Origin of the sequence: Solimonas sp. SE-A11, from assembly GCF_030345715.1 — a bacterium.
Classification (GTDB): domain Bacteria; phylum Pseudomonadota; class Gammaproteobacteria; order Nevskiales; family Nevskiaceae; genus Solimonas_A.
In genome coordinates this window covers 1-55,896 of the sequence record NZ_JAUASX010000025.1, presented here as the reverse complement: position 1 = coordinate 55,896, position 55,896 = coordinate 1, and the positions used below count along the sequence as shown (strand labels likewise).

Sequence of the window (55,896 nt, the reverse complement as noted above, 5' to 3'; positions counted from 1 at the left end):
CCGGCCGATGCCCGCTTCGAGGCCGGTGGCCTGCTGCTGAGCGGCGCGCAGCTGCATCACTACCTCCTGCTGCCGCTCGGCGGCGCCCTGCTGGTCACACTGGCGCTGGTCTACCTGCACCTGGTGCGCATCCTGATTGTACCGGCCGACATCATGCAGATGCGCATCAAGCAGATGCGTTCTCCGCAGGGTTCGCAGCAGCGCGACGCGGAGCCACAGCAGGAATACTCCCGCGAAGAGATCGACCTGCTGGTGATGATGGCGCGCAACTACCAGGACCAGCTGGCCGAGGCCCGCGAACGCCTGCAGGCGCAGCAGGACCAGGGCCAGGAGCTGTCGCAGTCACTGCAATTGCAGGCCGACAAGGCCCAGGCCCTGTGGGACGCCTCGTCCGAGCGCATCCTGGAGGTGAATGGCGAGGGTGTGATCATCTCCGCCACCGCCGCCGCCGCCGACCTGCTGGCGATGCCGCGGGCGGACCTGGTGGGCATTCCCTTCGAAAACTCCATGCAGCTGCTGGATCGCAACGACAAGGAGGGTGGCGAAGAGCGCTCGCCGATGCCGGGGCTGGTCAATGCCCTGCGCTCCGAGTCCGGCCTGCCGCGCGTCGAGCAGGCCCTGCTGGTGGCGCGCAACCAGGCCCGCAGCGAGGTGTCGATCACGGTGCTGCCGCGCAATTACGCCGACGGCACGCTCAGCAGCATCGTCCGGCTGGACGCGCAGCAGGCCACGGCTGGAGCCGTAGCACCAGTGTCGGCGCTGCTGGACCTGTCTTCCGGCCTGCCGAATACCCAGGCCTTTCGCCAGCGGCTGCTGGAGCTGATCAAGTCTGCCCAGCAGTTCGAGTTGCGCCACTACTGCGCGCTGATCGTCATCACCGGCATCCGCGACGAGGACGATCCCTCCGAGTACGTGCGCAACAACCTCGCTTCTGCCGTGGGCCGCACGCTGCGCCGCAGCCTTGACGGCGTGGGCGATGTCTATCGCATCGGCGCCGGCAGCTTCGCGATGCTGTCGGCCCGCGCCGGCATCAAGCAGCTGGAGGCCGCGATGGAAACCGCCCGCGCCCTGTCGCAGCTGGAAGTGGCCCGCATCACCAGCGACGCCGGCCGCGCCATGGTGCGCTATGCCGCGGTCGAGGTGGACGGCAACGCGCCGAGCCTGGATTCCGTGGTCAATGCCGTTACCGCCCGCCTCAGCACCCAGGCCATGATCGTCGGCGATGCCGCGGCAGGCGAGGTCAAGGGCGACGACGAGGCGCAGCGTGCGCAATGGGTGGCCGAGCAGTTGGGCTCGGAGCGCCTGCGCCTGATCTCGCAGTCGGTACTGCCGACCGATCCCGACTCCGGCCTGCAGCCCTGGCTGGATGCCTTCGTGCGCATCGAGGACAGCGATGGCCACTGGATCGAGCCGCAGCACTTCCTCAAGGCCGTGGAGCGCGCCGGCGAGATCGACCGGCTGGACATCGAGGTGCTGCGCCGGCTGCTGCGGGGCTACCAGGAGCATCCGGAGCTCTGGGAGCGCTACGCCGGCATCAGCGTCAACGTCAGCGCCATCAGTCTGGCCAGCGACCGCTACCTGCGCAGCTTCTCCGGCCTGCTGCAGGAATACGGCGTGCCCGCGGAGCGCATCGCCGTGGAGATCAGCTCCAACGAGGATCCGCAGCGCCTGTCGCAGGCCATCACCGGTCTCGAGGCACTGGGCGGCATCGGCGTGAAGCTGGTGATCGACGGCTGCACCGACACGCGCCTGCTGCGCATGGCGCGACAGCTGCGCCCCTACATGGTCAAGCTCTCGCCCGAGCTGCTGGCCGCCGCGCAGCTGGACCCGCTGGCGGATGCGGAACTGCAGGCGCTACTGACCTCGGCCAAGACGCTGGGCGCGGCGATCGGCGCCAAGAATGTGGATCGCAAGGGCGATGCGCAGCGCTTCAGCGCGATGGGCATCCGCTACTTCCAGGGCCGTGGCGTGGAGGCGATGGGGCCTCTGATGACTTGAACCACCGCCCTCTCCCCGCAAGCGGGGAGAGGGTTGGGCGATGGCATGGATGCCCGAGAGAGGGCAATGCAGGAGCAGTTGCCGAGAGGGAACCTGCCAGAAGCGGCCGAACCGTTTGCCCTGAGCTTGTCGAAGGGTGAACGCTTCGGGCAAACACGCTCACCTCAGTTGCCCAGCGCCTCCACCAGCAACATCCTCACCACCTTGTCCTGCAAGGTCTTGGGCTGCTCCAGCTTCAACCGAGCCAGGTAAGGCTGCATCGCCGCCGGCGGCTCGCCCGCGCGCAGCAGGCCCAGCAGCAGCTTCCACTTCGGTGTCGCACCGGCCTTCGTCTTCACCTGCTTCAGCGCCGCCGCCAGCTTCAATTCCTCCGGCGTGAAGTCGCTGCCCAGTGGAAATGCATCGAAAAGCCCCTGCGCACGCTGCGGCTTGAAGCGCCGTTCCAGCGATGCCGGAGTGTTGTCGCGATACTCGGTGGGAATCTGCCAGCCGGCCTCGACCTTGCCGGCTTTCACGGCCTGTTCCAGCAAGCCGGCCTGGAAGCGCGAGTCGGCGATGCAGATCAGGCGCTTGGCCACCTCGGCATCGCTCTGCGAGCGCAGGTCGGCCACGCCGTACTCGGTCACCACGATGTCGCGCAGGTGGCGCGGGATGGTGCAGTGGCCGTAGTTGAACACCACGTTGGAGCTGGCGCCGCCCTCGGCCTCGCGCACGGCACGGATCATGATGATGCTGCGGCCATCGGGCAGCTGGTGCGCCATCGCCACGAAGTTGTACTGCCCGCCGACGCCGGAGATGACCTTGCCGTTGTCCAGGCCGTCCGATACCACGGCGCCGGACAGCGTTGCCATGATGCCCGTGTTGATGAAGCGGGCATGCACGCGCTGGGCCTTGTACAGGCGCGGGTTGTGGTCGAGCTGGTTGACCTTGTAGACGCCGGTCATGCAGTAGCGGCCGCGCTCCTCCGCGGTCATGTCGCGCAGCCAGTCGTAGAAGCGCCGCTGACCCAGGAAGAAGCCGCCATGCACCACGATGCCGTTGCGCAGCGACGTGCCCAGGCATTTCTGCGCCATCACGCGCCGCGCCTCCGGGTCCGCCACATTGGCAAGCACGCGCTCGCCGTCGGGGGCCACCAGGTGGCCCTGGTCGTAGCGCGTGGCGTCGCTGAAGAAGCCGTGGTGCTGCAGCACCTCGAAGTCCGCGGTGCGGATCACGCGCAGGCCCAGGCTCTCCATGTGCTCCAGCACCACCGGCTCCAGCCGGCGCGGATCGCAGCGGCCCTCGTTGACCAGTTGCTGCAACGCCCAGAAGTCGTAGACCTCGCGCTTGAGCACACCGGCCTGCACCAGGTCCATGAAGCCGTCCACGAACATCTCGGTGGCGCCGTACAGGCCGGTGGCGAAAGGCGAATCGCCGCCGTAACTCGCCAGCAGTTCGCCGTAGCGCTGCGGCATGTCCAGCGCCGCCAGCGCGGCGCGGTAGGCCTCGTTCTTCTGCTGGCGCAGTCGCGCGGCATAGACCAGGGCGTCGCCCAGGGCGCCGATGCCGACTTGCAGCGTGCCGCCATCGCGGATCAGGGCCGAGGCCTGCAGGCCGATGGCGTAGTCCGCGGTGGCCACCGGCTGCTTGGGCGTGGAGAACAGTGCGCTGGAGTAGCGCGGGTGATCCACCACCAGGTCGAAGGTCGCAGGCTCCACCTCGGCGTCGCGCACCATGTAGGGCAGTTGCTGGTTCACCACGCCGACCACGGCCACGCGGCGGCGGCCGGCGGCTTCGGCGGCGCGCAGCATTGTCACCAGCTCGGGGCCGGTGTCCGGGTTGCAGGACAGGCTGTAGCGCAGGCCCGCGGCATCCTCGCGCTTGCAGATCATCTGCGCCGCCACGTTGCAGCCCTGATTGAAGACGTCGCGCGCGGCGAAGGTGTAGTTGGTGCTGATGTAATGCTGCTGGGCATGGGCGTTGCCCATCTGGCTGCCGGGGCGGAAGAAGAATTCCTTCACCTGCACGTTGGGCGGCAGGGCCTTGCGGCGCAGGTCGGCGGCATAGTCCAGCCTGGGCACGCCGGCGAAGACGCGCTCCAGGAAGGGGCCCAGGAAGGCGCCCTCGACGCCGGCCGGGACTTCGGGTTGTTCCAGCGACAGCGCGGTGAGGATGGTCAGCTTCAGCGCCGGATCGGCCTTTGCTCGCGCATACAGCGCGTTGACCAGCTCCACCGGCTTGCCCAGGCCCAGCGGCAAGCCGATGCGCACATCGTTGCCGACGCGGGCGATGATGGCGTCGACGCAGGGCTCGACGTCGTCGAGCATCATGGGGTTGGCAGCGGTCATGCGGGCTTCCGTTTCTCGGGAACCCGCAGGCTAGCTCACTGCGCGGCGGCTTGCTCGGGCAGGTCTTCGAACAGGCCCAGCTGCGGCGAGAACAGGTAGGCCTTGTAGCTGTCCACCAGGCCCTTGTCGGGGCAGTCCCCGAGCCGGCCGTTGCAGAGCCGGCGCATGGCCGATTGCGCGCGGAAGAACTCGTCCGGCTCCAGGCCGGCACTGTCGGCGATCAAGGAGGGCAGCAGGGCGATGTCCAGCAGCGGCGGCGACTCCTGCAGCGTTGGTGCCATGGTGCTGCGCAGGCGGTACTGCGTGAGCAGTTCCGGCGAGGGCAGATTAGCGCGCAGCGGCGGGGAGTCTTCCTCGAAGTAGGCCTGGTGATCGCCGAAGTAGGCCCAGAGGGCCGGGCGCGGTCCCGCCGTCAGCTCGCGCTCCAGCGTGTGCAGCCCGCCATCCAGCACCTTGAGCTTGCCGACGTAGTCGGTGAGCTTGGCCGCCAGGCTCTTCTTGATGCCGCTGCGCTCCAGCCGGTACAGCGGCTTGGTGCGTCCCGAGTAGGGGGCATGCTCCTTGATCGACAGCAGGTACAGGAACAGCGGCCGGTCGGGATGCTCGCGCCGGTGCTCGCGCAGCAGCTTGGCCGCCGCCTCGCCCAGGCGGTCGCTGTCGGCAATGTCCCACTCGTCGCCCTTCACGTGGTCGTACTCGGGGAAGTCGCGCAGCGTCAGCACGCGGTTGAAGCCCAGGCCCTCGTAGGTCCGGGCTGCGCCGTAGAAGCTCTTCATGGTCGGCATGAGTACCAGGCTGTCGTAGCCGTTGGCCTCGAAGCGCTCCACCAGGTTGCGCTGCATCTGCGGCGCCACGCTGTTGAACACCGTGGTACGGCGTCCACCGAAATCCGCCGGCACCAGCGCGGTCAGCAGCGAGAACTCCGACAGCCAGGTCTTGCCGCCGAAGGTGTGCACGCGCAGCAGGCCTGCGGCGCGGTCGTGCGGGTTGTGCCGGAACATGCCCAGAGGCGGCAGGCGCGCGCCGTCGAGGCGGTAAAGCGCCGGGTCCAGCGTCGACTCGTGTAGCCAGACCACCACGTCCGGGCGCACGTCGCTGGGCGGCGGCAGGGGTGTCACCCCGGCGGCGGCGGCCTCGAAGGGCGTGGGATCGCCGGAGGGCAGGGGCTCGGCGAACTCGAAGACGCTGTAGGAGTACACCAGGCGCGACATGACGCCGCAGGTCTTGGTCAGGCCGCAGTCGGCATCGTCACGGAACACCTCCCAGAGGTGGTGGTGGCGGCTGCCCCAGGCCATGGCGCACCAGCCCGCCAACACCATCGCCGCGGCCAGCCGGGCCTTGCGACTCCAGCGCTGGTCGCGGCGCTGCCAGGCATACAGCGCCAGCACAGCCACCAGGGCGACGTAGCCCGCCAGCATCCACTGCAAGCGCGGGTAGCGCTGCACGATGCTCCAGTTGGCGCCCTCGGACAGGAAATAGAAGTCGATCAGCGCCAGGCGGTTGCCGAAGTAGCGCAGCTTCATCTCGCCCACGGCCCACAGCAGCAGCGCCAGGGCCGTGGCGGTCGCCAAGGCCACGGCCGGGCGCCCGGTCAGGGCCGCCAGCAGCAGGAAGGGCAGCAGGAACAGGCCGGCGTTGACCAGCGCACACAGCGGGTCATCGCTGAACTGCAGCGAAACCCACACCGCGTAGACGGCGGCAACAGCCTGCACAGCGGCGGGAGCCAGCGCGCCGAGGCGAGAAAGTACGGGGGACATCCGCCCATTTTAACCGGGCGACGAACCGACGGCTTTGTGGCATTGTCGGAACACGGAGACACCACGGCTTCAAGGCGCTACCAGGAGAGGGGAAACGCATGAAAGTAGGATTCATCGGTCTCGGTGCAATGGGCTGGCACATGGCGGCCAACCTGGCCGGCAAGGGCTTCCTCCAGGCGGTCTACACCCGCCAGCGGCAACAGGCCGAGGACTTCGCCGCGCAGTACCGCGTGCGCGCCGCCACCGCCGCGGTGCAGCTCTGGGACGACTGCGACGTGGTGGTCCTGTGCATCCCCGCCGACCGTGACGTCATGGAAACCGCCGAGGCCCTGGCGGTGCCGGCGGCCAAGGGCCGGCTGGTGATCGACTCTTCCACCGTGGCCCGCGAGACCGCGATCGACGCCGCCGAGCTCCTGGCCAAGGTCGGCGCCCGCTTCCTGGACGCGCCGATCACCGGTGGCACCGAGGGCGCGCGCCAGGCGAGGCTGACCTTCATGGTCGGCGGCCAGCCGGAAGACTACGTCGCAGCGCTGCCCCTGTTCGAGGCCATGGGCCAGCGGCACATCCATATTGGCCCGCATGGCAGTGGCCAGGCCACCAAGGCGGTTAACCAGGTGATGGCCGCGGGCGTCGCCCAGGCCGTGACCGAGGGCCTGGCCTTCGCCGCCGCGCTGCAGTTGCCGCTGCACCTGGTGGTGGACGCGGTGGGCAGCGGCGCGGCTGGCTCCTGGTTCGTGCAGAACCGCAGCCGCGGCATGATCGACGGCGAGTACCCGCCGGGCTTCAAGGTGGCGCTGCACCACAAGGACCTGATGATCTGCCAGCAGATGGCGGCTCAGCTGGGCGGTGACCTGCCCTGCGTCGACACCACGCTGGCGCAGTACCAGACGCTGATGGCGGAGGGTCATGGCGACGAGGACATCTCCTCGCTCTACCGCCTCAACAAGCGGCTGTTCCCGCAGCATTGAGGCGCGGGTCCGCACCGCCTTGCGGCGGTGCGGACCTACTGCAGCCGCTGGCGTCCTTCCATCGCGTCCAGCGCCTGATCCAGCGCGCTGCGCCCGATCTCCACGTGCAGCCGGCCGTGGCGCCACGCCGCGTCCGCGTCGCCGCGACGCACCGCCGCAGCAATCGCGCCAAGGTTGTCCAAGTCGCGGAACTCGGCCTGCAGCACCGGCGTCAGCGCGTCCCAGACCTGCGTATAGGTGCGGGTCATGGAATTGAAAGCCAGCCGGAAGGCGATGTTGCCGCCGTGCTCTACCAGCCTCTGCCAGAACGCCAAGGCATGGTCCTGCAGGGCCTTGAGGTTGCCGGCATCGCCGCGCATCCGCGCCAGCAGGGCGTCCAGCTCGTCGGCCAGCGCCGCGCCGCCCTTCACCGCGGTCGCCGCGATATCCGGCGCCAGCGCCGAGCGCATTGCCATGATCGAGCGCACCACCGCGGTGTCGAGCTGGCCCTGTCGGTTCACCAGAAGGCTGGGCAGCAGCTCCAGCCCGCCCTCGGCGCGGTAGTCCAGCACCACGCTGTTGCCGCCCTGGCGCACCGCCACCAGCCGCGCCTGCTGCAGGCGCTTGATCGCCTCACGCACGGCGCCGCGGTTCACGCCCAGGGCTTCGGAGAGCTCGCGCTCGGCCGGCAGGGGCTCGCCCGCCGGCAGTTCGCCGCGCAGGATCTTGTCGGCCAGCTGGCGGTAGACCGATTCCGACAGCGATTCCTTGCTGACCGCCGAGAACGCAGGCTTGCCCATGGGCTCAGGCCGCCTGCTGCAGCGTGCGCGGCGCGGGCGCCGGATGCTCGATGCCCAACGCCTCCGGCCGCGGCAGCCGCCGCGACAGCCAGCCCGGCAGGCGCGGTAGGCCCAGCACGTTGTTCTCGCGCGGGCCGCCCGCGGTGAACTCGCGCGTGCCCATCACGTAGTCGAACCAGGGGCGGGTCACGCACCAGTTGGCGCTGGGGTTGCGGCCCATGTGGTGATCGTAGTGCCAGGGGATGCGCTGCTGGCCCCAGGCCGGGTCGAGATGGGAGCGCTTGTGCACGCGGTAGTAGTTGGCCGCCGAGTACCACAGCGTGCCGACGAAGAACGGTGCCACCGGGAACAGCGGCGCCACCGCCACGCCGGCCCCGATCAGGGCCCAGGCTTCCTTGCCCTGGGCATGCGCGCCGAGGGCAAAGCGGTGGTAGTTGGGATCGTGGTAGCCGTTCTGGCGCACCAAGCGATGGTGCTCATGGAAATGGAAGGACCAGAAGGTGCCGCGCGTGCGGCCCCAGCCGTGCAGCACGTGCTTGTGCATGACCCACTCGACGGCGTTGGCCGTCACCAGTCCCAGGGGGATGCCGATCATCTCCAGGTCTCCTCTCATGCCTTAGTGGTCAACTTATCATACCAGTTGGGGAGGCAATCGAGAATTCCGATCAAGACATTGATATTGAAAAGATAATGGGTCTTGAGAGGGGGAATCAGGCCGCGACGGTGAAGCCGAAACGGTTCACGCCGCGCTCGCTGGTCGCCACCACCTGGCCGCCATGCATGGTCGCGATGGCGCGCACGATGGCCAGCCCCAGGCCGTGGTTGCTGCTGCTGCCGCTTCGGGCGCTGTCGAGGCGGTAGAAGCGGTCGAACAGCCGCGGCAGCTGCTCGTCCGGGATCGGTGTGCCGTGGTTGTGTACGGCAACCAGGATGCCGTCCCCCCGCGGGGCGATCTCGGCGACAATCTCGGCGCCGCGTTCGGAGTGTTGCACCGCATTGATCAGCAGGTTGGTCACGGCGCGTCCGAACAGGGACTTCTCCACCAGAGCCCGGGCATCGCCCTCCACGCGCACCTGCACGCCGGCGTCCTCCAGCAGCACCTCGAGATAGTCGACGGTGCGCCCGATCTCCTGCGCCAGCGAGACCTCGACGCGGTTGCTGGCACGCAGGCCCTGGTCGGCCCGCGCCAGGAACAGCATGTCATTGATGATGGCGCGCAGCCGCTCCAGCTCCTCGAGGTTAGACTGCAGCACTTCCTCCAGGTCTCCGGCACCGCGCTCCCGCGACAGCGCCACCTGGGTCTGGCCGATCAGGTTGGTCAGCGGCGTACGCAGCTCGTGCGCCACGTCGGCGTTGAAGCCTTCGAGCTGCTGGTAGGCCGACTCCAGGCGGTCCAGCGCGCCGTTGAAGGCGGTGGCCAGTTCCGACAATTCCGGCGGCAGCGTCGACTGGTGCAGGCGCTGCGCCAGCTTGCTGGGGCTCAGCGCGCGGGCCTCATCGGACAGCCGCTCCAGCGGGCGCAGGCCGAAGCGGGCGATCCAGTGCCCCAGCAGGGCCACCAGCAGCATTGCCGCCAGCGACACGCCGGCCAGCGCGATGGTGAACACGCGCAGCGTCTCGCGGTACGGTGTCTGGTCCAGTGCGGCGACCAGCCGCACGGCCGGTCGCTCGCCGGTGGCGCCGATGCTGCGGCTCAAGGTGCGGAAGGGCTTGCCGCTGCCATTCAGTTCCAGCTCGCCGTAGCCGTCGCCCTGGGCTGCGCCGAAGCCCTGCGTGGTTTCGCCGTAGCGGAAGCGCGGATCGTCGCCGACGATCCAGTAGCGCGCGCGGCCGTCGCCGGGGATCGCGGCGTCGAGCTTGGACTGCACCAGGTGCCAACGCGCCGGGTCGCCATTCTTCTGGATCAGCGGGGTGTACAGGTCCACGCGCGCCTTCAGCTCGGCACGCTGGCTGCGCAGCAGCTCGCGATCCAGGATGCCGTGCAGCACCACGCCCAGCAGCGTGAACACCAAAAAGCCGGTGGCGGCGAACATCAGGGCGAGGCGCCGCGAGATCGAGAGTTTCATCGCGCTTCCAGCACGTAGCCCATGCCGCGGATGGTATGCAGCAGCTTCTGCGGGAAGGGATCGTCCAGCTTGGCGCGCAGCCGCTTCACCGCGGCCTCTACCACGTTGGCATCGCTGTCGAAGTTCACGTCCCACACCAGCTCGGCGATCACCGTCTTGGACAGGATCTCGCCCTGGCGCCGCGCCAGCGCCGCCAGCAGGGCGAATTCCTTGGCGGTCAGCTCCAGTCGCTGGCCGTCGCGCCAGGCCTTGCGCGCGAACAGGTCGATCTCCAGGTCGCCGACGCGCAGCTGCGCCACGGGCGTGTTGCGCCCACGCCGCGTCAGGGCCTGCAGCCGCGCGACCAGCTCCAGGAAGGAGAAGGGCTTGACCAGGTAGTCGTCGGCGCCGGCCTGCAGGCCCAGCACGCGGTCGTCGATACGGTCGCGCGCGGTCAGCATGATCACCGGCGTCTGCTTGCGCTGCCGCAGCTCGCGCAGCACCGCCAGGCCGTCGAGGCCGGGCAGCATCACGTCGAGCACGATCACGTCGTAGTCGAACTCCAGCGCCAGGTGGCGGCCGTCGATCCCGTTCTGGGCGACGTCCACCGCATAGCCCTGCTCCACCAGCCCGCGATGCAGGTAGGCGGAGGTCTTCGGCTCGTCCTCGACGATCAGGAGCTTCATGGCGTCAGCTTAGCCGTTCCGATTCGGACCCGGCGCGTGGTGGTACTACGCCCATGGTGCGGTAGAGGTCCACCAAGCGCAGAGCCACCTCGGCCCGCGCGCCGGACCAGTCGCGCTCGGCCTCGTAGAGGCTGCGCTCGGCATCCAGCACCTCGAACAGCGACAGCGCGCCCTGCTGGTACTGGCGCCGCGCCAGGTCCGCGGCGCGGCGCGAGGCGCCGGCGGCATCGGCCAGGGCCTGCTCGCGCAACTGCCCCTGGGTATAGCGCACCAGCGCGGTCTGCGCCTCCTGTAGCGCGGTGCGCACGGCCAACTCGTAGCCGAGGTAGGCCTGCTCCTCGCGCGCATCCGCCGCGTCGATGGCGGCACGGATGCGGCCGAAGTCGAACAGCGGCGCCAGCAGGCCAGCGCTGACCGACCAGGTGCGCGAACCGTCCAGCACCTCGCTGACATCGGCGCTCTCCAGGCCCAGCAGCGCCACCAGATCCAGCTGCGGATAGCGCAGGGCCTGCGTCGCGGCGCGCGTGGCGCCGGCCGCGGCGAGGCGGCGCTCGGCGGCACGCACGTCGGGGCGCTGGGCCAGCACCTGCGTCGGCGTGCCGAACACGGTCTGCGCATCCGCCGTGGGCAGCGCGGCCGCGTCGGCCGGCTGCTCCAGCAGCGGCGCCAGCGTCTCCGGCGTTTCCGCGGTGAGCAGCGCCAGGCGGTGGAAGGCGGCGGCGGCCAGTTCCTCGGCCTGGGGCAGGGCGGCGCGGACATTGGCCAACTGGACCTGCGCGCGCTCCACATCCAGGCGGCTGCCCATGCCCAGGCGGAAGCGCGCCTCGGTGATGCGCAGCGTGCGCGCTTGCGCTTCCTCGGTCTTCAGTGCCAGCGATTGCTGCACGCGGTAGAGCCGGTATTCCAGGTAGCTGCCCGCGACCTCGGCCAGCAGGGTCAGGCGCACCGCGTCGCGGTCCGCCTCGCTGGCTTCCAGCTCGGCGATGCGGGCGCGGCGCTCGCTCTGCAGGCGGCCGAAGAGATCGGCCTCCCAGCTGGCGGACGCAGCGATGCGGCCGGACTCACGAACGCCGGCGCCCTGCAGCGAGCGGCCGCGCGAGACATCGGCGCTGGCGTCAATCTGCGGCAGCAACTCGGCTCCGGCGGCGGCGCGCAGGGCGCGCGCCTCACGCACGCCGGCCTCGGCCGCACGCAGGTCGAGGTTGCGTGCCTCGGCGCGTGCGATCAGTCCGTCCAATGCCGGATCGCGGAACAGTGTCCACCAGGCGATGGCCGGATCGGCGCTGCCGGCGCCGGGCTCCACATCCATCCAGTGGGTCTGCAACTCGTTGGCCGGCAACTCGCGCGAAGGCGTGGCCGCGCAGGCGCTGAGCAGCAAGCCGGCCAGCAAGGGGATCGCACGTTTCATCGGGCGGCCTCCGCGGCATCCAGTGCCCGCTGTTCATGTGCCTTGCGGTGGAACAGGCGGTCCAGCGTCAGGTAGATCACCGGCGTGGAGAACAGCGTCAGCGCCTGGCTCAGCAGCAGGCCGCCTACCACCGCGAAGCCCAGCGGCTGCCGCAGCTCGGAGCCGGTGCCGAAGCCCAGGGTCAGCGGGATGGCGCCGAGCAGCGCGGCCAGGGTGGTCATCATGATCGGGCGGAATCGCACCAGGCAGGCCTGGCGGATCGCCTCCGCCGGCGGCAGGCCCTGCGTGCGCTGCACTTCCAGCGCAAAGTCCACCATCAGGATGCCGTTCTTCTTGACGATGCCGATCAGCAGCACGATGCCGATCATCGCCATAATCGAGAAATCGAAGCCGAAGCCCCAGAGCATCAGGATCGCGCCGATGCCGGCCGAGGGTAGCGTCGACAGGATCGTCAGCGGATGCACGAAGCTCTCGTACAGCACGCCGAGGATGATGTAGACCGCCAGCAGCGCCGTCAGGATCAGGATCGGCTGCGAGGCCAGCGATTCCTGGAAGGCCTGCGCATTGCCGCGGAAGGAGCCGCTGATCTCCGCCGGCATGCCGATCTGCCGCTGGATGCCCTCGACCTCGCGCACCACATCACCCAGCGCATGGCCCTTGGTGATGTTGAAGGACAGGCTCACCGACGGGAACATGCCGTCATGCGTGATCGTCAGCGGGCCCGCCGCCAGCGGCTCGGGCCTGGCCAGCGCGCTCAGCGGCACCATCTCGCCGGTCAGCGGCGAGCGCAGGCGGAAGTAGTCCAGGCTGTCGGCGCGGCCGCGCTGCGCCGGGTCGATCTCCAGGATCACCTTGTACTGGTTGGTCTCGGTCTGGTACTCGCTGATCTGTCGCTGGCCGAAGGCATCGTACAGCGCCTGGTCGATGTCCTCGGTGGAGATGCCGAAGCGCGCCGCCGCGGTGCGGTCGATGTTCAGCTTCAGCACCGAGGCGCCAAGCTGCTGGTCGTTGGAGACGTCCTTCAGCATCGGCAGCGCGCGCAACTCGTCGGTCAGCCGCGCCGCCCACTCGGCCAGTTCACCGCTGTTGGGCCCCTTGAGCACGTAGAGGTACTGCGCGCGGCCGCCGCCTGCGCCCAGGTTGATGTCCTGCGCGGTGCGCAGGAACAGCTGGATGCCGGTGATCTGCGCCACCTGCGGTCGCATGCGGTCGATGAACTCCTCGGCCGAGACGTCGCGGTCCGCGCGGTCCTTCAGAACGATGAAGAAGCGGCCCGCCGACAGCGACTGGCTGCCGAGGCTGGCGCCGACGGTCTGCGCCATGCCCATGACCGCCGGATCGGCGCGCACGATCGCTTCGACCTGGCGATGCTTCTCCATCATCTCGGCATAGGAGATGTCTTCGGCCGCCTGGGTGGTGCCGAACACGAAGGCCGTATCCTGCAGCGGGAAGAAACCCTTGGGGATGGAGATATAGGCCAGCACCGCCGCGCTGAGGGTCAGCGCGAACAGCGCCAGCATGGTCTTGGTGTGCCCCAGTGCCCAGACCAGGCCGCGGTCGTAGGCGGCGACGAAGCGCTTGGAGAAGCTGCTCTCCGTGGCGTGGTGCTTCATCGGTCGCATGAAGCGCGAGGCCATCATCGGCGCCAGCGTCAGCGAGGCCACCACCGAGATCAGGATCGCCGCGGTCATGGTCAGGGAGAATTCCCGGAACAGGCGGCCCACCACGCCGCCCATGAACAGCAGCGGGATGAAGGCCGCGATCAGCGAGAAGCTGATCGACACCACGGTGAAGCCGATCTCGGCCGCGCCTCGTCGCGCGGCCTCGAGCATCGACTCGCCGTTCTCCAGGTGCCGGTGGATGTTCTCGATGACGACGATGGCATCGTCCACGATGAACCCCACCGCCACGATCAGGGCGACCAGTGTCAGATTGTTCAACGAGAAGCCCAGTGCATACATCGCCGCCGCGGTGGCGATCAGCGAAACGCTCAGCACCGCCGCCACGATGGCGGTGGCCGAGAGCTGCCGCAGGAACAGGCCCATCACCAGCACCACCAGGGCAATGGTGACGGCCAGCGTGATCTCCACCTCGTGCAGCGAGGAGCGGATCACGCGAGTGCGGTCGTTGAGGATCTCCAGCTCCGCGCCCTCGGGCAGCAGGCCGCGCAGGCGCGGCAGCTCCTCGATGATGCGGTCGGCGGTGGCGATCAGGTTGGCGCCGGGCTGGCGTCGGATGATCAGCGCGATGCCGGGCTCGCCGTTGAGCCAGGCCTGCACGTATTCGTTCTCCGCGCCGAAGCTGACCTTGGCCACATCACGCAGGAACACCGGCGTGCCGTTGCGGTAGGTCAGCACCAGGTTGTCGTATTCGCGTGGCTCGAAGATCTGGTCGTTGGTGGCCAGCGTGGATACGCGCCGGTCGCCGTAGACCGCGCCCTTGGCCTGGTTGACGCTGGCGGACTGCACCACGGTGCGCACGTCGGCCAGGGTCAGGCCGAAGGCCGCCAGCCGTTCTGGCGAGGCCTGCACGCGCAGGGCCGGCTTGCGCTGGCCGTTGATGTCCACCTCCGCCACGCCCTCGATCTGCGTGATCTGCCGAGCGACCAGCGTCTCGCCGATGTCGGACAGTTCGGTCAGCGTCATCTGCGGCGACTGCAGCCGCAGTACGTGGATCGGCGTGTCGTTGGGGTTGACCTTGCGCCAGGTCGGCAGGTTGGGCAGCTCCGACGGCAGGCGGCCCGCCGCGGCGTTGATCGCGGCCTGCACCTCCTGCGCGGCAGTGTCGATGTCCTTGGACAGCACGAACTGCAGCGTGATGCTGGTGCTGCCGAGCGCGCTGCTGGAGGTCATCTCGGTGATGCCCGGCACGGCGCTGAGTTCGACCTCCAGCGGCGTGGCCACGGCCGAGGCCATGGTCTCCGGGCTGGCGCCCGGCAGGCGCGCGCTGACGCGGATCGTCGGCAGGTCGGTTTCCGGCAGCGAGGCTACCGGCAGCTGCGGAAAGGCGATGATGCCCAGCAGCAGCACGCCGAGCGTGATCAGCGTGGTGGCCACCGGGTGGTCGATGAACCAGCCGGACAGTCCGCTGCGCGCCAGCGTGGCCTGCGCGCGGCTCGGGGTGTCCGGCGTGTTCATGCGCCGCCTCCGGTCTTGGCGGCGGCGTCGCGCACGGCGGTGCCGGGCTTCAGGCGCGAGTGCCCGTCGACCACGATACGGTCGCCGGCGCCGAGGCCCTTGGTGATGATGGCGATCTCGTCATCCTGGTAGCCCACCTCCAGCGGCACCAGTTCAGCCTTGTCGTCGCGCACGCGGAAGGCGAACGGCCCCTTTAGCCCCTGCCGCACCGCCTGGGTCGGCACCACCAGTGCCGCCGGCTGGGCGCCGATGCGCAGGCGCATGGCGACGAACTGGCCCGGCCACAGCTTGCCGTCCTGGTTGGCGAACTCCGCGCGCAGCCGCACCATGCCGCTGGCTGGGTCCACCTGGTTGTCCACCGTGGCCAGCCGGCCCTGCGCCAGCGCGGTGCCGTTGTCGCGGTCGTAGGCGGTGACTTCCGCCGCTTCGCCCTTCAGCAGCGGATGCAGCCGCGAGAGCTGCTCCTGCGGCAGGCTGAAGATCACCGAGATCGGGTCGAGCTGCGTCACCGTCACCAAGCCCTCGGTATCGCCGGTGCGCACCAGGTTGCCCGGATCGACCCGGCGCAGGCCCACGCGGCCGCCGACCGGCGCGGTGATGCGCGTATAGGAGAGCTGCACCTGCGCGGTGGCCACCGCCGCCTCGCTGGCCTTCACCGCGGCACGCAGCCGTTCGGTGGTGGCGGTCTGCTGCTCCACTGTCTGCTGCGATACCGCTTCTTCTTCCAGCAGCGCCCGGTAGCGCGCCAGGTCCTGCTCCCCGGCCACCAGCTGTGCGCGGTTGCTGGCCAGGTCGGCTTCCGCCCGCAGCAGGGCCGCGGCGTATTCGCGGTCGTCGATGCGCGCCAGCAGTTCGCCGCGACGCACGTCCTGTCCTTCGCGGAAGCGCACCTCGGCCAGCACGCCTTCCACCTGCGGCCGCAGCGTCACCGCGTGCAGCGACTCGACGCTGCCGATGCCCCGCACCCACTGCGGCACGTCGCGCTGCTCCACCGTGGCCAGCCCCACCGGCACCGGCGGCGGCGCCGAGGGTGCGGCGGGGGGCTTCGGCCATAGCCACCAGGCCAGCAGGGCGAGCAGCGCCAGCGCGGCGACGAGGATCGGGAGACGGGAGCGTAGGGCACCGGGCATGGGGAGTTCCGTGGAAGGCGCTTCGGGTAGTTGCGGGCACCTTAGGGGTGCAGCCGGGACCGCCGGATGACTCCTGGCTGACAGCCCTGTCAGGAAGCACGCCCTCACGGCAGGGCGGGGCGGCCAAGCAATTGATTTTGCAGGTGTAGGAAAACTCCGCTTTCGGGCCGTCTCCCACGATCCGAGTAGGTCGGCGCAAAAGCCGGGCTGCTAGGATCGCCGCCAATCCGACTCCTCAACCGGCGTTCAAGCCTATGAAGCGTTCCCTCGTCGTGGTCCTGGTGCTGGCCCTGCTGCTGGTGGGCCTGCCCGCCGCCTATGTCGCCGCCAACTGGGCGCCGGACCGGCCAGTGGCCGAACTGCGTGCCCGCTGGGCCAAGCCGCCCTCGTCCTTCATCCAGATCGGCGGTATGGACGTGCATGTGCGCGACGAGGGCCCGATCAACGACCGCGTGCCGGTGATCCTGCTGCATGGCACCTCCGCCTCGCTGCACACCTGGGACGGCTGGGCCGAGGTTCTCAAGAACCAGCGCCGCGTGATCCGCGTGGACCTGCCGGGCTTCGGCCTGACCGGCCCGGCACCGGACGGCGACTACAGCATCGCCGCCTACATGCGCTTCATGGAGAAGCTGTTCGAGCACTACGGCGCGGAGGGCTACATCGTCGCCGGCAACTCCTTCGGCGGTCGCCTGGCCTGGGAATCGGCGCTGGCACTGCCGTCCTACGTGCAGAAGATCGTGCTGGTGGACGCCTCCGGCTATCCGCTGCCGGCGGACTCGGTGCCGCTGGGCTTCCGCATCGCCCAGACGCCCTGGCTGGCACCGCTGATGGACCGCACCCTGCCGCGCAGCGTGATCGCCTCCAGCGTCCGCAACGTCTACGGCGACCCGTCCAAGGTCACCGACGAGCTGGTCGACCGCTATTACGAGTTGGCGCTGCGCGAGGGCAACCGCAAGGCGCTGCGCGAGCGCTTCGCGCAGAACGGCGGCGACACCTCCAGCCGCATCCGCGTGCTGCGACTGCCCACGCTGATCCTCTGGGGCGGCCAGGACCGCCTGATCCCGCCGGCCAGCGCCACGCGCTTCCATCGCGAGATCGCCGGCAGCCAGTTGGTGATGTTCGACGACCTGGGCCACGTGCCGCAGGAAGAAGACCCTAAGCGCACGGTGGAGCCGGTGCTGGGTTTCCTCGGCCCGGCGCTGCCGGCCGTGACGCCGACGATCCGCGAGGCCTCGCTAGATCAGGATGGCGAAGCCGCGCCGGCGGAAGGCGCCGCGGCCGAAACGGCGCCCGCGGAGGCCCCTGTCGCCGAGGCAGCCCCGGCGCCCTGAATCTCGCCGCTGCCGCAAACGAAAAGAGCCCGCGATGCGGGCTCTATTTCGTTGCAGGCCAGGGTTACTAGCGCGCCGCCCGGGCCCTGGCGATCGCCGCGCGCACCTGCGCCGGTGCCGTGGCGCCGTAGTGGTTGCGGGCGTTGAGCGAGCCCTCCAGCGTGATGCGCTCGTAGACGTCGTTCTCCACCAGCGGCGAAAACTGGCGCAGTTCCTCCAGCGACAGGTCCGACAGGTCGCAGCCCTTCTGCGCGGCGTGGCCCACGGCGCTGCCCACGGCGTGGTGCGCGTCGCGGAACGGCAGGCCCTTCTTCACCAGGTAGTCGGCCAGGTCCGTGGCGGTGGAGAAGCCCTTGGCGGCGGCGGCGCGGCAGTTGTCGCGCTTCACCGCGATGTGCGGCACCATCTCGGCGTAGACCTGCAGGCAGATCGAGACCGTATCCACGGTATCGAACAGCGGCGGCTTGTCTTCCTGGTTGTCGCGGTTGTAGGCCAGCGGCTGCCCCTTCATCAGCACCAGCAGCGCCTGCAGGTTGCCGATCACGCGGCCGGTCTTGCCGCGCACCAACTCCGGCACGTCCGGGTTCTTCTTCTGCGGCATGATGCTGCTGCCGGTGCAGAAGCGGTCGGGCAGGTCCACGAAGCCGAACATCGGCGTGGACCACAGGATCAGCTCCTCGCTCCAGCGCGACAGGTGCACCAGGATCAGGCTGGCGGCGGCGCAGAATTCAATGGCGAAGTCGCGGTCGCTGACCGTGTCCAGCGAGTTCTCGGTGACGCCGTCGAAGCCCAGCAGCTCCGCCGTGTAGTGGCGGTCGATCGGGTAGACCGTGCCGGCCAGCGCCGCCGAGCCCAGCGGCAGCAGGTTCATGCGCTTGCGGCAGTCCAGCAGGCGCGTCCGGTCGCGCAGGATCTGCTCGCGCCAGGCCAGCATGTGGTGCCCGAAGGTCACCGGCTGGGCGATCTGCAGGTGGGTGAAGCCCGGCATCACCGTGTCGGCCTCGCGCTCGGCCAGGTCCAGCAGGGCGCCTTCCAGGCGGCCGATCAGCTCCACCAGGTCGTCGATCACGTCGCGCACGTACAGGCGCAGGTCGGTGGCGACCTGGTCGTTGCGCGAGCGGCCGGTGTGCAGGCGCTTGCCGGCGTCGCCGATATCCTCGGTCAGTCGTGCCTCGATGTTCATGTGCACGTCTTCGAGCTTTTCGCTCCACTCGAAGTGGCCGGACTCGATCCGCTCAAGGATCGTGTCCAGGCCGGCGACGATGCGCTGGGCGTCCTCGGCGCTGAGCACGCCGACCTTGGCCAGCATGCGGGCATGGGCCTGGGAGCCGCGGATATCCTGGCGGTACAGGCGCGAATCGAAGCTGACCGACTCGGAGAATTTCTCGACCAGTGCGGAGGTGGACTCGGCGAAACGTCCGCCCCAGAGTTTTGCGTTGCCGGAGGACATGCTGTGGCTCGGTAAAAAGTGCGCGATTATAGGCGCGTGGCCGTTGCCCGTCCTGACGGGATTGTTACTAATAAATAACAGAAGACAATAAAGTCATATAGAAAATCACGTGGAACGCATCACGCCCCAGCAATCCATGCAGCTCACCAGCATGATCCCCAACTTCTGCCAGGGATCATCGGTGCTGGCGTTGGCGTTCACCATGGAGCTGGTGGCCATCGTGCTGACCCTGGGCCGCGGCAACGGCGGGGAGGAGGCGCTGGAAACCTTCACCATGCTGTCCCTGTACCTGCAGTGGATCGCCCTGTGCTCGGCGGCCGTGCTGTGCTGGTCGCGGCGCTGGTTCCCGATGGCACGCCCGGGCGTGGTGTTTTTCTACTGCTGGGGCCTGCTGGTGGTGGTGGTCATGGCGGTGTCGGCCATCGCGCACCAGATCTTCACCGAGGTGCTGCGCTGGGACGGCCTGATGGCCCATGAGCCCCGGGTCTATTTCGTGTTGCGCCACGTCGCCATCGCCGCCATCGTGGCCATGCTGCTGCTGCGCTACTTCTGGGTGCGCCACCAGTGGCGCCTGCAGGTCAAGGCCGAGGGCGAATCGCGCTACCAGGCGCTGAATGCGCGCATCCGCCCGCATTTCCTGTTCAACAGCCTCAACAGCCTCGCGGCGCTGATCCACGTGCAGCCCGACGACGCCGAGTCCATGGTGGTGGACCTGTCGGACCTGTTCCGTGCCAGCCTGGAGAAGCGCGGCCAGATGGGCCCGCTGGCCGACGAGATCGGCCTGTGCCACGCCTACCTGCGCATCGAGAAGCTGCGTCTGGGCGAGAAGCTGGAGATCGACTGGGACATCCCCGACCGCCTGCTGGAGTGGCCGGTGCCGATGCTGGTGGTGCAGCCCCTGGTGGAGAATGCCGTGCATCACGGCATCTCCCGGATGGCCGGGCGCGGCGAGGTGCGCATCGCCGGCCGCGAGATCTTCGGGCGGCTCGTGATCGAGGTCACCAATCCCATCCCGCAGGGCGAGTCGCTGACCTCGCAAGGCAACCGCATTGCGGTGGACAATATTGCCCAGCGCCTCAACCTGATTTACGGTGACAGCGCGCGGCTGGAACTGGGCCGCGATCTGCGGCTGGAGGGCGGCGTGTTCAGGGCCCGCCTGGTATTGCCGCGAGAACCGAAGAAAGAGCCGGAAGGAGACTGAAGCATGCGCGTCGTGATCGTCGATGATGAGCCGCTGGCCCGAGAGCGCCTGAAGCGACTGTTGTCGGAATTCCCCGGCTATGAAGTGGTGGGCGAGGCCGGCGACGGCGAAAGTGCGCTCGACGTGATCGACGACGAGGAGCCGGACCTGGTCCTGCTCGATATCCGCATGGGTGGCATGGACGGCATCCAGGTGGCGCGCCAGCTCGCCGAGCTGGAGGTACCGCCGGCGGTGATCTTTACCACCGCCTACTCGGAGCACGCGCTGTCGGCCTTCGACGCCGCCGCCCAGGCCTACCTGCTCAAGCCGATCCGGGTCGACAAGCTCAAGGAAGCGCTGATGCGCGTGCGCAAGCCCACCCGCGCCCACAAGCCGGCGCCGGTCGCCGCGCCGGTGCCGGGCGGCAAGCCCAAGCGCGAGTTCGTGCTGGCCACCAACCGCGACGGCCTGGTGCGCGTGCCGGCTGAGGACATCATCTATTTCCTGGCGGACCAGAAGTACACCACGGTCAAGCACCTGCACGGCGAGGTCCTGATCGAGGAATCGCTCAAGACCCTGGAGCAGGATTTCGCCCCCTGGTTCATCCGCATCCACCGCAAGGCCCTGGTGGCCACACGTTTCATCGCGGGGCTGGAGCGTGATCGCCACGGCGACCAGCACCACTGGTTGCGCATGAAGCACGCCAGCGACCCGCTGCCGGTGTCGCGTCGCCGGCTGGCGGAAGTGCGCAGGTTCCTGACGGAAGCCTGAGTGCTTTGGAGATGGATTCGAACGAAAAGGCCGGAGCGATCCGGCCTTTTCTCGTTGTGTTTGCTGAACCGTTCAGCCCGAGTGCCGCGTAGCGGTGTATCGAGGGACGCCCCACTCTTACTCCCTCTCCCGGCAAGCGGGGAGAGGGTTGGCGAGGGCATGGATGCCCGAGGTAGGGCAACGCAGGAGCGGTTGCCGAGACGGGGAGCGCCCAAGGAACGGCCCCTGTCGGGAGAGAAAAGCGGATAATCCCCTCCAACTCCCCCAGAATTCCGTCCCGTCATGCTGCTCCGCATCGCCACCCGCGAATCCCCGCTCGCCCTCTGGCAGGCCGAGCACGTCAAGGCAAGGCTCGAGGAGGTCCATGCGGGCCTCGCGGTCGAGCTCGTCCCCATGACCACGGCCGGCGACCAGATGCTGTCCAGTCCGCTGGCCAACATCGGCGGCAAGGGCCTGTTCGTGAAGGAGCTGGAGCAGGCCATGCTGGAGGGGCGAGCGGACATCGCGGTGCACTCCATGAAGGACGTGCCGGTGAAGCAGCCGGAAGGCCTCTGCCTCAGCGCCTTCCTGGCTGGCGAAGACCCCTCGGACGCCTTCGTCTCCAACACCCATGCTTCGCTCGACGCGCTGCCGCAGGGCGCGGTGGTGGGCACCTCCAGCCTGCGTCGGCAGGCGCAGCTGCGCTCGCTGCGGCCGGACCTGGTGATCCGGGACCTGCGCGGCAACGTCGGCACGCGTCTGCGCAAGCTGGACGAAGGACAGTTCGAGGCGATCATGCTGGCCAGCGCGGGCCTGATCCGCCTGGGGCTGGCGGAGCGCATCCGCGAGCGCATGTCGGCGGACCGCTTCCTGCCGGCCATCGGCCAGGGCATCGTCGGCATCGAGTGCCGCGAGCACGACGAGCGCACGCGGCGGCTGCTGATGCCGCTGCACGATGCGCGCAGCTATACGCGCTTGATGGCAGAGCGCGCGATGAACGCCAGGCTTGGCGGCGCCTGCCAGGTGCCGGTGGCAGGACATGCCGAGGTGCTGGGCTCGGAGGTCCGCCTGCGCGGGCTGGTCGGCGCCCCCGACGGCAGCCGCGTGATCCGCGACGAGCTGCGCGGCACCCAGGCGCGCGCCGAGGCACTGGGCGAGGAGCTGGCCCAGCGCCTGCTCGACCAGGGCGCCGGCGACATCCTGCGGCAACTGGGAATCCCGGTGTGACCCTGGCGCCGCTGGCGGGGCTGGGCGTGATGGTGACGCGCCCCGCGGAGCAGGCCGAGCCGCTGTGCCGCCTGCTGCAGGCGCAGGGGGCCGAGGTGCGGCGCCTGCCGCTGCTGGCGATCGAGCCGGCGCGCGCGGCCCCGGCGCTGCTCCAGCTTTTCAATGAAGCACGCGACGCGCAGGCCTGGATCTTCACCAGCCGCAACGCCGTGCGCTGCGCGCGGCGCCTGGACGCCGGGCGTTGGCCGACGCGTCTCTACGCGGTGGGCGCCGCCACCGCCGCGGCCCTGGAGGAACTGGGCCTGACGGCGACGATTCCGGCGGGCCTGTACTCCGGCGAGAGCCTGCTAAGCCATCCGTCCCTGCTGCAGCCCACGGGCCAGCGCTTCCTGCTGGTGACCGGGGCCGAGGGTCTGGGTACCATCGCGGCGGGCCTGCGCGAGCGCGGAGCGACGGTGGGGGTGGCCGAGGTCTACCGGCGCCAGTCGGTGGCCCATGCGCCGGCACAGGTGGTTGAGGCCCTGCGTGCATCGGCCGCGATCCTGCTCACTAGCGGCGAGGCGCTGCGCCAGTTGCTGGCGCTGACGCCGGAGCCCGCGATGGAGCTGTTGCTGCGGCGCAAGCTGGTCCTGCCGTCGGCGCGTGTGGTAGAACAGGCCCTCGAGTCCGGGTTCGAGTCGCCGCTTGTCCCCGAACAGGTTTCCGATGCTGCCTACCTGCGCTGTCTGGAGCGCTGGTGGGCCGATCAACGACCATGACGACCACACCGACGCCGACCGACCCCGCGGAACCGACGCCCACGCCGTCCGCCCCTCCTGTCCCCGCCGCTCCGCGCCGCCGTCGCGGCCTGGCCCTGCTGTTGCTGCTGATCGTGGTGTCTGCGGTGGCCGCCGCCGCCTTCTGGGTCTGGCAACAGCAGCAGAGCCTGGTGAAGGACAACTCGCGGCACGAGGAACTGATCGGGCGCCTGTCGCGCAACCTGGCCCTGCTGGAGACGCAGGCCAAGGCCATGGACACGCGCCAGGCCGACCTGGCGGCGGTCCTGCAGCGCAACAGCGCCGAGATCGCCGATTTCAGCCGCCGCATCGACGAGCACGATCAGGTCGTCGGCAACCTCAACGAGCAAGTCGCGGGCGGGCGCAACCGCTTCGTGATGGCCTCCATCGAGAACCTGCTGCTGCTGGCCAACGACCGGCTGCAGATCGCACGCGACCCGGCCTCCGCCCTGGTGGCCCTGCAGGAGGCGGACCAGCGCATCGCCGGCCTGCGCGATCCGCGCCTGTTCAACGTGCGGCAGGCCATCGCCGAGGAGCGCACCGCGCTGCAGGCGGTGCCGCAACCGGACTACGCCGGCGCGGCGCTGTCGCTGTCGAGCCTGGCGGCCCGTGCGGAGCAGTTGCCGCTGCGCGCTCGTGCACCGGACCACTATGAATCCGCCGTGCGCGGCCCGGCCGCCGCCGTGGCCGACAGCACGCGCTGGGAGCGCTTCAAGGCATCGGTCACGCAGGCCCTGCGCGGCATGTTCACGCTGCGCCGCAACCAGGGGCCGGAAGCGCGCCTGCTGGCGCCGCAGGACGAGGCGCTGGTGCACCACGTGCTGATGCTGCGCCTGGAAGCGGCCCGTGCCGCGCTGCTGCGTGGCGACACGGTGTCCTTCCGCGATGCCGGCGCCGGCGCGGCCGCCTGGCTGCACCAGTACTTCCGCGAGGAAGACCCGGCGGTGCGCGGCGCTCTGGCCGACCTGGACCGCCTGCAGCAGCTTCAGCTGTCGCCCCCGCTGCCCGAGATCACGCGCAGCCTGGCGCTTCTGCGCGCCCACATGGACGTCCCCGCAAGATGATCCGCTGGCTGCTGCTGGCCGTGCTGGCGCTGGCCCTGGGCAGCGTCGCGGCCTACCTGCTGCGCGCCGACACCGGCTACGTGATGATCACCCACGGCCGCTGGCTGCTCGAGACCTCGCTGTTCGGCTTCGTCGGCGCGGTGTTCGTGATCATCTGCGGCCTGTACTACGGCTACCAGCTGCTGGTGGCCGGCGCCGGCCTGCCCTGGCGCGTGCGCCGGGCCATGGAGCGCCGCCGCGCAGACCTGGCGCGCGATTCCTTCGAGGCCGGGATGCTGCGCCTGATGGAAGGCCACTGGCGCCAGGCGGAGATCGAGATGGTGCGCCGGGCTGCGGATCACCGCGCGGCCCACCTCAACTACCTGGCCGCGGCCAAGGCGGCGCAGCAGCTCGGCGCGTCCGACCGTCGCGAGCATTACTTGCGCCTGGCGGCCCAGGGCGATCCGGAGGCGCGCTTTGCCTCGCTGCTGACGCGTGCGGAGCTGCAGCGGGCCCGGGGCGACTACGCCGAGGCGCGCGACAGCGCACTGGAGCTGCGCGAGCAAGACCCGCGGCATCCGTATCCGCTGGAGCTACTGGCCGAATGCCATCTCGCGCTTGGCGATTGGGAGTCGCTGGGCACGGTACTGCAGCAGCCCGAGACCACGGCGTCGCTGTCGCCCCTGCGCCTGCGCGAGCTGGCATCCGAAACCCTGCACCATCGCCTGCGCGCGGCGGTGCAGGCCGCCAACCTCGACCAGCTCAAGACGCTGTGGGAACAGGCCGGCCGCGACCTGCGCGAAGACCCCGCGCTGCTGCGCGAATACGCGCGGGGCCTGGCGCGGCTCAATGCAGCCGCCGAGGCGCTGTCCGTCATCGCCGCCGCCCTGGGGCGCGCCTGGGATGCGGAGCTGATGCGGCTTTACGGCAGCCTGGAGGCCGCCGATCCCCTGGGCCAGTTGGCCACGATCGAGCAGTGGCTGGGACGCTACGGCGAATATCCCGAGGCGCAGCTCGCCGCCGGGCAGGTCTGCCTGCGCAACAAGCTCTGGGGCAAGGCGCGCAGCTATCTTGAAGCGGCGGTACGGCAGCAACCGACGCCGATTGCTTACCTGGAACTGGCCCGCGTCTGCGAGGCCACGCAGCAGCGCGCCGAGGCCGAGAAGTACACCCGCATGGGCCTGGAGCTGGCAGCATCGCTTTAGGGCCTGTTGACGCCGTGAACATCGCAGCGATGTTGATGGCGTCAACAGGCCCTGGTCTGCTTTCAAGGCGCGGGATTCTGCGTCGGCCAGGTTTCGAAGGCGTAATCGAAGGAATCGTAGAACAGGTGGTCGGGATCGAGCCCGGCCGCCGTGAAGGCGTCCTTGCCGCTGCGCACCATCACCGGTGGCCCCGACATGTAGACCTCGTGGGCGTCCAGCCGCGGATAGGCGCGCAGCAGGGCCTCGTGCACGAAACCGCGCTCGCCTGGCCAGCCCGCGTCAGGGTCGGACAGCACCGGCGTGTATTGGAACAGCGGCTGCTCCTCCGCCCAGCGCCGGGCCAGCGCGTCGAGATAGAGATCCTCGCGGCAGCGCACGCCCCAGAACAGGTGAGCGGGGCGCTTCAGTCCGCGCGCGAGCTGGTCCTCCAGCATCGCCTTGATCGGCGCGAAGCCCGTGCCGCCGGCCATCAGCAGCATCGGCCGGTCTGAGTCCTCGCGCAGGTAGAACGCGCCCAGCGGCCCCTCGATGCGCAGGATCGCGCGGTCCGGCATCTGGTCGCGCACCCACTGCGCGAAGCGTCCGCCGGGCGCGATGCGCAGGTGCAGTTCCAGGGTCTCGCCATTCGGCGCACTGGCAATGGAGAAGCTGCGGCGCTTGCCGTCCTCCAGCAGGAAATCCAGGTACTGGCCGGGCACGTAGTCGAAGCTTTCGCCGCGCGGCAGCTTCAGCGTCAGGCCGATGACGTCGTGCGACAGCGGTGTACGGGCTTGCGCGCGCACCGGCAACTGGCGCGGGCGCAGCCGCTCTAGGCGCGCCGGCTGGTGCAGGTCCAGCACCAGGTCGCTGCGCGCCTCGGCCAGGCACATCAGGATATAACCCGCATCCAGTTCCGCCTGCGACAGCGCCGGCGGCGGCACCCGGTGCTGGACCTCGCCCTGCAGCAGGCGCACGCGGCAGGAGCCGCAGCCGCCGGACTTGCAGCCGAAGGGCAGGGTCAGGTGCTGGCGCAGGCCTGCCTCCAGCACCGGCTCATCCGCACCGGCGGCGAAGGAGTTGTCGCGTCCGGCCAGATAGACTTGGTGCATGAAGACTCTCGAAGAAATCCTGCCGCGCCGGGCGGCCATCATCGGTTGTGGCGACATCGGCCAGCGCGTGGCGCGGCGCCTGCGGGCGATGGGCCGCGAGGTTACGGCAATCGTTCGCTCGCTTCCAGCCGCTCATGCCTTGCGCGCACAGGGCCTGGAGACCGTGCAGGCCGATCTCGACGCCGAGGCTCCGGTCTTGGACACACCCCTGCTGTTCTGGTTCGCGCCGCCGCCTGCGGCCGGCGCGCAGGACACGCGGCTGCGGCGCTGGCTGGCATCGCGCCCCTCGACGCGGCGCATCGTCTACATCTCCACCTCCGGGGTCTATGGCGACTGCGGCGGCCGCTGGATCGACGAGGACGCGCCGCTGCAGCCGGTCAGTGCCCGGGCGCAGCGGCGGCTGGATGCCGAGACAGCCCTGGGCGAACATGCCGCGAGCCAGCGCAGCGAGGTGGTGATCCTGCGCGTGCCCGGCATCTACGGGCCCGGCCGCCTGCCGCGCGAACGCCTGGCGCAGGGCTTGCCGGTGGTGCGGCACGCGGAGTCGCCGTACACCAACCGCATCCACGCCGATGATCTGGCCGAGGCGGCCCTGCATGCCGCGGCCTGGGGCCGGCCCGGTGCCGCCTACAACGTCGCCGACGGCAACCCCACCACGATGTGCGACTACTTCACGCGCTGCGCCGCACTGCTGGACCTGCCGCCGCCGCCGCAGGTGTCGATGGAAGAAGCGCGCCAGGTGTTCACCCCGGCAATGTGGTCCTTCATGGAAGAGTCCAAGCGGCTCAAGACGGGGCGCATGCTCGAGGAGCTGCGTTTTTCTCCCCGCTACCCCGATCTAGCCTCGGGGCTCGCCTCCTGTTTGTGATTAATTATTAAATATTTTATTTTTGGTAAAAATAAAATCACAACATCATTCGATGTCAAGGTTAAAATCCGCGCAGCGTTCGGGCTGAACGCGTTTCCCATCAAACAGAAGGAAGAAACCATGAGCATGATGAGCGAGTTCCGCCAGTTTGCGATGCGCGGCAACGTCGTCGACCTGGCCGTCGGTGTCGTCATCGGCGCCGCATTCGGCAAGATCGTGTCCTCGCTGGTGGCCGACATCATCATGCCTCCGCTGGGCTTGGCGCTGGCGGGCATCGATTTCAGCAAGCTCGGTTGGGTGCTCAAGGACGCGGTCGGCGACACGCCGGCGGTGGTGCTGGCCTACGGTAAGTTCATCCAGGTCTGCTTCGACTTCGCCATCATCGCCTTCGTCATCTTCATGCTGGTGAAGGGCATCAATCGCCTGCGCCACCAGGAAGCCGCCAAGCCGGCCGAGCCGCCCGCACCGACGGCCCAGGAAAAGCTGCTGATGGAAATCCGCGACCTGCTGAAGAAGTAGGCGGGCCTGATCACACCCCGGCCCCGTTCTGCAGGGGGCCAGGGTGTCAAGCATGGCGGGCATCGGCATGGCGCTTTGCCTGATGGCGCCGGCCGTCCACCGGCTCGGCGCTTCCTTTGGTCCCCACACGACAAAACCCCTACAGGCACGCAGTGTCTCTTGCGCTAAGGTAGCGGCCATCGGGCTGGAGCCAGGACGGCGGCACGGTTTTCTGGAGGAGCGGGTGAGCGTTGACGAGGACGTGATCGAGACGGCGGTGCTGCAGATCTTCGCGGATCGGCAGGTGCCGGTCGGCGGGCAGTTGCCGCTGGAGACCCTGCGTGCCGACTGGCCGCAGACACAGCTGCGGCGGGGCGACCTGACGCAGGCGGTCCGCGGGCTGGTGTTCGACGGCGAACTCGAGCTCGACGAAGAGTCCGAGGGCCCGGTCCTGATCCTGACCCCGCGCGGCCATGAGCGACTGCGCAGCGGGCGCCGGGCGGAAGCCCCGCGCGGCATGCTGGCGGCCCTGCTGTCGCCCAGGAAGCCTGCCCCGGCGGCCAGCAGCCTGCGGCGCAGCGAGGCTCCGGCGCCGGAAGGTGACTACGGCCGGCGCAAGACCGATCTTTTCTAGCGTGAGCCGACGCGCTGACCTAGAACGAGGGCAGCGTATCCCGGCGCGGTGAGTGCAGCGCCTGCGAGATGAACTGCGTGACATCCTGCAGCACGGCGTCCTCCGGCAGGCGGCCCTGCCACAGGCAGTAGCGCAGCCCCAGGAAGTGGGTGATGCCGATGATCGCCCAGGCCCGCACCTCCGCGTCCCCGGCGCCGATATAGCCCCGCTGCTGCGCTTCCATCAGGCCGGCGCGGCAGCTCTGCTCAAGCAGGTGGTAGTACTCGCGGTAGCTCGGCTCGTCGACGAACTGCGACTCCTGCACGATGCGGAACAGCCCCTGATGCTTCTGTGCAAAGGCCAGGAAGGCGCTGATGCCGCCCTGCGTGGCTTCCTCCAGGGTCGCGGAGCTGCTGATGGCGCCGGACATGCGGCGGCGCAATTCCTGCCCGATCTCGCTGACCAGCATGGCGAAGATCTCTTCCTTGCTGCGGAAGTAGAGATAGAAGGTGCCTTGGCCGACGCCCGCGCGATGCGTGATCGAACTGACCGAGGCAGCATAGAAGCCCTTCTCGCCGAAGTCCTTTTCCGCCGCTTCCATCAGCTTGCGCCGGGTTGCCTCGCCACGCGCCGTCACCGGCACGATCGGCGCGGAAGCAGCCCGCACCGGTGCTATCGAAAGATCCGTCATTTGCCCCCCCGTACCACTTTTGTCCTTGCCTGCTGCGGCCATGCCGCGATTCGTCCCCAAAGGTTTTGCAGGCCCGCCCCCCAAGGCGGGACCCCGCTTTGATACTAGCAGCGGGTATTCCAGCATTCTGGGCCAAAAGTCTCGATTTTTCCGCCCACTTTCGAGAGCACAGCAAGGAGCGCCTGTGTCTTTACCGGCCAGGAGCCGGCGCAGGGCTCAGCCGAAGGCCTGCAGGCGTGCCGCCGAGGGGTGGCGGTCCTTGAGCAGCTTGAGGCAGTCCTCGAAGGCGCGCGAGATGCGCGTCTGGTAGCGGATGCGCTCGATCTGGCGCCAGGTGGCGCGCTCGCCCTCGCGGATGTAGGACTGCAGGTCGTCCTGGCTGAGGTTGGCGAAGAGCTTGAGCAGGTGCCGCGGCGTGTGCTGCGGCAGGATGTTGATGTCGCCGCTGTAGCGCTGGCGCATCATCGAGTCGACCTTGTTGATCACACGCCCGCTGCCGTAGGGGTCCAGGTGCTTGCGCGCCAGCTGCAGCGCGCCGCGGCTGCCCTGGGCGATCAGCTCCTTGGCCAGCGGCGCGATGCCGCGCTTGGGCTCCAGGATCTTCTCCGACATGAAAGGCACGATGTGCGGATTGGTCTGGCTGACGATGTAGTGGTTGACGTTGTGCAGGCGCGCCACGCGCAGCATCGGCAGGTCGTTGGACAGCGTGCCGTCGATCCAGCGCTTGGCCGGCATGTAGGGCACGATCTGGTCGTCGTAATTGCGCGCCTCCAGCATCACCGGCGGGAACACCCCCGGTACCGCGCAGGACGCCATCACCGCCTTGCGCATCAGCACATGCGGTGCCGACAGGTAGTTGAGCAGGCGGCCCTGGTGGTGCGGGTCGGCCGGCGAGATGGTGATGCCGACGATGCGGCGCGAGCGCTCGAAGGCCTCCAAGAAGCTGAGGTCGCCGATGTTCACGCCGACGCAGCGTTCCAGCTGCGCAGGGTCCATCAGCGCCTTGCCGCTCAGGGCATTGCGCAGGCCGAAGCGCTGGAAGGCGGCGATGTCGAGACCGTCGGGTTCGAAGATGCGACCGAGCTCGGCGTCGGAGCGCGACCCCACCACGCTGGCGATGATCGAGCCGGCCGAGGAGCCGGAGATCACGCGCGGCAGCAGGCCCTGCTCGTGCAGCGCCTTGATCACGCCCAGGTGGAACATGCCCAGGGTGGCGCCGCCGGACAGCATCAGCGCGGACCGGCCGAAGACCGTGCCGGTGCGCTTGAAGAAGACGATCTTGTCGTCGTGACTGAAGTTGGCGAAATCGCCGGCGCAGAGGTAGTCCAGGCAGCGGGCGACCTCGTCCAGGTATTCCTCGACCAGTCGTTTGGTTCCGCCGCGGGCCACCTGGTACAGCACCGGGTTGGAGATATTGCCCAGGTTGCCGTGCAGGCCCTCGTAGAGGTTGAAGGCCAGCTGCCGGGCGTCGCCCTGGCGGCGCAGCTCGCGCATGCCGGCCAGGCGTTCCTTGATCAACAGGTGATCGAAATCCGCGCAGGTATCGTCCAGGCGCCAGGCCTCGCCGCCTTCCAGGCGGTCCAGCTCCTCGGCGATCTGTTTCCAGGCGGCATAGTCGGGGGCCTGGTCCAGGTCCCGGCGCAGGCGCTGGATCAGCTGTTCGGAGTGTCGGGGCGGGTTTCGCATGGGGGCACAGTCTAAGGGCTAAGCCGGGCGCTGGCAGTAAACAAAAGCTGGGGATGGTGGGTGATGGCTGCCTGGTCGGCCTCCCGGAGCCATACAAACCGCATGCCCGCGGTGACAGAATATCCGCCTCCGCCGGCCTTGCCGGTCTCTTGATCGTCACCCCTCTCATGTCCGCAAGGCCCGCCGCGCCCACGCCGACCCCCTCCGCCCCCCCGGCCGAAGGCCTCTGGCCACGTTTGCGCGGCTGGCTCCCGGCCATCGGCGCCCTGCTGCTGACGGTCCTGGTGCTGGCCGCCATCCGCCTGCTGCTGCGGGAGGTGAGCTACGCCGAGCTGGCGGCGGTGGTGCGCAACACGCCGGCCAGCCACATCGGCCTGGCCCTGCTGGCCACGGCGGCCAGCTACGTCGCCCTGATGGGCTACGACTGGTCCGGCCTGCGCTATGTCGGCGCCCGGGTGCCGCCGCGGGTGCTGGCCCTGGCCTCCTTCAGCGGCTATGCCCTGGGCAACACCGTGGGCCTGGGCGTGCTGACTGGCGGCGCCGTGCGCATGCGTCTATATGCCGCCGCCGGCATCGACACCGGGCGCATCGGCCAGCTGATCGCCTTCATCGCCCTGGCCTTCGGCGGCGGCATCGTCGCCGTGGGCGCCGCGGCCCTGCTCTGGGGTGCCGGCGAGATCGAGTCCATCGCCCGCATTCCCGCCGCCGGCCTGGAGCTGATCGCGGCGGCCATCCTGATCTGCACCGCGGCCTTCATCGCGCTCTGCGCCTGGCGCCGCGAGCTGAGCCTGTTCGATCGCTGGACCCTGCGTCTGCCCGGACCGGGCCTGGCATCGGCGCAACTGCTGTTCTCGGCGCTGGACATCCTGGCCGCGGCGGCGGCGCTGTGGTTCCTGATGCCGCAGAGCGACGTTGGCTTCCCGGCGCTGACCGCGTTCTACGCCATCGCCATCACCCTGGGCGTGATCAGCCACGTGCCCGGCGGACTGGGCGTGTTCGAGGCGGTGATCCTGCTGGCCTATCGTGGCCATGCGCCGCTGGAGCAGGTGGCCGGCGCGCTGGTGCTGTACCGCGCCATCTACTTCCTGCTGCCGCTGTTCGTCGCCGTGGGCCTGCTGGCATGGAACGAACTGCGCGTCGGTGTGGCGCAGCGCGTGGGCCGCGCCGCTACGCAACTGACCCCGCTGTTCCTGTCGACGCTGACCTTCGTCGTCGGCGTCATGTTGCTGGTGTCCGGCGTGACGCCGGCCACCGACGAAGCCACCGAGCTGCTGGCGCTGAAGGTGCCGTTGGAGGTGGTGGAGGCGGCGCACTTCCTCGGTAGCATCGCCGGCCTGGTGCTGCTGTTCGTGGCGCGCGGCCTGCTGCATCGCCTTGACGCCGCCTGGTGGACCGCGGTGCTGATCACCGTGCTCAACTTCTGGCTGGCCCTGCCCAAGGGCGTGGCCCTGAGCGAGATGGTGGTACTGGGTTTCCTGCTCCTGGTACTGCTGGCCAGCCGCCGCGAGTTCGACCGCCGCGCCTCGCTGTTCGCGGGCGTGCTGAGCTGGCCCTGGCTGATGACGGTGGGCATCGTCGTGGCCGCCGTGTGGTGGTTGCTGTTCTTCGTCTACCAGGACGTGCCCTACACCAGCCAGCTGTGGTGGCAGTTCCAGATCGACGGCCACGCGCCGCGGGGCCTGCGCGCGCTGCTGGCGGTGGTGCTGGCGGCTCTGGGTTTCGCGCTGTGGCAGTTGTTCCGCCCTGCCTCCGGCCGCGTCGCCGCGCCCAGCAGCGCGGAGCTGGAGCGCGCCGCCGCCGTGCTGCAGGCGCAGCCGGTAGTGTCCGCCGGCCTGGCGCTGACCGGCGACAAGAGCTTCCTGTTCTCCGAGTCCGGCAAGAGCTTCATCATGTACGGCAAGCGCAACCGCAGCTGGGTCTCGCTGTACGACCCGGTCGGTTCGCGCGAGGAATGGGCCGAGCTGGTCTGGCGTTTCATCGAGCTGGCCGACGAGCACGGCGGGCGCGCGGTGTTCTACCAGGTGCCGCCGGAGCAGCTGTCGCTGTACCTCGACGCCGGCCTGCGCGCCTACAAGCTCGGCGAATACGCCAGCGTCGATCTCAAGACCTTCTCCACCAAGGGCTCCAAGCTGGCGCACCTGCGCCACGCGGTCAGCAAGGGCGAGCGTGATGGCCTGTCCTTCCAGGTGGTGCCCGCCGCCGAGGTGCCGGCGCTGCTGCCGCAGCTGCGCGCCATCTCCGACGCCTGGCTGGACCATCACGACACCCGCGAGAAGTCCTTCTCGCTCGGCGCCTTCCTGCCCGACTACCTGCAGCGCTCGCCGGTGGCACTGGCGCTGAAGGACGGAAAGCCGGTGGCCTTCGCCAACCTGCTGATGACGGGCCAGCGCGAGGAGATCGCGGTGGACCTGATGCGCTACGGCGCCGATGCGCCGCGGGGCGCCATGGACTACCTGTTCGTGCGCATGCTGCTGCACTACCAGGCCGAGGGCTACGGCCGCTTCGGCCTGGGCATGGCGCCGCTGTCGGGCTTCGCCAGGCATCCGCTGGCGCCGCGCTGGCACCGTTTCGGCAGCCTGCTGTTCGGCCATGGCGAGCCCTTCTACAACTTCCAGGGCCTGCGCGCCTTCAAGGAAAAATTCGCTCCTGAGTGGGAGCCGCGCTATCTCTGCGCGCCGGGTGGCCTGCAGCCGCTGCTGGCGCTGATGGACATCGCGGCCCTGGCCAGCGGCGGACTGCGTGGAGTGATCGCCAAGTGAAAAATATGCTCGCAACGCTGCTGCTGGCCGCCGCCCTGCTGCCCGCCGCCCAGGCCGGCGAGACGCTGTCGCACGGCCGTTTCGACGACTTCACGCTGGAGCGCCCGCAGAGCGCGCCGCGCAGCTTCGCCTTCCTGTTCACCGACGATGGCAGCGACCCGCGCGGCCTGGCGCGCGCGCTGACGCAGGAGGGCGCGCTGGTCGCGGTGATCGATACCGGCGCCTTCTTCCGCAAGATGGAGGCGGACGGCGGCGACTGCCAGTTCGCCAACGGCGACCTGGAGAATCTCAGCCGTCACATGCAGGGCTATGCCCAGGTCAACGGCTACTACCCGCCGATCCTGGTCGGTCAGGGCATCGGCGCCGGCTTCACCTACGGACTGCTGGGCCAGTCCGACGGCAGCACGTTCACCGCCGCGCTGGCGCTGGATTTCTGCCCGGAGCTGGCCATGAAGCAGCCGCTGTGCAAGGGCGATGGCGGCCTGCAGGCGCGCCGCAAGCAGGACCGCTGGGAGTACCGCCCCGCCGCCCTGCGCGATCCCTTCGCCGTGCTGCAGCCACCGGCACCGGCCTGCGAGGCGGCGCGGGTGGAACGCTTCCTGGGCAAGGTGCCACAGGCGGCCATGCGCACGCTCAAGGAGCCTGCCGGCCCCAGCGCCGTGCGCGCCGCCTACCGCAGCCTGGCATCACGCCTGCCGCCACCACCCGCGGCGCGCTCGGCCGACGTCGCCGACCTGCCGCTGCTGGAGATGCCGGCGAAGCAGTCCGGCAAGGCCTTCGCCATCTTCCTGTCCGGCGATGGCGGCTGGGCCGGGCTGGACCAGGAAGTGTCAGCGGCCCTGGTAGCCAAGGGCGTCTCCGTGGTCGGCTTCGACTCGCTGCGCTACTTCTGGAAGGTGCGCACGCCCGAGGGCCTGGCGGCGGACCTGGCCCGCGTCATCCGCCACTACCAGGTCGCCTGGCAGCGGCAGGATGTCTGGCTGATCGGCTTCTCGCAGGGCGGCGATGTGCTGCCCTTTGCGCTCAATCGCCTGCCGCCGGCCCTGCGCGCGCAGGTCAAGCTGGCCGCGCCGATGGCGCAGACCGAGCAGGCGCATTTCGAGTTCCACCTCAGCAACTGGATCGGCGCCAGCGGCACGCATCCGATCCTGCCGGAGATGGACCGCCTCGCCGGGGACGCGAGCCTGACCGCGATCTGTGCCAAGGAAGAGGACGAGAGCGTCTGCCGCCAGCTCGATCCCAAGCGCCACCGCATCGTCTGGCTGCCAGGCGGGCATCACTTCAACGGTGACTACGAAAAGCTCGCGCAGGTCATCCTGCAATCGGCGAAGCGCTGATCGTTTCCCATGGACGCCGCCCTCTCTCCCTGGCTGTGGATCGTCGTCTTCCTGCTGGTCGGCGTCGGCCTGGCCGGCACGATCCTGCCGATCCTGCCCGGCGTGCCGATGATCTTCATCGGCCTGTGGCTGGCCGCCTGGATCGACGGCTACCAACGCGTCGGCGGCTTCACCATGGGCCTGCTCGGCGTGCTGACGCTGCTGTCGGTGATCGTGGATTTCGCCGCCAGCGCCATGGGCGCCAAGCGTGTCGGCGCCAGTTCGCGCGCGATCTGGGGCGCGCTGATCGGCAGCATCGTCGGCATCTTCTTCGGCATTCCCGGCCTGCTGCTCGGGCCCTTCGCCGGCGCGGTGATCGGCGAGCTGTCGGTGCGGGGCGACAGCGGCCAGGCGGCGAAGGTCGGCATCGCCACCTGGCTGGGCCTGCTGTTCGGCACGCTGGCGAAGGTCGCGCTGTCCTTCGCCATGATCGGCATCTTCGTGCTGTCCTACTTCGTCCTCTGAGCAAAGCGCGCGTCGGCACGCTGCCGGCGCAGCTTGCCCTGGTAGGCGGCGATCTGCTCCGCGGACATCCGGCCGGACTCGCGCACGTTCCGGGCGATGTCGAGATGGTATAGCAGGGCCCTGGCATGCTCCGCCACGGCCAGGTCCGGATCGTCCTGCGCGCTGACGAGCAGCAGATTTGCCGCATCGTCCCGCGACAGCAGGGCGATCAGGCCCAGGGCTTCCATGCGCAGACCGGGGTGCTCCTGCTCCCGGGCGTCGATCTGCAGTTGCTCATGCTGAGCGGCGGCCATGACCAGGGCTTCGTCCTGGGCCTGCAGGTAGGCACCGGCGGATGTCGCCCGGTCGATCCCGCGCAGCAGCGGCACGAGGATGGAGTTCACCGGCGGCCCCGAGCCGCTTTCGCGCAGACCCGGGCCTCCACGATCCGCCCGATCAGCTCGTAGGGGATCGGCTGGTCCAGCGGGAAGCGCAGGTTGCCCTTCTCGCCGGCATAGGGCGCGGCCGCACGCAGCAGCACGGCATCCCCTTCGACCGGCGGATAGAAGCCGATATGCTTCCTGAATCCGCCGAAGTAGGCGATCACGCCATCCTGGAAGAAGGCCGGCATCTGATAGCTGATCCTCTCCTCGGCTTGCGGCGCTGCCGCGCGGATCGTGGCGCGGACCTGCTGCAGCACTTGCTGCACCTCGGCCGGAAAGCAGGCAATGTATGCGTCGATGTCGCGGACGGTCATGCAACGCCTCCTGTCCGATCCTCCAGTTCGCGGGCAAGACCTAGTTGGGCACCTTCAGCTTCTGCCCCGGCTTGATCACGCTGGTCTTCTTCAGGCCGTTGGCGGCGCGTAGCTCTTCCACGGAGACGTCGTAGCGCGCGGCGATGCCGGACAGGGTCTGGCCGCTGGTGACCTTGTGCGTGCGGACCTGCGGCTTCCTGGTCTTCTTGGTGGGCTTGGCGCTGGCCGCGCGCTTCTCGGCAGTGGCTTCGGCCTGCTTCTGCTCGCGCGTCTGCTGCGGCTTGGACTCGCCCAGCGCCACCGTCACCGGGCCGGGGCGGGATTCGGCATGCGGCGGCATCTTCAGCACCTGGCCCAGGCGCAGCTTGCTGTTCTTGCCCAGGTCATTGGCGCGCATGATGGCGCTCTGGCTGACGCCATATTGCTTGGCCAGCTTGCCCAGGGTCTCGCCGCGCTTCACGCGGTGCAGCAGGAACATCACGCGCTGGCTGTCGAAGCGCTGCCCGGCGTCGAGTTTGGCGTAGGCCACGTCAAAGCTCTTGGCGCTGCCGGCAGGCACGCGGATCAGGTGGCCCGGCGGCACGTAGAGCTTGCCCTCGATGACCTCCGGCCGGTAGGCGGGGTTGAGCTTGCGGAACAACTCGTCGTCGGCCCCGCAGAGGCGGCGCAGCGTCTCGTAGGGCACGTAGTGCTTGGTCTCGACCACGTCGAAGGCCACCGGCGTATTGCGCGTGACCTCGCCGAAATGCTTCTGGTGGTTGCGTTCGACGTCGGCCGCGGCCAGGAACTCGGCGTAGAAATTCTTGGAGGCGAAACCGAAGGTCTTGGCCTTGTAGTCGCGGATCAGGTCCGGCAGCACCGTGCCGCCGGTCTCGCGCAGGCCGCGGGACACACCGCCGCGGCCGTGGTTGTAGGCCGTCACCGCCAGCGGCCAGGCGCCGAGCACGCGGTAGTCGTCGCGCAGGTGGCGCGCCGCGGCGTCGGTGGAGGTCCAGGGATCGCGCCGGTCGTCCACCAGGTTGTCCAGGCGCATGTAGATCTTTGCGGACGAGGGCATGAATTGCCACAGGCCCGCAGCACCCACCTTGGAGTAGGCCTCGACATTGAAGCTGGATTCCACCAGTGGCAGGCGCGTCAGCTTCACCGGCAGGCCGTAGCCGCGGAAGATGCGCTCCATCTCCGGCAGGTACTTGCCCGAGGTGGCCAGGGCCGCCTCGGTGCGCTCGTGCAGGCCGCGCTGGGCGCGCGTAGTGCCCATGGCCTTCTCGAAGCGGTTGTCGTCCTTGATGTCGGCGTAGAGGTCGAAGATGCGACGCTCGTCGGCGTTCATCGACTCTGGGTTGCGGCGCTTTTCGTGCACCGACTTGAGCAGGCGCTCCACCTGCGACTTGACGCGCTCTTCCTCGCTGCTGCGCCAGGTGGCCAGCGCGAAGCGGTTCATGCGCACGGCGTCGCCGCGGAAGTCCAGCACGGCGTAGACCTTGTCGGTGTACTCGGCCGAGTGGACCACGCTCTGCAGCTCGGAATACTCGCCGAAGACCTTCGTCCAGAACTCCACGCGCGGCTGCATCGAGGCATAACGCGTGAAGGGCGAGGCGGGGTCTTCCGCCACGGTGACCAGGGGCTTGGGCGCCGGAGCGGCCGCGACGGGCGGCGGCGGCAGCGGGACCGCGGACGGGTTGGCGGCGGTGGGCGGAACGGAAGGCGCGGTGGCCGGCGCAGTCGTGGCCGCTGTCGGCGGCATCGACAGCGTGGGCGACATCTCCAGCGTCGGCGGCGGTTCCGCGAATGCGGAGCCGCAACAGAGGGCGGAAACGATTAAGATGCTGCGACGCGTTCTGGAATTTCTGGCCGACATTTGCTGCAAAGAATCCGGGCCGCGCGGTGCGCAGCCATCTCTGCGACGATATTAGTGTGCTGGTCCCCCATGCGCCACGTTGCAGCCGGCGCGCGGACCGTGCAGCTTGCCGCATCGTCGCATGCGGGCGCTGACTGATTGGTGTGAATATATATTACAACGACAATATTATTCAACAATTAATAACATTTGGATCGCCACGCATGACCCAGCCCTACGCCGCCCTCGAGCCCTATCGCACCCATCGCCTGCGCGTCTCGCCGCTGCACGATCTCTACGTCGAGGAAAGCGGCAATCCGCAGGGCAAGGCGGTGGTCTTCGTGCATGGTGGCCCCGGCGGCGGCTGCGAGCCCTGGCAGCGGCAGTTCTTCAATCCGCAGAAGTACCGCATCGTGCTGTTCGACCAGCGCGGCTGCGGCCGGTCCACGCCGCATGCGGAGCTGCGCGAGAACACCACCTGGGACCTGGTGGCCGACATGGAGAAGATCCGCGAGCTGCTCGGCATCGAGCGCTGGGTCGTGTTCGGCGGCTCCTGGGGTTCCACGTTGGCGCTGTCCTATGCCGTGACGCATCCGCAGCGCTGCCTGGCGCTGGTGCTGCGTGGCATCTTCCTGCTGCGCCGCGCCGAGGTCGAGTGGTTCTACCAGGAGGGTGCGAGCTGGATTTATCCGGACGCCTGGGAGCACTACACCAGCGTCATTCCCGAGGCCGAGCGCGGTGACTTCGTGAGCGCCTACCACCAGCGCCTGACCAGCGAGGATCCGGCGGTGCGCCGCGCCGCCGCCCGGGCCTGGAGCATCTGGGAGGGCGCCACCAGCAAGCTGTTTCCGTCCACCGACCTGGTGTCGCGCTTCGGCGAGGACCGTTTCGCCGAGGCCTTCGCGCGCATCGAGTGCCACTACTTCGTCAATCGCGGCTTCTTCGACAGCGACAACTGGCTGCTGGAGAACGTGCACCGCCTGAAGGGCATCCCCGGCGTGATCGTGCAGGGCCGCTACGACGTGGTCTGCCCGATGAAGTCCGCCTGGGACCTGCACCGCGCCTGGCCGGAGGCGGAACTCCACGTGGTGGCTGACGCCGGCCACGCCGCCAGCGAGCCCGGGATCCTGGCGCGGCTGGTGGAAGCCACAGACCGCTTCGCCGGCCCATGAGCGCCGCCGGCACCACGATCGCGATCATCGGTGCCGGCTTCTGCGGCACGGCGCTGGCGGTGCAGTTGCTGCGCCGCCCGCCGGTGTTGCCGCTCAAGGTGGTGCTGGTCAACCGCTCGGGCCTGATGGCACGAGGCGTGGCCTACGGCACGCGCATGGAGAACCATGTGCTCAACGTACCGGCGGCGCGCATGGGTGTGCTGCCCGGCGAGGACGAGGGCTTCCTCGATTTCGCCCGGCGCCACGATCCGCGCATCGGCGGCGGCAGCTTCGTCTCGCGCCGCCTCTACGGCGACTACCTGGAAACCCTGCTCACCGAGGCCGCGGTCAACGCGCCAGCCGGCTGCCAGTTCCGCGCCGTGGTCGGCGACGTCGAACGCCTGGTGCCGGACGGCATCGGCGGTGAACTCTGGCTGGCTAACGGCGATCGCCTGCGGGCCGACCAGGTAGTGCTGGCGCTGGGGCATTACGCACCGGCCGACCCGCCCTTGCCTGAGGCCCAGCGCGGCTTCTACTGCAGCCCGCGCTACGTGCGCGACCCCTGGCGGCCGGATGCGCTCTGGGGCGTCAAGTCCGAGCAGCCGGTGCTGCTGATCGGCAGCGGGCTGACCATGCTCGACATCGTGCTGGACCTGCGCGCCCGTGGCCACGTGGCACCGATCCATGCGCTGTCCCGCCGCGGCCTGCTGCCATTGGCGCACCGCGATCTGGAACTGCCGCCGGTCTACGACGCGGAGCTGCCGCGTCGCATGCTGGAGCGCCCGAATGCGCGGCACTACCTGCGCGCCCTGCGCGCGGCGGTGGCGGATGCGGCGCGACAGGGCGGCGACTGGCGCGACGTCATCGGCGCGCTGCGCGGCCCGACGCCCGCGCTCTGGCATGCATTGTCCGGGCACGAGCGTCGGCGCTTCATGCGGCACCTGCGCCCCTATTGGGAGGTGCACCGCCACCGCTGCGCGCCGCAGTTGGGCCAGCGCTTCGAAGCGGAGCGCGCCTCGGGCGGCCTGCACTTGGTCGCGGGGCGCATCTGCGGCTTCGACGAGCGGCCGGACCGCGTGATCGTGGAACTGCGCCGCCGCGGCGCGACCGCCACCGAGCACCTGGACGTGGGCGCGGTGATCAACTGCAGCGGCCCCGAGGCCGACACGCGCCGCTCACGCGAGCCGCTGCTGGCCGCCCTGCGCGGCGATGGCCTGGCCCTGCCCGACGAGCTGGGCCTGGGCTTGCGCATCGATCCCGACAGCTATGCGCTGATTGACGAACAGGGAATTGCGTCGCCGTGGCTGCGCTACGTCGGCCCCTTCCTGCGGGCGCGAGACTGGGAAGCCACCGCGGTACCGGAGCTGCGCCAGCACGTGACCCGGCTGGCTGACAGCCTGCGTGCGACCCTGTCGCGGCCCGCGGGCGAGCGCCTGCGGTACCTGATCTAGCTCTGCGAGCCCGACGCGCGCAGCGTGCGGATGTTCTCCGCATGCGCGAGGCGATTCTCGCGGCGCAGTTGCGCTTCCTCGTAACGTCGCTTCTCGTCTGCCGTCTCCGGTTGCAGCGACGCCACCGGCCGCGGCTTGCCGGCGCTGTCCAGCGCCACGAAGGTGAGATACGCCGAAAGGATATGACGGCGGTTATTGCCGTCGTAGCTCTGCGCGTCCACCTTCACGCCCACTTCCATGGACGTGGTCCAGGCCCGGTTGACCGCGGCGTTGAAGATCAGCACGTCGCCACGCCGCGCCGGCGCCACGAAGTGCACCGCATCGACGCTGGCGGTGACGCAGACGCCGCCAGCATGGCGGTCGGCTACCACGGCGGCAAAGCGATCCATCTGCGCCATGATCAGTCCGCCGAAGACGGTGTCGTTGGCGTTGAGATCGTTGGGGAACACCATGTAGACCTGCTCGCGCACGGCGGAGAAGGACACGGGGCGGGCGGGGAGGACAATGGTCTGGTTCATGTCGATATCCTACCTCTCTCTCGTGGATACAACCTTGAGAATCTCACCATCTTGTCTGCCTCTCCCCGCTCGCGGGGAAAGGGTTGAGGTGAGGGGCGAAGCTTTCATTGAGTAGATGAAGCAGTGGTGCCGGCGACTACGCCGGTCAGGAGCCGTTGATCTCTGTTGTTTTATTTCGCCTAAGGGCGAGTCACTTTTTCTTTCCTTGTCGAAAGAAAAAGCAACCAAAAAGAGAGGACACCCTCCATCCGCGGCCTCGCTGAGGCGAGGCAACCTGCCTGGTGGACGAGTGCGACGGGTCGGGTTCGCTGCCCCGAACCCTCAGCGAGATTTGATACGGAGGTTAACTTTTGCTCGCTCCTCGCGACGCTAAGATCCCCACTGCGTGGGGGCCCTCCACGCTGCGAGGGACGACATCCATGGCCTGAGGCCCCTCGGCCGGACATCCTGTCCGGCTCGACCCTGCACTCGACCCCCAGGCAGACGCTACTGGAAGGGAACCCGGTACATCAACCGCATTCGCTGCGCTCACCAGGACTTTCAAGAACCGTCGAAATCCTCCCACGGAAAGCGCTTTTAATGGGGCAACAAAAAAGCCCCTCCATCTCGCGATGAAGGGGCTCGTATGAATCCGTAGCCTCAAACCCGCTGCCAACCAACCTCCGTCCCCGATTGCGCCTTGCCCAAGGTCCGCGCGATCACGAACAGGTAGTCCGACAGCCGGTTGAGATACTGCATCGCGAACGGGCTCAGCGGTTCGGCGGCATGCAACACCCACAGCGCGCGCTCGGCACGGCGCGCCACCGCTCTAGCCATGTGCGCCTGGGCCGTGGCGGGCGAGCCGCCGGGCAGGATGAATTCCTTCAGCGGCGGCAGTTTCTCGTTCAGCGCGGCCAGTTCCTCGTCCAGCTTCTCCACGTGCGCCTCGGTCACCAGTGCGTGGCCCGGCATGGCCAGTTCGCCGCCGAGGTTGAACAGCTCGTGCTGGATGCGTTGCAGGCTGGCATCCAGGCCCGGGGTCAGGGGCAGGGTGCGCAGCAGGCCGATGTGGCAATTCAGCTCGTCGACGTCGCCCATGGACTGTACCCGCTGGTGCGCTTTGGGCAGGCGGCCGCCAGTGGCCAGGCCCGTGGTGCCGGTGTCGCCGGTGCGGGTGACGATCTTGCTGAGTCGGTGTCCCATGGTGATGCGCTCGCTGGAAGAAGCCGGAAAGGCCCGCCCTCCCGGCAGGGAGGGCGGACGCGCAGCTTACGGTGCGTAGCGCAGCGAGACAAAGAAGGCAGCGCCCTGCTGGTTGTAGCCGCGGGCGGTCTGGTATTCCTTGTCCAGCAGGTTCTCGATGCGCGCTTCCAGGCGCAGCGCCGGATCCAGCTGCAGGCCGCCAGTGAGGTTCACCAGCGCATAGCCGCCGAGCGGAGGCGCAATGCCTTCCTCGCGTTCGCCGCTGCCGAGCACGTCCAGGCCCAGGCTGTGCGGGCCGAAGCGGCGCACCAGGTGGCCGCTCACCGAGCGCTTGGCGCGGCGTGCCAGCAGGTCGCCGGTGGCGCGGTTCTCCGGCTTCTGCAGGATGCCGGAGAGGCCGGCGATCCAGGTGCTGCTGCGGTAGTTCCAGGCCAGCTCGGCGCCGCGGTTGCGGTACTCGTCGATGTTGACGTTCAGGCAGCCGGGGTTGCACACCAGCGCGATGAGATCGTCGACGTCGGACTGGAACACGCGCAGGTCGGCGCTGTGGCCCTTGCCCAGCTGCTGGCGCAGGCCGAGCTCGTAGTTGCGAGCTTCCTCAGGATCCAGGTCCGGGTTGCCGCCGAAGCCGAAGCGATCCGTGAAGTCGGGCGCGCGAAAGCCGGTGGCGGCCGAGGCAATCAGGCGCGTCGAGTCGGTCAGGCGCAGTCCGTACTCCAGGGTGCCGTTGAGCTGCCCGCCGAAGTCCTCGTAGTCGGCATAGCTGGCGCCGGCCACCAGGCTGTGACGGCCCAGGGTGAGCTCGTTCTGCACGAAGCCGGAGTAGAGATCGCGCTGCTCCTCGATGACGGTGCCGAAGGAGCGGGCCGTGACGTCCTCGCGGGCGGCGCTCAGGCCGAAGCTGACGCGGTTGGCCTGGCCGAGCTGCAGCACGTTGCGCCAATCCAGCGTCGGGCGGATCGTGCGCGCATTGTCCAGTTCGCCGAGGAAGTTCGGCTGGTTCTGGGTGATGTCGTCCTCGGTGCGCGACAGCGTCAGGGTGCTGTCCCAGCCCTGGGCGAGCTTGAGCTTCAGGTCCACCGCCATGGTCTGGTTCTGGTAGTCCTGGTCCAGCGGCGTGTTGGCGCCGCAGAAGTCCACGTATTCGACATTGCCCTGGGCATTCCAGAGGCGCGCGCCCAGCTCGGCGCTGCCGATGCGCACGCTGCCGCGGGCGTTGACGCTGAGGCGGTCGTAGCCGCGGTCCAGCGTGCCGCTGGCGCAGGGCGGGAAGCCGTCGGTCTCGAGCTTCTGCAACTGCAGGCTCAGGTTCTTCTCGCGGTCGGCGTAGCCGGCCTGGGCGGAGATCTCGCGCGTCTGGTCGGTGCCGGCGCGCAGCTTCACGTCGGCGTTCGACACCTCGGCGCGGCGGGTGATGATGTTGATGACGCCGCCGATGGCGTCCGAGCCGTACAGCGTGGCGCGCGGGCCCTTCACGATCTCGATGCGTTCGATCATCTCCGGCGCGATGTTCTGCAATGCTGCAGCGCCGATGGTGGACGGATTGACGCGCACGCCATCCACCAGCACCAGCGTATGGTTCGACTCGCCGCCGCGGATGAACACCGAGGCCTGCTGGCCGGGGCCGCCGGTGCGGCCGATGTCGAGGCCGGCCTCGAAGCGCAGGATGTCGAGCACGTCGTCGGCCTGCGAGCGTTCGATGGCGGCGCGGTCGACGACGATGACGTTGGCCAGCGACTCGGAAACGGGGACCGGCGTGCCGGTGGCGGTGACCACGACCGGGTCGAGCATCACGGCATCATTGGCAACAGCAGCGAAAGGCGCCAGGACGGCGCCCAGAAAGAGCTTCTTCACGATTTATATCCCCCGCTGCATCCCCGCAGCGTCAGAACCAAAAACCGGCAAGGCGCCGGAGCCTGCTTGAGGCCGGTCTCCGGACTCGAGGCTTGCTGGACCGGCGCCTTCCCATGCCTGAGGCACAGTGGCGTGTAGCCGGTCCCGAACCTCTTACCGTTGCGGGGGCAGTGAGCGCTTTGCACGCTCTTCCCGTTTAACCCAGGAGGATCACTCCGGGGAACCTGAAGCGGGGCGGATTATACGCAGGCAGGGCCGGAACCCGTATCATGCGCGCGGATTAGAGCCTCCCTGGACCCGTTTCCCCGATGAACAGCCCTTTCCTGAGCGCCGCCCTCGACGCCGCCGCCGCCGCCACCGAGATCATCCGCAAGGCCTACCGCGGCAACTTCGACGTGCAATACAAGGCCGACGCCAGCCCGGTGACCGAGGTAGACGTGGCCTCGGAGCAGGCGATCAAGGCCGTGCTGCAGGCCCGGTTCCCGGATCACGGCTTCTTCGGCGAGGAGACCGGCAAGTCCAACCAGGACTCCGACTACCTCTGGCTGGTGGACCCCATCGACGGCACCAAGGCCTTCGTGCGCGGCTACCCGATGTTCTCGATCCAGATCGCGCTGATGCACAAGGGCGAGCTGGTGCTGGGCGTGTCCTCGGCCCCCTGCTGGAACGGCGGGGCCGGCGAGACCATCTGGGCGGAGAAGGGCAAGGGTGCCTGGCTGGGCGAGGAGCGCCTGCAGGTCAGCAGTATCGACACCCTGGCCAAGGCCACGCTGTCCACCGGCAACCTCGCGCGCCTGGCCAAGTCGCCGCAGTGGTCCGAACTGGGCCGCCTGATCCCGCAGCTGCACCGCATCCGCGGCTACGCCGACTTCGTCCACTACCACCTGCTGGCCTCGGGCCGCATCGACGCGGTAGTGGAATCGGACGTGAATATCCTCGACATCGCCGCGCTCACCGTCATCGTGCGCGAGGCGGGCGGCACCTTCACCGATCTGGACGGCGCACCGGTGGGGCTGGAAACGACCACCGTGCGGGCGACCAACGGCCGCCTGCACGAGGCCTTCGCCGGGCTAGCCCTCGGCGCCTGAGGGCGCCTGGCGCAGGCTGATCACCTGCCAGCCGCGCTTCACCGCCTCGTCGCGCAGCACGTCGTCCGGGTCCACGGCCACGGCCTGGTCGGCCATCTCCAGCAGCGGGATATCGTTGCGCGAGTCGCTGTAGGCCGTCATGTGCGTGTAGGCCCGCGGCTGCGCCGCCAGCCATTCCCTCAGCCGCACCACCTTGCCGCCCTGGAAGTTGGGCAGCCCGGCGACCTGGCCGGTGTAGCGGCCGTCGCGGATCTCCGGATCGGTGCCGATCAGGTGCGGCACGCCCAGCAGCTCGGCGATCGGCTCGGTGACGAAGCGGTTGGTGGCGCTGGTGATCAGCAGCGTCGCCCCCTCGGCGCGGTGGCGCTCCAGCAGGGCCGGGGCGCCCGCGGCCACCACCGGCTCGATCTTTTCGCGGATGAACTGCCGGCGCCAGGCCTGCAGCGTCTCCATGCTGTGCTGTGACAGCGGCTTCAGCGAGAAGGAGCAGAACTTCAGGATATCCAGCGTGCCGGCCTGGTACTCCTCGTAGAAGCGGCGGTTCTCGCGCTCGTAGGCCTCGCGGTCCACGTGGCCCTGCTCCACCAGGAACTGGCCCCAGAGATAGTCGCTGTCGGCGGCCAGCAGGGTGTGATCGAGGTCGAAGACGGCGATTTTCATGATGATGAAGACGGTTGTCGAAGCTTCGGGGGCGGCATATTAACCGGGGCATATACAGCACCGGGGGGATTTGCCATTATCCTTCGAGAACTTATTCATCCTCATCTCGCAAGTGATTGATTCAGAAGGATTCCGCCCAAACGTTGGGATTGTGCTGACGAGCGCGGCCGGCCAGGTGCTGTGGGCCAAGCGCATCGGCCAGCAGGCCTGGCAGTTTCCGCAGGGCGGGATCAAGCGCGGCGAGACCCCCGAGGCCGCCCTGTTCCGAGAGCTGCACGAGGAACTGGGCCTGCTGCCGCAGCACGTCGAGGTCATCGGCGTGACCAGCGGCTGGCTGCGCTACCGCCTGCCGCAGCGCTACCTGCGCCGCCCGCGCGGCCGCCTGTGCATCGGCCAGAAGCAGAAGTGGTTTGCCCTGCGCATGGTCGCGGAGGACCAATTGGTGCGCTTCGACGCCAGCGACAAGCCGGAATTCGACGGCTGGCGCTGGGTGGACTACTGGCTGCCGATGGACGAGGTGGTGGAGTTCAAGCGTGATGTCTATCGCCGCGCCCTGACCGAGCTGGCCCCCCTGCTGGGCCAGTCCGGGCGCCAGCCGCCCGCGGACGCCCCCCGGACGGCCACGGCGTGAACCGGGCGGTCGGGCTACTGGCGGTACTGCTGCTGGGCGGCTGCGCCACCCTGGACCGCAACGAATGCCTGCAGGCCAACTGGACCGACCTGGGGGCCCGCGACGGCCAGTCGGGCTATCCCGCCAGCCGTCTGGAGGAACACCGCACCGCCTGCCGCGAGCACGGCATCATCCCCGATGACCGCAGCTATCTCGCCGGCCGCGAGCAGGGCCTGCGCTATTACTGCACCGCCGAGAGCGGCTACCGTGAGGGCCGCCGCGGTGCCGGCTACTCGCGCGTCTGCCCGCTGGAGGCCGAAGCGGCCTTCCTGCCCGAGTACGAGCGCGGCCGCGAAATCCACCAGCTGGAGCAGGACGCCGACGCCCTGCGCAACAACATCGACGAGCACGAGCGCGCCCTTGGCGACCCCAACCTGACGCGCGACCAGCGCTACTACCACCGGCGCGAGCTGGACTACCTCTACCGCGAGCTGGCCTCCCTGCGCCGGCAGCTGGATCGCCTCGAAAACGGCCCCCGGTACTGAGCGGCCGACGGCCGGTCATCCGGCAATCGGAAGTTTATTGACAATCATTATCATTTATTATTAAATGCGATGCATGATCGTTTGCGTCTGCAAAGCAGTTTCCGACCGACACATCCGTCGCGCCGTAGCGGCCGGGGAAGTCGTGAGCCTGCGCGATCTGACCCGTGAGTTGAGCCTGGGCACCTGCTGCGGCAAGTGTGTCCCCGCCGCCCGCGAAGTGCTGGGCGAGGCCCTGACCACCCTGCCGGCCCCGTCGCTGATGATGCCCGTGGTCGCCAACCAGCCGGTCGCCCTCAGCGCCTAGAGCTGAACGCGCATGCGAATCGCATGCAAAATCGTTTAAAAAACCAATAAAAACAGGCACTTGGACTGGACGTCAGCTGGGGGCCGGCGCTACACTGCGCGCCTTAGCCCCCTACCCAGGAGCGCGCCATGCGCGGTGATCCCAAGGTTATCGAGTTCCTCAACCAGGCTCTGCGCAATGAGCTGACGGCCATCAACCAGTACTTCCTCCACGCCCGCATGCTGGGCAACTGGGGCATGAAGAAGCTGGAGAAGGTCGAGTATCACGAGTCGATCGACGAGATGAAGCATGCCGATCGCCTCATCAAGCGCGTCCTGTTCCTGGACGGCCTGCCCAACCTGCAGGACCTCGGCAAGCTCTACATCGGCGAGGACGTGAAGGAACTGCTGGAGTGCGACTTGCGCCTGGAACTGGAGGCCGTGCCCCTGCTCAAGGACGCCATCGCCTACTGCGAGCAGGTCCGTGACTACAACAGCCGCGAGCTGTTCGAGGACATCCTCGACAGCGAGGAGCACCACATTGACTTCATCGAGGAGCAACTGGGCCTGATCGAGCGCATGGGCATCCAGAACTACATCCAGTCGGTGGCGGGGGCTCCGGCGGAAGAAGGCGAGTAAGGCCAAGCTGCGTAACGAAAAAGCCCCGCGAAAAGCGGGGCTTTTTCATTGGCTCCCTCTCCCCGCAAGCGGGGAGAGGGTTGGGGTGAGGGGCGAAACTCCCAATCGGAGGCAAGGTGCGTAACCGCCATCGCACCACCCTCACCTCGGCAACTGCCCATGCGTTGCCCTGCCTCGGGCATCCATGCCCTCGCCAATCCTCTCCCGCCAGCGGGAGAGGGGGCAAGCTAGAACGGCTTCACCACCACCAGGATCACCACGGCCACCAGCGCCAGCGCCGGCACCTCGTTCATGATCCGGTAGAACTTGGCGGTCTTGGTATTGCGCTCCTGGGCGAAGGCCCGCACGCGGGTCTTGAGCCAGCCGTGGTAGCCCGACAGGGCCAGCACCAGGGTCAGCTTGGCGTGCAGCCAGCCGGACTTCATGTAGCCCGGGAACTGCGAGAGCAGCCACAGCCCGAACACCCAGGTGCCGATCATGGCGATGGTGGTCAGCGTCATCAGGCGCTTCTCCATCAGGCAGAAGCGCTGGTAGCTGTCCGCGTCCGAGGGCTTGACCTCGGTGTGGTAGACGAACAGGCGGGGTAGGTAGAACAGGCCGGCGAACCAGGCCACGACGAAGATGATGTGAAACGACTTGATCCAGAGCATGTCAGAGGCGCCTGCGGTTACGTGGGCTGAGGTTCAGGTTTTGAGCCGGAGCCTCTATTATCGCGCCCTCAACGGATGGATGTGAGTCATGATCAAGGTCGGAATCGTCGGCGGGACCGGTTACACCGGCGCCGAGCTGCTGCGCCTGCTGGCGCAACACCCCCAGGTGCAGGTCACGAAGCTGACCTCGCGCAAGGAGGCCGGCCTGCGTGCGGACCAGCACTTTCCCCACCTGCGGGGCTACACCGATGACCTGACGTTCAGTACCCCGGACGTGGACCAGCTGTCGGACTGCGAGGCGGTGTTCTTCGCCACCCCGCACGGCGCCTGCATGGCCATGGCGCCGGAGCTGGTCTCTCGCGGCGTGAAGATCGTGGACCTGTCGGCCGACTTCCGGCTCAAGGACACCGCCGAGTTCAAGCGCTGGTACGGCATGGACCATAGCTGCCCGGACCTGCTGGCCGAGGCCGTCTACGGCCTGCCCGAGGTCAACCGGGTGGATGTCTCCAACGCGCGCATCGTCGGCAACCCCGGCTGCTATCCCACCTCCGTGCAGCTCGGCTTCCTGCCGCTGCTGGAGGCCGGCCTGGTGGATTCCGAGCACCTGATCGCCGACTGCAAGTCGGGCGTCAGCGGTGCCGGACGCGAGGCCAAGATCGGCTCGCTGTTCGGCGAGGCGGCGGACACCATGAAGGCCTACGGCATCCCGGGCCACCGGCACTGGCCGGAGATCACCCAGGGCTTGCGTGGCATGTCGGACGCGCCGGTGAGCCTGGTGTTCAGCCCGCACCTCACCCCGATGATCCGCGGTATCCACTCCACGCTGTACGCACGCCTCAAGGACCCCGCCGTGGACCTGCAGGCGCTGTACGAGCAGCGCTACAAGGGCGAGCCCTTCGTGGACGTCATGCCGGCGGGCGAGCACCCGGAGACGCGCAGCGTGCGCGGCAGCAACCGCTGCCGGATTGCCGTGCACAAGGCTCCGGACGGCAAGACCGCCGTGGTGCTGGTGGTGATCGACAACCTGGTCAAGGGCGCGTCGGGCCAGGCCATCCAGAACCTCAACCTGATGCTGGGCCTGGACGAGACCCTGGGCCTCGACGCCCCGCCGCTGTCGCCCTGAGCCTGCGGGCGCCCGCATGCAGCACAAGATCGTCATCGCCCGCCACCGGCCCTGGTTCAAGACCGGGCTGGTAGCCGGCGGCGTGGCGGCCGTGGCGCTGCTGATGTGGGGACTGTACTCCTACACCCGTGCCACCACGGTGACGGACTTCGAGCGTGCCCAGACCGACCTGGAACGCGCCCAGAACGAACGCCGCACCCTGACCCGTGACCTGCGCGCCGCTCGGGCCGAGGCCGACGAACTGCGCAACCAGCTTGCCTACCAGAAGCGCTCGGTCGAGATCGACACCCACGCCTGCGACGAGGTCCGGCAATCCCTGACCGCCCTGCAGACCGAGGTGTCCTCCCTGCGCGAGCAGCTGACCTTCTACCGCGGCATGTCGCCTACCGGGCAGACCCGCTCCGGCGTGCGCGTGCACGACATCAAGCTGCAGGCCAAGGACAAGGAGCCGCGCGCCTACAGCTTTGATCTCACCCTGATCCAGTCGGCGCAGAAAGACCGCTTCTTCGGCGGCAGCGTACGAATGGAAATTCAAGGACTTAACGGTGGCGTACGGCACAACCTCGGACTCGAGGAGATCGCCCTCGGCGATACCAAAAAGCTGATATTCTCAATGAAGTACTACGAGGAATTCCGCGGCGAGTTCCGGTTGCCGGAAGGCTTCAAGCCGCAGCGGGTCGTCGTCGCGCTTCAGATCGATGGCGAAAACGCTCCCCGACCCGAGGAAAGCTTCGAGTGGAATCGGATCCTGGCGGGAGCTGGAGGAAATGAAAATGTTCGGCGGTAACAATCCCAAGGGCAACAGCTCGTCCACCCCGGTGGACACCCTGATCGGCCGCCAGACCGAGATTCTCGGCGACGTCCGTTTTTCCGGCGGCCTGCACGTGGACGGCAAGATCAAGGGCAAGGTCATCGCCAACAGCGACAAGGCTGCCTCCCTGTCGATCAGCGATACCGGCCTGGTTGAAGGCGACGTTCGCGTCCCCAATATTGTGTTGAACGGCGCCGTCATCGGCGACGTGCATGCGACGGAGAAGATCACCCTGGCCGCCAAGGCCCGCGTGAACGGCAACGTCTACTACAAGATCATCGAGATGGAAGGCGGCGCCACGGTCAACGGCCAGCTGGTGCACGAAGGCGAAGGCGGACGGGCCCCTGCAGCGCTCGCGCAGCAGAAGCCGGCCGACGAGTCGACGGACCAGCTGAGCGAGGCCCGGCGCGCCAAGGGTCTGTAAGCGGTTCTTTTGACGCCCGCGAGGGCAAGAGTGGCTGTGATGGAAGCAGAAGCTGAATTCGAGACGGTGATCTTCACCGAGGCCGCGGCCAACAAGGTCCGCGAACTGCTGGACGAGGAAATCGACGTCAAACAGAACCTGCGCGTGTTCGTCACGGGCGGTGGCTGCTCCGGCTTCCAGTACGGTTTCAAGTTCGACAAGGAAACCGAGGAAGGCGACACCCTGGTGACCCGCAACGGCGTCACCCTGGTCGTGGACCCGATGAGCGTGCAGTACCTCATGGGCGCCGAGATCGACTACAAGGAAAGCGTCGAGGGTGCACAGTTCGTGATCCGCAACCCCAACGCCAGCACCACCTGCGGCTGCGGAAATTCGTTCTCCGTCTAGCGCCGAGCGGCAGGCACCACCTGCTCCTACAGGGCGGATATGGATCCATGACCCGGCTTCGCCCAGCGAAGCCGGGTTTTTGCTTTTCAGTGCTCCAGTAGCACTCGAGTCGTTCCCATAGACCGTCGTTTGTAGGAACGGCTGACAGCCGCGCCCGCACAGGCCACGCCGCGCGGAGCCCGCAATCAGCCCCGATAAACCCCGCCCAGCACCACCGCCCGCTTGGCCCCCGTCACCGCCGGCAGGTTCCCCGGCAGCCCGTGCATCGTCCGCATCGCCAGCCAGGCGAACGCCGCCGCTTCCACGTGCTGCGGGTCCAGGCCCGCGTCGGCGCTGGAGCGCAGCGCGATCGGTGCCAGCAGCGCTGCCAGGCGTTCCATCAGCAGGTGGTTGCGCGTGCCGCCGCCGCAGGCCAGCACCTCGCGCGTCTGCGGGCCATGGTTGCGGATCGCATCCGCCACCGTCCGCGCCGTCAGCTCGCACAGCGTGCGCTGCACGTCGGCGGGCGGCAGGGTATCGAGCCCGGGATAGCGCCGGCGCAGCCAGTCCAGGTGGAAGTCGCCGCGCCCGGTGCTCTTGGGCGGTGCGGCGGCAAAGTAGGGATCGCCCAGCAACGCCTCCAGCAGTTCCGCCTGAAGCTGCCCGCTCGCGGCGAACTCGCCGCCCTCGTCGTAGGGCTTGCCCAAGTGCCGCTCCGCCCACTCGTCCATCAGGCCATTGGCCGGGCCGGTATCGAAACCGCTGACTGCTTCGGCATTCGCGCCGGGTAGCAGCGTGATGTTGGCGATGCCGCCCAGGTTCAGGGCCACGCGAGGCAGCGTCGCCGCGCCGAACAGCGCGTGGTGGAAGGCTGGCACCAGGGGGGCGCCCTGGCCGCCGGCGGCGACGTCGGCGCGACGGAAGTCGGCCACCGTGGTGATGCCCAGCTTCTGTGCGATCCACGAGGGGTTTCCCAGCTGGATGCTGCCGCCGGTCGCGGCCGGATCATGGAACACGGTCTGGCCGTGCGAGCCCACGGCGCGGATCGCCTCGCGCGGCAGGCGCGCCGCCTCCAAGGCCAGCTCGGCGGTGTCGGCAAAGGCCTGGGCCACGTCGCGGTCCAGCTCCGCCAGCTCGCGCAGCGACAGCTGCGGCACCGTGCGCTGCAGCGTCAGCAGGCGCTCGCGCAGCGGTGCCGGGTAGTGCCCGGACGCGTGGGCGTGCACGCGGAGGAAGCGGGGTTCCGGGAGGGTGTCGTCGAAGGCACAGACGGCGGCATCGATGCCGTCCATGCTGGTACCCGACATCAGGCCGATGAAGTATTCCGTCATCGGCCTGATGTTACTGCAGCCCGGTGGACGGCAGCATCAGGCGCGCATCAGGGCGTCGCGGTCCTGCCCGGCTCGTCGCTGGCCATGGCGGCCTGCTGCTGCATGGAGATCGACTGCAGTGCGGCCAGGGCGCCGGCGTTCTCGCTGCGCCAGGCGGCCAGCTCGGACTTGGACAGCGGGTTGGCGCGCGGCAGCGACACCGTGATCGGGTTGACGTGCAGCCCGTTGACGCGGAATTCATAGTGCAGATGCGGCGCGGTGGCCAGGCCCGTGGCGCCGACGTAGCCGATCACCTGGCCCATCTTCACGCGAGAGCCGTTGCTCAGGCCGGTGCGGAAGCGCGACAGGTGACCGTAGAGCGTCTCGTACTTCTGGCCGTGCTTGATGATGATGACGTTGCCGTAGCCGCTCTTCTTGCCGATGAACTCCACCACGCCGTCGCCGGTGGTCTTCACCGGGGTGCCGGTGCCGGCGGCGTAGTCCACACCCTTGTGGGCGCGGATCACGTTGAGGATCGGATGCATGCGGCCCGGATTGAAGCCCGAGCTGATGCGGGCGAAGTCGACCGGCGTGCGGATGAAGGCCTTGCGGAAGGAGCTGCCGTCCGGCGCGTAGTAGGCGGCGTTGCCCTTCTTGTCCACGTAGCGCATCGCCTGGTGGACCTTGCCCTTGTTCACGAACTCCGCGATGGTGATGTTGCCGTCGCGCAGCTTCTTGCCATCCTTGTAGTAGGCGTCGTAGACCACCACGAAGCGGTCACCGCGGCGCAGGTCCAGGGCGAAGTCGATGTCGTAGTTGAAGATCTGCGCCAGTTCCAGCGTCAGCCGGTTCGACAGGCCGGCCTTCTGCGCGGCCATGAACAGCGAGGAGTCGATCACGCCGGCCACTTCGGCCTGGCGCTTCTCCAGCTCGGCGGCGATGGTGAAGGCCTCGAGCTTGTCGTCGACGCGGCGCACCTGCAGCGTGTGCGTGTCGTCCAGCTCGTAGCTGAGTTCCTCCAGGCTGCCCTCGGCATTGCGGCGCAGGCGGATGATCTCGCCGGGGCGCAGGTTGCGCAGCTCGCGCGCATCCTTGCTCAGGGTCAGCAGCTGCAGCGATTCGCTGTGCGGCAGGCCTTCGGCCTCGAAGATGGTCGAAAGCGTCTGGCCGCGTTCAACGGTCAGCGCCTTCCAGTCGGTGAGCGAGGGAGCGGCTGGCGTTTCCGCCGTGGCCTGCGCCTGAAGCTGCGCATCGAGCGCGATATCGGCGCCCGGAGTCGGGAAGGCGGCGGCCACGTCGGCCGGCGCCGCGCTGGAGAGCGCGCTGCTGCGGGTGGCAATGCTCTCATGGCCGACAATGGCGGCCAGCATGGCAACGGAGACCGTTGCCATGACGACAGAGCGGCGTGCCGAGCGGCGGGGAGCCAGCTCGGCTGGGCTATAATCGAAGTTCATCGTGATAACTCAAAAAACGTGAAACCGCGCGGGGCACAGCGGTTTTGACCGGGGCCGCCTTTGTGACCGGCGTCTCTCCGGGGTGTCATAATGCGTAAGGAAACATACTTTTTTAGGCATTGCAAGAAAATCCCCTGGTAACTCCGGCTCAGTCTGCAGCGAGCCCGGCCTTATGACCGCCCCGTCTACCCCTATTCCATTGCATTTCACATGACCGCCGATCTCGCCGAACTCGTCCGTGGAACGGACGAAATCATCCCGGATACTGAATTTCGCAGCCGCTTGGCAGAGGCGGAGGCGAAAGGCCAGAAACTGCGAATCAAGGCGGGCTTCGATCCCACGGCCAAGGACCTGCACCTGGGCCACACGCTTTTGCTTAACAAAATGCGTGCCTTCCAGGAGGCCGGACACGAGGTGATCTTCCTGATCGGTGACTTCACCGGCATGATCGGCGACCCGACCGGCAAGAACGAAACCCGCAAACCCCTTACGCGTCAACAGGTTGAAGAAAACGCCCAGACCTACCGGACCCAGGTGTTCAAGATCCTGGACCCCGAGAAGACCCAGGTGGTCTTCAACAGCCAGTGGCTCGATCCGCTGGGCGCCGAGGGCCTGATCAAGCTCGCCGCCCAGCACACCGTGGCCCGCATGATGGAGCGGGATGACTTCACCAAGCGCTATGCCGCCGGCCAGCCGATCGCGGTCCACGAATTCCTCTACCCCCTGCTGCAGGGCTATGACTCCGTTGCCCTGAAGTCGGACGTAGAGATGGGCGGAACCGACCAGAAGTTCAATCTGCTGGTGGGCCGCCACCTGCAGGCCGCCTATGGCCAGCGCCCCCAGTGCATCATGACGGTGCCGATCCTCGAGGGCCTGGACGGCGTCCAGAAGATGTCCAAGAGCCTGGGCAACTATGTGGGCGTCAACGACGCTCCGGGCGAGATGTTCGGCAAGCTCATGTCGGTGTCCGACACCCTCATGTGGCGCTACTACGACCTGCTGTCCTTCAAGCCCCTGGCCGAGATCGCCGGCCTGCGCCGCTCGGTGGAGGAGGGCGCCAACCCCCGCGACATCAAGATGGGGCTGGCGGTAGAGATCGTCGACCGCTTCCATGGCGCCGGCGCCGGCGAAGTGGCCCGAGCGGCTTTCATTGCCCAGTTCTCGCAAGGCTCCCTGCCGGCGGACATCCCCACCGTGAAGGTGGCCGCCCCCGCGGCGGGGCTGCAGATCGGCAAGCTATTGAAGGAAGCCGGCCTGGTGCCGTCCAACTCCGAGGCCAACCGCATGCTCGACCAGAAGGCCGTGCGGGTGGACCAGCAGCGAGTGGAGGACAAGGGCCTGCTGCTGAAGCCGGGGCAGACCTACCTGCTACAGGTCGGATCCCGGCGCTACGCCTACGCCGAGCTCACCGAGCTGGCGAGCTGAAGAAACCCAAGGGGCCCGCCAGGGCCCCTTCTCACGTCTGGCGCCCGGCAGGGCGCTAGACGTTGGGACTGCTGCAGCGGGCCGGCGCGCTGGGCGGCCCCTTCCCGTGCGGCCAAAGACGGCCTGCCGGGACGGGCGGCAAGTGCTGGATAAGGGCTGTTGCAGAAGAGGAAATCCCGGGAGGCAGAAAGGCTGGTTAGAAAATAACCAAAAAATGGACAAAAAACGATCAAAAACAGCGCGGCAGGAGGGGGTTCCAGGGTTTGGTTCAAAACTGAAAATCGTTTTGTAACAAACACTTAATAATTAGTTGTAAGGGGACAGTTGACGCACCCCGTTTTTTCCCTAGAATTCGCCTTCCTCGCTGACGGCAACGACGGAAACGACGAAGCCGCTAAAGCACTGTTCTTTAAGAACAAATTAGCAAGTAATTTGTGTGGGTGCTCCCGGTGCGTGGCAGAAGCCATAGCAACACAACCGAGAGTATCAACGTAAAGCCAAACGTAAGTTGAGCATAGAGTTGATGACTCTTACGGCAC

50 protein-coding genes and 1 riboswitch (1 of these 51 only partly in view) are annotated in these 55,896 nt (G+C 68.4%); of the genes, 27 read left to right on the top strand and 23 right to left on the bottom strand.

What is annotated here, in order from left to right; genetic code table 11:
- Positions 1-1,998, top strand: partial view of an EAL domain-containing protein gene (locus tag QT386_RS21005; RefSeq protein WP_289275709.1) — the 3' portion only. The gene continues 165 nt to the left of window position 1, outside the view; only the last 1,998 of its 2,163 coding nucleotides appear in the window; its start codon lies off the left edge, out of view; it ends in the stop codon at positions 1,996-1,998.
- Positions 1,999-2,162: 164 nt separating this feature from the next.
- On the opposite strand, the gene QT386_RS21000 is transcribed toward QT386_RS21005, so the two are convergent.
- Both QT386_RS21000 and QT386_RS20995 read right to left on the bottom strand, forming a co-directional pair.
- Complete coding sequence (locus tag QT386_RS21000) at positions 2,163-4,325, bottom strand: acetyl-CoA hydrolase/transferase C-terminal domain-containing protein (RefSeq protein ID WP_289275708.1); 2,163 nt, start codon at positions 4,323-4,325, stop codon at positions 2,163-2,165.
- 35 nt (positions 4,326-4,360) lie between these two features.
- The gene (locus tag QT386_RS20995; protein WP_289275707.1) at positions 4,361-6,082 is read right to left on the bottom strand and encodes a sulfatase-like hydrolase/transferase; all 1,722 of its coding nucleotides are present in this window, start codon (positions 6,080-6,082) and stop codon (positions 4,361-4,363) included.
- Positions 6,083-6,180: 98 nt separating this feature from the next.
- Here QT386_RS20995 and QT386_RS20990 point away from each other — a divergent pair, with 98 nt between their 5' ends.
- Positions 6,181-7,050, top strand: a complete 870-nt coding sequence (locus QT386_RS20990; RefSeq protein ID WP_289275706.1) for an NAD(P)-dependent oxidoreductase — start codon at positions 6,181-6,183, stop codon at positions 7,048-7,050.
- Positions 7,051-7,085: 35 nt separating this feature from the next.
- Here the strand turns inward: QT386_RS20990 and QT386_RS20985 are convergent, their stop codons facing one another.
- The 7 genes from QT386_RS20985 to QT386_RS20955 all read right to left on the bottom strand — a co-directional run bounded on the left by QT386_RS20985 (position 7,086) and on the right by QT386_RS20955 (position 16,235).
- On the bottom strand, positions 7,086-7,829 hold the full coding sequence (locus QT386_RS20985) for a FadR/GntR family transcriptional regulator (protein WP_289275705.1): 744 nt from the start codon (positions 7,827-7,829) through the stop codon (positions 7,086-7,088).
- 4 nt (positions 7,830-7,833) lie between these two features.
- Positions 7,834-8,424 (bottom strand): hypothetical protein, encoded by a 591-nt coding sequence (locus QT386_RS20980; protein WP_289275704.1) that lies wholly within the window; start codon positions 8,422-8,424, stop codon positions 7,834-7,836.
- A gap of 115 nt (positions 8,425-8,539) precedes the next feature.
- Positions 8,540-9,895 carry a heavy metal sensor histidine kinase gene (locus tag QT386_RS20975; protein ID WP_289275703.1) on the bottom strand — a complete coding sequence of 452 codons (1,356 nt, stop codon included), beginning with the start codon at positions 9,893-9,895 and terminating at the stop codon, positions 8,540-8,542.
- On the bottom strand, positions 9,892-10,560 hold the full coding sequence (locus QT386_RS20970) for a heavy metal response regulator transcription factor (protein ID WP_289275702.1): 669 nt from the start codon (positions 10,558-10,560) through the stop codon (positions 9,892-9,894). Before QT386_RS20970 ends, QT386_RS20975 begins: the two co-directional genes overlap by 4 nt.
- Before the next feature lie 4 nt (positions 10,561-10,564).
- Positions 10,565-11,968: an efflux transporter outer membrane subunit gene (locus QT386_RS20965; protein WP_289275701.1), complete on the bottom strand. Its 1,404-nt coding sequence runs from the start codon at positions 11,966-11,968 to the stop codon at positions 10,565-10,567.
- Entirely contained in the window at positions 11,965-15,105 is a 3,141-nt protein-coding gene (locus QT386_RS20960; protein WP_289275700.1) for a multidrug efflux RND transporter permease subunit, read from the bottom strand. The genes QT386_RS20965 and QT386_RS20960 overlap by 4 nt, the downstream gene beginning before the upstream one ends.
- Positions 15,102-16,235, bottom strand: coding sequence for an efflux RND transporter periplasmic adaptor subunit (locus QT386_RS20955; protein ID WP_289275699.1), 1,134 nt, complete (start codon positions 16,233-16,235; stop codon positions 15,102-15,104). Before QT386_RS20955 ends, QT386_RS20960 begins: the two co-directional genes overlap by 4 nt.
- Before the next feature lie 254 nt (positions 16,236-16,489).
- Between QT386_RS20955 and QT386_RS20950 the strand changes: the two genes are divergently transcribed.
- A complete protein-coding gene (locus tag QT386_RS20950; protein ID WP_289275698.1) occupies positions 16,490-17,566 on the top strand; it encodes an alpha/beta fold hydrolase in 1,077 nt (358 codons plus the stop codon).
- A 67-nt stretch (positions 17,567-17,633) separates the two neighbouring features.
- Here the strand turns inward: QT386_RS20950 and argH are convergent, their stop codons facing one another.
- Positions 17,634-19,016: an argininosuccinate lyase gene (argH, locus tag QT386_RS20945; protein ID WP_289275697.1), complete on the bottom strand. Its 1,383-nt coding sequence runs from the start codon at positions 19,014-19,016 to the stop codon at positions 17,634-17,636.
- A gap of 109 nt (positions 19,017-19,125) precedes the next feature.
- Between argH and QT386_RS20940 the strand changes: the two genes are divergently transcribed.
- The 6 genes from QT386_RS20940 (at position 19,126) to QT386_RS20915 (ending at position 25,197) form a co-directional block, all read left to right on the top strand.
- On the top strand, positions 19,126-20,217 hold the full coding sequence (locus QT386_RS20940; protein ID WP_289275696.1) for a histidine kinase: 1,092 nt from the start codon (positions 19,126-19,128) through the stop codon (positions 20,215-20,217).
- 3 nt (positions 20,218-20,220) lie between these two features.
- Positions 20,221-20,967 carry a LytTR family DNA-binding domain-containing protein gene (locus QT386_RS20935; protein ID WP_289275695.1) on the top strand — a complete coding sequence of 249 codons (747 nt, stop codon included), beginning with the start codon at positions 20,221-20,223 and terminating at the stop codon, positions 20,965-20,967.
- A gap of 282 nt (positions 20,968-21,249) precedes the next feature.
- Positions 21,250-22,173 carry a hydroxymethylbilane synthase gene (gene hemC / locus QT386_RS20930; RefSeq protein ID WP_289275694.1) on the top strand — a complete coding sequence of 308 codons (924 nt, stop codon included), beginning with the start codon at positions 21,250-21,252 and terminating at the stop codon, positions 22,171-22,173.
- Entirely contained in the window at positions 22,170-22,931 is a 762-nt protein-coding gene (locus tag QT386_RS20925) for a uroporphyrinogen-III synthase (RefSeq protein ID WP_289275693.1), read from the top strand. The genes hemC and QT386_RS20925 overlap by 4 nt, the downstream gene beginning before the upstream one ends.
- Positions 22,928-24,013 (top strand): uroporphyrinogen-III C-methyltransferase, encoded by a 1,086-nt coding sequence (locus QT386_RS20920; RefSeq protein ID WP_289275692.1) that lies wholly within the window; start codon positions 22,928-22,930, stop codon positions 24,011-24,013. Before QT386_RS20925 ends, QT386_RS20920 begins: the two co-directional genes overlap by 4 nt.
- The gene (locus tag QT386_RS20915; protein WP_289275691.1) at positions 24,010-25,197 is read left to right on the top strand and encodes a heme biosynthesis HemY N-terminal domain-containing protein; all 1,188 of its coding nucleotides are present in this window, start codon (positions 24,010-24,012) and stop codon (positions 25,195-25,197) included. The genes QT386_RS20920 and QT386_RS20915 overlap by 4 nt, the downstream gene beginning before the upstream one ends.
- Before the next feature lie 62 nt (positions 25,198-25,259).
- On the opposite strand, the gene QT386_RS20910 is transcribed toward QT386_RS20915, so the two are convergent.
- Positions 25,260-26,285 carry a 2Fe-2S iron-sulfur cluster-binding protein gene (locus QT386_RS20910; RefSeq protein WP_289275690.1) on the bottom strand — a complete coding sequence of 342 codons (1,026 nt, stop codon included), beginning with the start codon at positions 26,283-26,285 and terminating at the stop codon, positions 25,260-25,262.
- On the opposite strand from QT386_RS20910, the gene QT386_RS20905 reads away from it, so the two are divergent.
- From QT386_RS20905 to QT386_RS20895, 3 genes are all read left to right on the top strand, one after another.
- Positions 26,284-27,153, top strand: coding sequence for an SDR family oxidoreductase (locus QT386_RS20905; protein WP_289275689.1), 870 nt, complete (start codon positions 26,284-26,286; stop codon positions 27,151-27,153). The genes QT386_RS20910 and QT386_RS20905 overlap by 2 nt on opposite strands.
- A 120-nt stretch (positions 27,154-27,273) precedes the next feature.
- Positions 27,274-27,672: a large-conductance mechanosensitive channel protein MscL gene (gene mscL / locus QT386_RS20900; RefSeq protein WP_289275688.1), complete on the top strand. Its 399-nt coding sequence runs from the start codon at positions 27,274-27,276 to the stop codon at positions 27,670-27,672.
- Between the two features lie 223 nt (positions 27,673-27,895).
- Entirely contained in the window at positions 27,896-28,285 is a 390-nt protein-coding gene (locus QT386_RS20895; protein ID WP_289275687.1) for a hypothetical protein, read from the top strand.
- A 19-nt stretch (positions 28,286-28,304) separates the two neighbouring features.
- Here the strand turns inward: QT386_RS20895 and QT386_RS20890 are convergent, their stop codons facing one another.
- Both QT386_RS20890 and QT386_RS20885 read right to left on the bottom strand, forming a co-directional pair.
- A complete protein-coding gene (locus QT386_RS20890; protein ID WP_289275686.1) occupies positions 28,305-28,955 on the bottom strand; it encodes a TetR/AcrR family transcriptional regulator in 651 nt (216 codons plus the stop codon).
- A gap of 216 nt (positions 28,956-29,171) precedes the next feature.
- Complete coding sequence (locus tag QT386_RS20885; protein WP_289275685.1) at positions 29,172-30,641, bottom strand: DUF3336 domain-containing protein; 1,470 nt, start codon at positions 30,639-30,641, stop codon at positions 29,172-29,174.
- 236 nt (positions 30,642-30,877) lie between these two features.
- On the opposite strand from QT386_RS20885, the gene mprF reads away from it, so the two are divergent.
- From mprF to QT386_RS20870, 3 genes are read left to right on the top strand one after another with little or no spacing between them, the layout of a single operon-like run.
- The gene (gene mprF, locus QT386_RS20880) at positions 30,878-33,400 is read left to right on the top strand and encodes a bifunctional lysylphosphatidylglycerol flippase/synthetase MprF (RefSeq protein ID WP_289275684.1); all 2,523 of its coding nucleotides are present in this window, start codon (positions 30,878-30,880) and stop codon (positions 33,398-33,400) included.
- A 5-nt stretch (positions 33,401-33,405) separates the two neighbouring features.
- Positions 33,406-34,737 (top strand): virulence factor family protein, encoded by a 1,332-nt coding sequence (locus QT386_RS20875; RefSeq protein WP_289275725.1) that lies wholly within the window; start codon positions 33,406-33,408, stop codon positions 34,735-34,737.
- A gap of 9 nt (positions 34,738-34,746) precedes the next feature.
- Positions 34,747-35,241: a DUF456 domain-containing protein gene (locus QT386_RS20870; RefSeq protein WP_289275683.1), complete on the top strand. Its 495-nt coding sequence runs from the start codon at positions 34,747-34,749 to the stop codon at positions 35,239-35,241.
- Here QT386_RS20870 and QT386_RS20865 read toward each other — a convergent pair.
- The 3 genes from QT386_RS20865 to QT386_RS20855 are packed head-to-tail and all read right to left on the bottom strand — an operon-like array spanning position 35,226 to position 37,739.
- Positions 35,226-35,624 (bottom strand): hypothetical protein, encoded by a 399-nt coding sequence (locus QT386_RS20865; RefSeq protein WP_289275682.1) that lies wholly within the window; start codon positions 35,622-35,624, stop codon positions 35,226-35,228. The two genes, QT386_RS20870 and QT386_RS20865, sit on opposite strands and share 16 nt — an antisense overlap.
- Positions 35,621-35,977: an iron chaperone gene (locus QT386_RS20860; RefSeq protein WP_289275681.1), complete on the bottom strand. Its 357-nt coding sequence runs from the start codon at positions 35,975-35,977 to the stop codon at positions 35,621-35,623. The genes QT386_RS20865 and QT386_RS20860 overlap by 4 nt, the downstream gene beginning before the upstream one ends.
- A gap of 40 nt (positions 35,978-36,017) precedes the next feature.
- Positions 36,018-37,739, bottom strand: a complete 1,722-nt coding sequence (locus tag QT386_RS20855) for a lytic transglycosylase domain-containing protein (protein WP_289275680.1) — start codon at positions 37,737-37,739, stop codon at positions 36,018-36,020.
- Between the two features lie 299 nt (positions 37,740-38,038).
- Between QT386_RS20855 and pip the strand changes: the two genes are divergently transcribed.
- Both pip and QT386_RS20845 read left to right on the top strand, forming a co-directional pair.
- Positions 38,039-38,986, top strand: coding sequence for a prolyl aminopeptidase (gene pip, locus QT386_RS20850; RefSeq protein ID WP_289275679.1), 948 nt, complete (start codon positions 38,039-38,041; stop codon positions 38,984-38,986).
- Positions 38,983-40,416, top strand: a complete 1,434-nt coding sequence (locus tag QT386_RS20845) for an FAD/NAD(P)-binding protein (RefSeq protein ID WP_289275678.1) — start codon at positions 38,983-38,985, stop codon at positions 40,414-40,416. The genes pip and QT386_RS20845 overlap by 4 nt, the downstream gene beginning before the upstream one ends.
- Here QT386_RS20845 and QT386_RS20840 read toward each other — a convergent pair.
- From QT386_RS20840 to QT386_RS20830, 3 genes are all read right to left on the bottom strand, one after another.
- Positions 40,413-40,934: an acyl-CoA thioesterase gene (locus QT386_RS20840; RefSeq protein WP_289275677.1), complete on the bottom strand. Its 522-nt coding sequence runs from the start codon at positions 40,932-40,934 to the stop codon at positions 40,413-40,415. The genes QT386_RS20845 and QT386_RS20840 overlap by 4 nt on opposite strands.
- A gap of 639 nt (positions 40,935-41,573) precedes the next feature.
- Positions 41,574-42,116 carry a cob(I)yrinic acid a,c-diamide adenosyltransferase gene (locus QT386_RS20835; RefSeq protein ID WP_289275676.1) on the bottom strand — a complete coding sequence of 181 codons (543 nt, stop codon included), beginning with the start codon at positions 42,114-42,116 and terminating at the stop codon, positions 41,574-41,576.
- A gap of 66 nt (positions 42,117-42,182) precedes the next feature.
- Positions 42,183-43,970 (bottom strand): TonB-dependent receptor, encoded by a 1,788-nt coding sequence (locus QT386_RS20830; RefSeq protein WP_289275675.1) that lies wholly within the window; start codon positions 43,968-43,970, stop codon positions 42,183-42,185.
- Between the two features lie 52 nt (positions 43,971-44,022).
- A riboswitch (cobalamin riboswitch) is annotated at positions 44,023-44,213 on the bottom strand.
- Between the two features lie 65 nt (positions 44,214-44,278).
- Between QT386_RS20830 and QT386_RS20825 the strand changes: the two genes are divergently transcribed.
- Positions 44,279-45,058 (top strand): inositol monophosphatase family protein, encoded by a 780-nt coding sequence (locus tag QT386_RS20825; RefSeq protein WP_289275674.1) that lies wholly within the window; start codon positions 44,279-44,281, stop codon positions 45,056-45,058.
- On the opposite strand, the gene QT386_RS20820 is transcribed toward QT386_RS20825, so the two are convergent.
- On the bottom strand, positions 45,041-45,718 hold the full coding sequence (locus QT386_RS20820; protein WP_289275673.1) for an HAD family phosphatase: 678 nt from the start codon (positions 45,716-45,718) through the stop codon (positions 45,041-45,043). The two genes, QT386_RS20825 and QT386_RS20820, sit on opposite strands and share 18 nt — an antisense overlap.
- A gap of 112 nt (positions 45,719-45,830) precedes the next feature.
- On the opposite strand from QT386_RS20820, the gene QT386_RS20815 reads away from it, so the two are divergent.
- The 4 genes from QT386_RS20815 to bfr all read left to right on the top strand — a co-directional run bounded on the left by QT386_RS20815 (position 45,831) and on the right by bfr (position 47,794).
- A complete protein-coding gene (locus QT386_RS20815) occupies positions 45,831-46,349 on the top strand; it encodes an RNA pyrophosphohydrolase (RefSeq protein WP_289275672.1) in 519 nt (172 codons plus the stop codon).
- Positions 46,346-46,873 carry a DUF2799 domain-containing protein gene (locus tag QT386_RS20810; RefSeq protein WP_289275671.1) on the top strand — a complete coding sequence of 176 codons (528 nt, stop codon included), beginning with the start codon at positions 46,346-46,348 and terminating at the stop codon, positions 46,871-46,873. The genes QT386_RS20815 and QT386_RS20810 overlap by 4 nt, the downstream gene beginning before the upstream one ends.
- A 64-nt stretch (positions 46,874-46,937) precedes the next feature.
- Entirely contained in the window at positions 46,938-47,177 is a 240-nt protein-coding gene (locus tag QT386_RS20805; RefSeq protein WP_367401474.1) for a (2Fe-2S)-binding protein, read from the top strand.
- Between the two features lie 128 nt (positions 47,178-47,305).
- Positions 47,306-47,794 carry a bacterioferritin gene (gene bfr / locus QT386_RS20800; protein ID WP_289275669.1) on the top strand — a complete coding sequence of 163 codons (489 nt, stop codon included), beginning with the start codon at positions 47,306-47,308 and terminating at the stop codon, positions 47,792-47,794.
- A 227-nt stretch (positions 47,795-48,021) separates the two neighbouring features.
- On the opposite strand, the gene hemJ is transcribed toward bfr, so the two are convergent.
- A complete protein-coding gene (gene hemJ, locus QT386_RS20795; RefSeq protein ID WP_289275668.1) occupies positions 48,022-48,444 on the bottom strand; it encodes a protoporphyrinogen oxidase HemJ in 423 nt (140 codons plus the stop codon).
- Between the two features lie 88 nt (positions 48,445-48,532).
- Between hemJ and argC the strand changes: the two genes are divergently transcribed.
- The 4 genes from argC to erpA are packed head-to-tail and all read left to right on the top strand — an operon-like array spanning position 48,533 to position 51,189.
- On the top strand, positions 48,533-49,567 hold the full coding sequence (argC, locus tag QT386_RS20790; RefSeq protein ID WP_289275667.1) for an N-acetyl-gamma-glutamyl-phosphate reductase: 1,035 nt from the start codon (positions 48,533-48,535) through the stop codon (positions 49,565-49,567).
- Between the two features lie 16 nt (positions 49,568-49,583).
- On the top strand, positions 49,584-50,354 hold the full coding sequence (locus QT386_RS20785) for a DUF6776 family protein (RefSeq protein ID WP_289275666.1): 771 nt from the start codon (positions 49,584-49,586) through the stop codon (positions 50,352-50,354).
- Positions 50,341-50,802: a polymer-forming cytoskeletal protein gene (locus QT386_RS20780; RefSeq protein WP_289275665.1), complete on the top strand. Its 462-nt coding sequence runs from the start codon at positions 50,341-50,343 to the stop codon at positions 50,800-50,802. Before QT386_RS20785 ends, QT386_RS20780 begins: the two co-directional genes overlap by 14 nt.
- Before the next feature lie 39 nt (positions 50,803-50,841).
- Positions 50,842-51,189, top strand: coding sequence for an iron-sulfur cluster insertion protein ErpA (gene erpA, locus QT386_RS20775; RefSeq protein ID WP_289275664.1), 348 nt, complete (start codon positions 50,842-50,844; stop codon positions 51,187-51,189).
- Between the two features lie 185 nt (positions 51,190-51,374).
- Here erpA and QT386_RS20770 read toward each other — a convergent pair whose 3' ends face one another.
- Positions 51,375-52,499, bottom strand: a complete 1,125-nt coding sequence (locus tag QT386_RS20770) for an anhydro-N-acetylmuramic acid kinase (RefSeq protein ID WP_289275663.1) — start codon at positions 52,497-52,499, stop codon at positions 51,375-51,377.
- A 47-nt stretch (positions 52,500-52,546) separates the two neighbouring features.
- Complete coding sequence (locus tag QT386_RS20765) at positions 52,547-53,932, bottom strand: OapA family protein (RefSeq protein ID WP_289275662.1); 1,386 nt, start codon at positions 53,930-53,932, stop codon at positions 52,547-52,549.
- 210 nt (positions 53,933-54,142) lie between these two features.
- Here QT386_RS20765 and tyrS point away from each other — a divergent pair, with 210 nt between their 5' ends.
- Positions 54,143-55,357 (top strand): tyrosine--tRNA ligase, encoded by a 1,215-nt coding sequence (tyrS, locus tag QT386_RS20760; protein ID WP_289275661.1) that lies wholly within the window; start codon positions 54,143-54,145, stop codon positions 55,355-55,357.
- The last annotated feature ends 539 nt before the right edge of the window (positions 55,358-55,896 follow it).

Coding starts and splice junctions, on each gene's coding strand:
- QT386_RS21000 (WP_289275708.1), bottom strand. CDS start 4,325: ATGACCGCTGCCAACCCCATGATGCTCGACGACGTCGAGCCCTGCGTC.
- QT386_RS20995 (WP_289275707.1), bottom strand. CDS start 6,082: ATGTCCCCCGTACTTTCTCGCCTCGGCGCGCTGGCTCCCGCCGCTGTG.
- QT386_RS20990 (WP_289275706.1), top strand. CDS start 6,181: ATGAAAGTAGGATTCATCGGTCTCGGTGCAATGGGCTGGCACATGGCG.
- QT386_RS20985 (WP_289275705.1), bottom strand. CDS start 7,829: ATGGGCAAGCCTGCGTTCTCGGCGGTCAGCAAGGAATCGCTGTCGGAA.
- QT386_RS20980 (WP_289275704.1), bottom strand. CDS start 8,424: ATGATCGGCATCCCCCTGGGACTGGTGACGGCCAACGCCGTCGAGTGG.
- QT386_RS20975 (WP_289275703.1), bottom strand. CDS start 9,895: ATGAAACTCTCGATCTCGCGGCGCCTCGCCCTGATGTTCGCCGCCACC.
- QT386_RS20970 (WP_289275702.1), bottom strand. CDS start 10,560: ATGAAGCTCCTGATCGTCGAGGACGAGCCGAAGACCTCCGCCTACCTG.
- QT386_RS20965 (WP_289275701.1), bottom strand. CDS start 11,968: ATGAAACGTGCGATCCCCTTGCTGGCCGGCTTGCTGCTCAGCGCCTGC.
- QT386_RS20960 (WP_289275700.1), bottom strand. CDS start 15,105: ATGAACACGCCGGACACCCCGAGCCGCGCGCAGGCCACGCTGGCGCGC.
- QT386_RS20955 (WP_289275699.1), bottom strand. CDS start 16,235: ATGCCCGGTGCCCTACGCTCCCGTCTCCCGATCCTCGTCGCCGCGCTG.
- QT386_RS20950 (WP_289275698.1), top strand. CDS start 16,490: ATGAAGCGTTCCCTCGTCGTGGTCCTGGTGCTGGCCCTGCTGCTGGTG.
- argH (WP_289275697.1), bottom strand. CDS start 19,016: ATGTCCTCCGGCAACGCAAAACTCTGGGGCGGACGTTTCGCCGAGTCC.
- QT386_RS20935 (WP_289275695.1), top strand. CDS start 20,221: ATGCGCGTCGTGATCGTCGATGATGAGCCGCTGGCCCGAGAGCGCCTG.
- hemC (WP_289275694.1), top strand. CDS start 21,250: ATGCTGCTCCGCATCGCCACCCGCGAATCCCCGCTCGCCCTCTGGCAG.
- QT386_RS20920 (WP_289275692.1), top strand. CDS start 22,928: ATGACGACCACACCGACGCCGACCGACCCCGCGGAACCGACGCCCACG.
- QT386_RS20915 (WP_289275691.1), top strand. CDS start 24,010: ATGATCCGCTGGCTGCTGCTGGCCGTGCTGGCGCTGGCCCTGGGCAGC.
- QT386_RS20905 (WP_289275689.1), top strand. CDS start 26,284: ATGAAGACTCTCGAAGAAATCCTGCCGCGCCGGGCGGCCATCATCGGT.
- QT386_RS20910 (WP_289275690.1), bottom strand. CDS start 26,285: ATGCACCAAGTCTATCTGGCCGGACGCGACAACTCCTTCGCCGCCGGT.
- mscL (WP_289275688.1), top strand. CDS start 27,274: ATGAGCATGATGAGCGAGTTCCGCCAGTTTGCGATGCGCGGCAACGTC.
- QT386_RS20890 (WP_289275686.1), bottom strand. CDS start 28,955: ATGACGGATCTTTCGATAGCACCGGTGCGGGCTGCTTCCGCGCCGATC.
- QT386_RS20885 (WP_289275685.1), bottom strand. CDS start 30,641: ATGCGAAACCCGCCCCGACACTCCGAACAGCTGATCCAGCGCCTGCGC.
- QT386_RS20875 (WP_289275725.1), top strand. CDS start 33,406: ATGCTCGCAACGCTGCTGCTGGCCGCCGCCCTGCTGCCCGCCGCCCAG.
- QT386_RS20870 (WP_289275683.1), top strand. CDS start 34,747: ATGGACGCCGCCCTCTCTCCCTGGCTGTGGATCGTCGTCTTCCTGCTG.
- QT386_RS20860 (WP_289275681.1), bottom strand. CDS start 35,977: ATGACCGTCCGCGACATCGACGCATACATTGCCTGCTTTCCGGCCGAG.
- QT386_RS20855 (WP_289275680.1), bottom strand. CDS start 37,739: ATGTCGCCCACGCTGTCGATGCCGCCGACAGCGGCCACGACTGCGCCG.
- pip (WP_289275679.1), top strand. CDS start 38,039: ATGACCCAGCCCTACGCCGCCCTCGAGCCCTATCGCACCCATCGCCTG.
- QT386_RS20845 (WP_289275678.1), top strand. CDS start 38,983: ATGAGCGCCGCCGGCACCACGATCGCGATCATCGGTGCCGGCTTCTGC.
- QT386_RS20840 (WP_289275677.1), bottom strand. CDS start 40,934: ATGAACCAGACCATTGTCCTCCCCGCCCGCCCCGTGTCCTTCTCCGCC.
- QT386_RS20835 (WP_289275676.1), bottom strand. CDS start 42,116: ATGGGACACCGACTCAGCAAGATCGTCACCCGCACCGGCGACACCGGC.
- QT386_RS20825 (WP_289275674.1), top strand. CDS start 44,279: ATGAACAGCCCTTTCCTGAGCGCCGCCCTCGACGCCGCCGCCGCCGCC.
- QT386_RS20820 (WP_289275673.1), bottom strand. CDS start 45,718: ATGAAAATCGCCGTCTTCGACCTCGATCACACCCTGCTGGCCGCCGAC.
- QT386_RS20805 (WP_367401474.1), top strand. CDS start 46,938: ATGCGATGCATGATCGTTTGCGTCTGCAAAGCAGTTTCCGACCGACAC.
- bfr (WP_289275669.1), top strand. CDS start 47,306: ATGCGCGGTGATCCCAAGGTTATCGAGTTCCTCAACCAGGCTCTGCGC.
- hemJ (WP_289275668.1), bottom strand. CDS start 48,444: ATGCTCTGGATCAAGTCGTTTCACATCATCTTCGTCGTGGCCTGGTTC.
- argC (WP_289275667.1), top strand. CDS start 48,533: ATGATCAAGGTCGGAATCGTCGGCGGGACCGGTTACACCGGCGCCGAG.
- QT386_RS20785 (WP_289275666.1), top strand. CDS start 49,584: ATGCAGCACAAGATCGTCATCGCCCGCCACCGGCCCTGGTTCAAGACC.
- QT386_RS20780 (WP_289275665.1), top strand. CDS start 50,341: ATGTTCGGCGGTAACAATCCCAAGGGCAACAGCTCGTCCACCCCGGTG.
- erpA (WP_289275664.1), top strand. CDS start 50,842: ATGGAAGCAGAAGCTGAATTCGAGACGGTGATCTTCACCGAGGCCGCG.
- QT386_RS20770 (WP_289275663.1), bottom strand. CDS start 52,499: ATGACGGAATACTTCATCGGCCTGATGTCGGGTACCAGCATGGACGGC.
- QT386_RS20765 (WP_289275662.1), bottom strand. CDS start 53,932: ATGAACTTCGATTATAGCCCAGCCGAGCTGGCTCCCCGCCGCTCGGCA.
- tyrS (WP_289275661.1), top strand. CDS start 54,143: ATGACCGCCGATCTCGCCGAACTCGTCCGTGGAACGGACGAAATCATC.